General features: G+C 71.7%; 50 protein-coding genes and 1 tRNA gene (1 of these 51 running past the window's edge). 17 read left to right on the top strand and 34 right to left on the bottom strand.

Features of this window, described 5'->3' with window-relative positions:
• Positions 1–152: 152 nt before the first annotated feature.
• From ACFQTY_RS16025 to ACFQTY_RS16050, 6 genes are all read right to left on the bottom strand, one after another.
• Positions 153–1,361, bottom strand: coding sequence for a Shedu immune nuclease family protein (locus ACFQTY_RS16025; RefSeq protein WP_378102455.1), 1,209 nt, complete (start codon positions 1,359–1,361; stop codon positions 153–155).
• A gap of 105 nt (positions 1,362–1,466) precedes the next feature.
• On the bottom strand, positions 1,467–2,582 hold the full coding sequence (locus tag ACFQTY_RS16030) for an ImmA/IrrE family metallo-endopeptidase (RefSeq protein WP_378102459.1): 1,116 nt from the start codon (positions 2,580–2,582) through the stop codon (positions 1,467–1,469).
• 11 nt (positions 2,583–2,593) lie between these two features.
• A complete protein-coding gene (locus ACFQTY_RS16035) occupies positions 2,594–3,226 on the bottom strand; it encodes a hypothetical protein (RefSeq protein WP_378102462.1) in 633 nt (210 codons plus the stop codon).
• A 662-nt stretch (positions 3,227–3,888) separates the two neighbouring features.
• Complete coding sequence (locus ACFQTY_RS16040) at positions 3,889–5,733, bottom strand: hypothetical protein (protein ID WP_378102464.1); 1,845 nt, start codon at positions 5,731–5,733, stop codon at positions 3,889–3,891.
• Positions 5,730–6,800, bottom strand: coding sequence for a hypothetical protein (locus ACFQTY_RS16045; protein WP_378102467.1), 1,071 nt, complete (start codon positions 6,798–6,800; stop codon positions 5,730–5,732). Before ACFQTY_RS16045 ends, ACFQTY_RS16040 begins: the two co-directional genes overlap by 4 nt.
• Positions 6,801–7,012: 212 nt before the next feature.
• Entirely contained in the window at positions 7,013–7,324 is a 312-nt protein-coding gene (locus ACFQTY_RS16050; protein WP_378102469.1) for a hypothetical protein, read from the bottom strand.
• A 161-nt stretch (positions 7,325–7,485) separates the two neighbouring features.
• On the opposite strand from ACFQTY_RS16050, the gene ACFQTY_RS16055 reads away from it, so the two are divergent.
• The 3 genes from ACFQTY_RS16055 (at position 7,486) to ACFQTY_RS16065 (ending at position 11,323) form a co-directional block, all read left to right on the top strand.
• Positions 7,486–7,872 carry a hypothetical protein gene (locus ACFQTY_RS16055; RefSeq protein ID WP_378102471.1) on the top strand — a complete coding sequence of 129 codons (387 nt, stop codon included), beginning with the start codon at positions 7,486–7,488 and terminating at the stop codon, positions 7,870–7,872.
• A complete protein-coding gene (locus tag ACFQTY_RS16060; RefSeq protein ID WP_378102474.1) occupies positions 7,869–8,204 on the top strand; it encodes a hypothetical protein in 336 nt (111 codons plus the stop codon). The genes ACFQTY_RS16055 and ACFQTY_RS16060 overlap by 4 nt, the downstream gene beginning before the upstream one ends.
• A 548-nt stretch (positions 8,205–8,752) precedes the next feature.
• Positions 8,753–11,323 (top strand): hypothetical protein, encoded by a 2,571-nt coding sequence (locus tag ACFQTY_RS16065; protein WP_378102477.1) that lies wholly within the window; start codon positions 8,753–8,755, stop codon positions 11,321–11,323.
• 416 nt (positions 11,324–11,739) lie between these two features.
• Here the strand turns inward: ACFQTY_RS16065 and ACFQTY_RS16070 are convergent, their stop codons facing one another.
• The 6 genes from ACFQTY_RS16070 to ACFQTY_RS16095 form a co-directional block, all read right to left on the bottom strand.
• A complete protein-coding gene (locus ACFQTY_RS16070; protein WP_378102479.1) occupies positions 11,740–12,498 on the bottom strand; it encodes a nucleotide-binding protein in 759 nt (252 codons plus the stop codon).
• A 293-nt stretch (positions 12,499–12,791) separates the two neighbouring features.
• A complete protein-coding gene (locus ACFQTY_RS16075; RefSeq protein ID WP_378102482.1) occupies positions 12,792–13,703 on the bottom strand; it encodes an FRG domain-containing protein in 912 nt (303 codons plus the stop codon).
• Positions 13,704–13,842: 139 nt separating this feature from the next.
• Positions 13,843–14,256 carry a hypothetical protein gene (locus tag ACFQTY_RS16080; RefSeq protein WP_378102485.1) on the bottom strand — a complete coding sequence of 138 codons (414 nt, stop codon included), beginning with the start codon at positions 14,254–14,256 and terminating at the stop codon, positions 13,843–13,845.
• Positions 14,257–14,836: 580 nt separating this feature from the next.
• Positions 14,837–15,991, bottom strand: a complete 1,155-nt coding sequence (locus tag ACFQTY_RS16085) for a ScyD/ScyE family protein (RefSeq protein WP_378102487.1) — start codon at positions 15,989–15,991, stop codon at positions 14,837–14,839.
• Between the two features lie 201 nt (positions 15,992–16,192).
• The gene (locus tag ACFQTY_RS16090) at positions 16,193–17,086 is read right to left on the bottom strand and encodes an SDR family oxidoreductase (RefSeq protein ID WP_378102490.1); all 894 of its coding nucleotides are present in this window, start codon (positions 17,084–17,086) and stop codon (positions 16,193–16,195) included.
• 10 nt (positions 17,087–17,096) lie between these two features.
• Positions 17,097–17,687 carry a TetR family transcriptional regulator gene (locus ACFQTY_RS16095; RefSeq protein ID WP_378102493.1) on the bottom strand — a complete coding sequence of 197 codons (591 nt, stop codon included), beginning with the start codon at positions 17,685–17,687 and terminating at the stop codon, positions 17,097–17,099.
• A 161-nt stretch (positions 17,688–17,848) separates the two neighbouring features.
• Here ACFQTY_RS16095 and ACFQTY_RS16100 point away from each other — a divergent pair, with 161 nt between their 5' ends.
• Together ACFQTY_RS16100 and ACFQTY_RS16105 are read left to right on the top strand one after the other, a co-directional pair.
• A complete protein-coding gene (locus tag ACFQTY_RS16100; protein WP_378102496.1) occupies positions 17,849–19,105 on the top strand; it encodes an amidohydrolase in 1,257 nt (418 codons plus the stop codon).
• 90 nt (positions 19,106–19,195) lie between these two features.
• Entirely contained in the window at positions 19,196–19,807 is a 612-nt protein-coding gene (locus ACFQTY_RS16105) for a DsbA family protein (RefSeq protein ID WP_378102499.1), read from the top strand.
• A 40-nt stretch (positions 19,808–19,847) separates the two neighbouring features.
• Here ACFQTY_RS16105 and ACFQTY_RS16110 read toward each other — a convergent pair whose 3' ends face one another.
• A complete protein-coding gene (locus ACFQTY_RS16110) occupies positions 19,848–20,531 on the bottom strand; it encodes an SDR family NAD(P)-dependent oxidoreductase (protein WP_378102502.1) in 684 nt (227 codons plus the stop codon).
• A gap of 96 nt (positions 20,532–20,627) precedes the next feature.
• On the opposite strand from ACFQTY_RS16110, the gene ACFQTY_RS16115 reads away from it, so the two are divergent.
• Positions 20,628–21,458: a helix-turn-helix transcriptional regulator gene (locus ACFQTY_RS16115; protein WP_378102504.1), complete on the top strand. Its 831-nt coding sequence runs from the start codon at positions 20,628–20,630 to the stop codon at positions 21,456–21,458.
• A 26-nt stretch (positions 21,459–21,484) separates the two neighbouring features.
• Positions 21,485–22,483 (top strand): asparaginase, encoded by a 999-nt coding sequence (locus tag ACFQTY_RS16120; protein WP_378102507.1) that lies wholly within the window; start codon positions 21,485–21,487, stop codon positions 22,481–22,483.
• 12 nt (positions 22,484–22,495) lie between these two features.
• On the opposite strand, the gene ACFQTY_RS16125 is transcribed toward ACFQTY_RS16120, so the two are convergent.
• Positions 22,496–23,254, bottom strand: coding sequence for an SDR family oxidoreductase (locus ACFQTY_RS16125; protein WP_378102509.1), 759 nt, complete (start codon positions 23,252–23,254; stop codon positions 22,496–22,498).
• 188 nt (positions 23,255–23,442) lie between these two features.
• On the opposite strand from ACFQTY_RS16125, the gene ACFQTY_RS16130 reads away from it, so the two are divergent.
• Positions 23,443–25,734 carry a putative bifunctional diguanylate cyclase/phosphodiesterase gene (locus ACFQTY_RS16130; protein ID WP_378102512.1) on the top strand — a complete coding sequence of 764 codons (2,292 nt, stop codon included), beginning with the start codon at positions 23,443–23,445 and terminating at the stop codon, positions 25,732–25,734.
• A 99-nt stretch (positions 25,735–25,833) separates the two neighbouring features.
• Positions 25,834–25,980 (top strand): hypothetical protein, encoded by a 147-nt coding sequence (locus ACFQTY_RS16135; protein WP_378102514.1) that lies wholly within the window; start codon positions 25,834–25,836, stop codon positions 25,978–25,980.
• A gap of 21 nt (positions 25,981–26,001) precedes the next feature.
• On the opposite strand, the gene ACFQTY_RS16140 is transcribed toward ACFQTY_RS16135, so the two are convergent.
• The 5 genes from ACFQTY_RS16140 to ACFQTY_RS16160 all read right to left on the bottom strand — a co-directional run bounded on the left by ACFQTY_RS16140 (position 26,002) and on the right by ACFQTY_RS16160 (position 33,588).
• Positions 26,002–26,508: a metallophosphoesterase family protein gene (locus ACFQTY_RS16140; protein ID WP_378102516.1), complete on the bottom strand. Its 507-nt coding sequence runs from the start codon at positions 26,506–26,508 to the stop codon at positions 26,002–26,004.
• A 35-nt stretch (positions 26,509–26,543) separates the two neighbouring features.
• Positions 26,544–27,302: a respiratory nitrate reductase subunit gamma gene (gene narI / locus ACFQTY_RS16145; protein WP_378102518.1), complete on the bottom strand. Its 759-nt coding sequence runs from the start codon at positions 27,300–27,302 to the stop codon at positions 26,544–26,546.
• A complete protein-coding gene (gene narJ, locus ACFQTY_RS16150) occupies positions 27,299–27,961 on the bottom strand; it encodes a nitrate reductase molybdenum cofactor assembly chaperone (protein ID WP_378102521.1) in 663 nt (220 codons plus the stop codon). Before narJ ends, narI begins: the two co-directional genes overlap by 4 nt.
• Positions 27,958–29,712: a nitrate reductase subunit beta gene (narH, locus tag ACFQTY_RS16155; protein WP_378102523.1), complete on the bottom strand. Its 1,755-nt coding sequence runs from the start codon at positions 29,710–29,712 to the stop codon at positions 27,958–27,960. The genes narJ and narH overlap by 4 nt, the downstream gene beginning before the upstream one ends.
• 111 nt (positions 29,713–29,823) lie before the next feature.
• Positions 29,824–33,588, bottom strand: a complete 3,765-nt coding sequence (locus ACFQTY_RS16160; RefSeq protein WP_378102526.1) for a nitrate reductase subunit alpha — start codon at positions 33,586–33,588, stop codon at positions 29,824–29,826.
• A gap of 444 nt (positions 33,589–34,032) precedes the next feature.
• On the opposite strand from ACFQTY_RS16160, the gene ACFQTY_RS16165 reads away from it, so the two are divergent.
• Positions 34,033–35,094: a glucose 1-dehydrogenase gene (locus ACFQTY_RS16165; protein ID WP_378102528.1), complete on the top strand. Its 1,062-nt coding sequence runs from the start codon at positions 34,033–34,035 to the stop codon at positions 35,092–35,094.
• Between the two features lie 3 nt (positions 35,095–35,097).
• Here ACFQTY_RS16165 and ACFQTY_RS16170 read toward each other — a convergent pair whose 3' ends face one another.
• From ACFQTY_RS16170 to ACFQTY_RS16190, 5 genes are all read right to left on the bottom strand, one after another.
• Entirely contained in the window at positions 35,098–36,201 is a 1,104-nt protein-coding gene (locus ACFQTY_RS16170) for a PfkB family carbohydrate kinase (protein ID WP_378102530.1), read from the bottom strand.
• A 67-nt stretch (positions 36,202–36,268) separates the two neighbouring features.
• Positions 36,269–36,904: a bifunctional 4-hydroxy-2-oxoglutarate aldolase/2-dehydro-3-deoxy-phosphogluconate aldolase gene (gene eda / locus ACFQTY_RS16175; RefSeq protein ID WP_378102533.1), complete on the bottom strand. Its 636-nt coding sequence runs from the start codon at positions 36,902–36,904 to the stop codon at positions 36,269–36,271.
• Between the two features lie 92 nt (positions 36,905–36,996).
• On the bottom strand, positions 36,997–37,827 hold the full coding sequence (locus ACFQTY_RS16180; protein WP_378102535.1) for an IclR family transcriptional regulator: 831 nt from the start codon (positions 37,825–37,827) through the stop codon (positions 36,997–36,999).
• Between the two features lie 36 nt (positions 37,828–37,863).
• Complete coding sequence (locus ACFQTY_RS16185; RefSeq protein WP_378102538.1) at positions 37,864–39,303, bottom strand: glycosyltransferase family 87 protein; 1,440 nt, start codon at positions 39,301–39,303, stop codon at positions 37,864–37,866.
• Between the two features lie 191 nt (positions 39,304–39,494).
• Positions 39,495–40,868, bottom strand: coding sequence for an NRAMP family divalent metal transporter (locus tag ACFQTY_RS16190; RefSeq protein WP_378102540.1), 1,374 nt, complete (start codon positions 40,866–40,868; stop codon positions 39,495–39,497).
• Positions 40,869–41,199: 331 nt separating this feature from the next.
• Here ACFQTY_RS16190 and ACFQTY_RS16195 point away from each other — a divergent pair, with 331 nt between their 5' ends.
• Positions 41,200–42,666, top strand: a complete 1,467-nt coding sequence (locus ACFQTY_RS16195; protein WP_378102542.1) for a DEAD/DEAH box helicase — start codon at positions 41,200–41,202, stop codon at positions 42,664–42,666.
• A gap of 87 nt (positions 42,667–42,753) precedes the next feature.
• Entirely contained in the window at positions 42,754–43,953 is a 1,200-nt protein-coding gene (locus ACFQTY_RS16200) for a hypothetical protein (RefSeq protein ID WP_378102544.1), read from the top strand.
• Positions 43,954–43,982: 29 nt separating this feature from the next.
• Here ACFQTY_RS16200 and ACFQTY_RS16205 read toward each other — a convergent pair whose 3' ends face one another.
• The 7 genes from ACFQTY_RS16205 to ACFQTY_RS16235 form a co-directional block, all read right to left on the bottom strand.
• On the bottom strand, positions 43,983–44,678 hold the full coding sequence (locus ACFQTY_RS16205; protein WP_378102546.1) for a GAF domain-containing protein: 696 nt from the start codon (positions 44,676–44,678) through the stop codon (positions 43,983–43,985).
• Positions 44,679–44,727: 49 nt separating this feature from the next.
• A tRNA-Pro gene (locus ACFQTY_RS16210) sits at positions 44,728–44,801 on the bottom strand.
• A 98-nt stretch (positions 44,802–44,899) separates the two neighbouring features.
• On the bottom strand, positions 44,900–45,895 hold the full coding sequence (dhaK, locus tag ACFQTY_RS16215) for a dihydroxyacetone kinase subunit DhaK (RefSeq protein ID WP_378102548.1): 996 nt from the start codon (positions 45,893–45,895) through the stop codon (positions 44,900–44,902).
• 101 nt (positions 45,896–45,996) lie between these two features.
• Positions 45,997–46,623: a dihydroxyacetone kinase subunit DhaL gene (dhaL, locus tag ACFQTY_RS16220; RefSeq protein WP_378102550.1), complete on the bottom strand. Its 627-nt coding sequence runs from the start codon at positions 46,621–46,623 to the stop codon at positions 45,997–45,999.
• On the bottom strand, positions 46,620–47,435 hold the full coding sequence (locus tag ACFQTY_RS16225; protein ID WP_378102553.1) for an HAD-IA family hydrolase: 816 nt from the start codon (positions 47,433–47,435) through the stop codon (positions 46,620–46,622). Before ACFQTY_RS16225 ends, dhaL begins: the two co-directional genes overlap by 4 nt.
• Positions 47,432–48,343, bottom strand: a complete 912-nt coding sequence (locus ACFQTY_RS16230) for a class II fructose-bisphosphate aldolase (protein ID WP_378102556.1) — start codon at positions 48,341–48,343, stop codon at positions 47,432–47,434. The genes ACFQTY_RS16225 and ACFQTY_RS16230 overlap by 4 nt, the downstream gene beginning before the upstream one ends.
• Positions 48,344–48,411: 68 nt before the next feature.
• The gene (locus tag ACFQTY_RS16235; protein WP_378102559.1) at positions 48,412–49,779 is read right to left on the bottom strand and encodes a transaldolase family protein; all 1,368 of its coding nucleotides are present in this window, start codon (positions 49,777–49,779) and stop codon (positions 48,412–48,414) included.
• Between the two features lie 161 nt (positions 49,780–49,940).
• Here ACFQTY_RS16235 and ACFQTY_RS16240 point away from each other — a divergent pair, with 161 nt between their 5' ends.
• From ACFQTY_RS16240 to ACFQTY_RS16255, 4 genes are all read left to right on the top strand, one after another.
• Positions 49,941–50,675: a GntR family transcriptional regulator gene (locus ACFQTY_RS16240; protein ID WP_291762015.1), complete on the top strand. Its 735-nt coding sequence runs from the start codon at positions 49,941–49,943 to the stop codon at positions 50,673–50,675.
• A 416-nt stretch (positions 50,676–51,091) separates the two neighbouring features.
• On the top strand, positions 51,092–52,027 hold the full coding sequence (cysK, locus tag ACFQTY_RS16245) for a cysteine synthase A (protein ID WP_378102563.1): 936 nt from the start codon (positions 51,092–51,094) through the stop codon (positions 52,025–52,027).
• Between the two features lie 61 nt (positions 52,028–52,088).
• Complete coding sequence (gene epsC / locus ACFQTY_RS16250; RefSeq protein WP_378102565.1) at positions 52,089–52,745, top strand: serine O-acetyltransferase EpsC; 657 nt, start codon at positions 52,089–52,091, stop codon at positions 52,743–52,745.
• Positions 52,746–52,842: 97 nt separating this feature from the next.
• A complete protein-coding gene (locus ACFQTY_RS16255) occupies positions 52,843–53,916 on the top strand; it encodes an LLM class F420-dependent oxidoreductase (RefSeq protein ID WP_378102568.1) in 1,074 nt (357 codons plus the stop codon).
• Positions 53,917–53,942: 26 nt separating this feature from the next.
• Here the strand turns inward: ACFQTY_RS16255 and ACFQTY_RS16260 are convergent, their stop codons facing one another.
• Both ACFQTY_RS16260 and ACFQTY_RS16265 read right to left on the bottom strand, forming a co-directional pair.
• Positions 53,943–54,284: an MGMT family protein gene (locus ACFQTY_RS16260; RefSeq protein ID WP_378102571.1), complete on the bottom strand. Its 342-nt coding sequence runs from the start codon at positions 54,282–54,284 to the stop codon at positions 53,943–53,945.
• A 3-nt stretch (positions 54,285–54,287) separates the two neighbouring features.
• Positions 54,288–55,442 (bottom strand): PP2C family protein-serine/threonine phosphatase, encoded by a 1,155-nt coding sequence (locus ACFQTY_RS16265; protein WP_378102574.1) that lies wholly within the window; start codon positions 55,440–55,442, stop codon positions 54,288–54,290.
• 101 nt (positions 55,443–55,543) lie between these two features.
• Here ACFQTY_RS16265 and ACFQTY_RS16270 point away from each other — a divergent pair, with 101 nt between their 5' ends.
• Positions 55,544–56,812, top strand: coding sequence for a GNAT family N-acetyltransferase (locus tag ACFQTY_RS16270; protein ID WP_378102577.1), 1,269 nt, complete (start codon positions 55,544–55,546; stop codon positions 56,810–56,812).
• A 7-nt stretch (positions 56,813–56,819) separates the two neighbouring features.
• On the opposite strand, the gene ACFQTY_RS16275 is transcribed toward ACFQTY_RS16270, so the two are convergent.
• Positions 56,820–56,837, bottom strand: partial view of a ribose-5-phosphate isomerase gene (locus ACFQTY_RS16275; protein WP_378102579.1) — the 3' end only. The gene runs 435 nt beyond the window's last position; 18 of the gene's 453 nt are visible here — the last part of the coding sequence; the start codon falls outside the window, past its right edge — the gene reads right to left on this strand; its stop codon occupies positions 56,820–56,822.

The raw sequence follows: 56,837 nt of genomic DNA on the forward strand, positions 1-56,837 counted from the left end.
GCATCCCCTCGGCCCGATGCAGCCGACGGATCTCCGCCCAATCCTCCAGTGCGATCACCCCTCCAGAGTCCCGGAGGGGTCAGCCCCAATCCGTCGTCAGAGGGTCAGTCTCAACGCGTCGTCGACACCGATCGCAGCGACCCGGAGGCCGCCTACGCGTCCGACGCGACGAGCCACTCCGCTCGAGCGAGCAGTTCGTCGAACGTAACGACTTCCGGTTCCTGCATGTGGCGGCGAAAGAGCTCGAAGGACGTGAACTTGCCACGGTCCTGCCCGCCAGCGGTCCCGAGGAACTGACCGAGGTGACCCACGATCAGATAGCTCCGCGGCCTGAGCAGGTAGCTGTAGGAGCCCGGGATCTCACTGCCGTCGTTGGCGAGCTGAGGCAGCCGTTCGCCGATCGCCGACGCAGCCCGCTGAACAGTGCCCTGGACCTGGCTCACCGCCCCTGCAACCGCTGCGGAGACACCCCAACACCCGGGCCGGTACGGCTGGGCCGCCAGCAACTGCGTCCGGTGGGTCTTGATCTCGGCAAAGACCATCGACCGGATCGTCCCCGCCGTGCTCAGCAGCGCATCCACCCTCTTGCCCGGACCAGCGACCGTTGCCCCGACAACGACTTGCTCGAGTCGTTCCGGGTTGTTGCCCAGCAGGAGCTGCGCCCCGACGGACAGGCCGAGAATCCACGGATTCTCCTCGAAGAGCGCCTGCCACACCGACTCTGGTCCGTTGAGTTGCGCTGCCTCGGAATCGAAGTACGCGTCGTCTTCAAGCAGACGACGAAATCTGGCGACCTGCGCACGACGATGCGCCACAGCGATGACGTCGCGTGCTGTGGCATCGTCCTCGATGAGCGAACGGAACGCGGCCGGCTTGTGCTGGTACACACGCTGAGCCGCATCCGGGTCGCTGAAGAGTTCCTTGATCACATCATCGTCGACTCTGACGCCCGCAACGCCGGAGTCGACGGGCATCGCGTCGATGGCACGAAAGAACTCGGCTAGGCGCATCGCATCGTCGCGCTTGAGGTTGAGAACCGTACGCGCGCGACCACTAGCGCCCGGGGCAGGAATCTTCTGAATCCAAATGTCCTTAATCTGACCCGCATCGCGGGCGATCAGGAGCTTGAACTGGTAGCGCCCGCCGGGAGCCTCAGCCACGACCCACTCATGGCCATCGAGACTCACCATGCTTTGCTCGTCCACATCGAGGACGCGGTACGCAAACCGGGCCGGCTTGCCGAAGTCACGAGACTCGGGAACGTTGATCGAGAAGCCACGTGAGGCGTACGTCCGTCCTGGGACCCGGCCCTGCGCGTAGTACGTCTCGTCGTCGGCTGGCCCGTCGATCGGCATGGTCATTAGCCCACCACGTGCCCACCTACCTGCGATGTCGGCGCGCCGAGCCGGCCCCTGCACCGACCTCGGCGGCCGCCAACGACGCGTTTCATGCCGTTTGGGCAGCCGCTACACGACGCGAAGGTTCGCCGTACTCCGGGCGCGGTTGATGGCGTCGCCCCCCATGGCAAACGTGACCAGGCCGAGCATGAGATCGCGGATGTCCTGGGCGCGCACGTCGAGCGCTCTGGCGATCTCGACGAAGCCTTGTCCATGTGCGCGCAGGTCAGTCATGACCTGCGTCAGCAGGCTTGAACTCTCGATGAGGAGATCCGAGCCGGGCTCCCCGCGCCGAAATCCCGCCATGGAAAGCTGCTTGGCAAGGGTGCTGTAGGTCCATTCAGAGATGACCCCGAGGCGATGGGCGCGCAGGTTGAGTGCCATGGCGCTGACCCGCCAGCGCCGCTTCAACACCAACACGTCCTCGAGCATGAGGTTTCCGCGTATGGCTCCGAGCACGTCCGCGCGCGGCATCAAGAACGCGCTCGCGAAGTCGTTGGCTGCCTGCTCCTTCTCCTTGCCGGGGGCAACGTGTAGTGACCCTCCATGCATGACCAGGTGACCGAGTTCGTGCGCAAGATCGAACCGGAGTCGCTCGGCGGACTTATGGACATTCAGGAAGATGACTGGCGTCGCGCCGTGGCGGAACGAGAAGGCATCGATCGCCTGAAGAGGTCCACCCGCCGAGAACACCTTCGTACCCTTGGACTCCAGGAGTTGCAGCAGGTTCTTGATCGGAGCGACGCCCAGCCCCCATGCGCCCCGCAGCGCTTCCGCTGCCTGCTCGGGTGGCAGCCAGTCGTCAGAATCGAGCAGATCTTGCAGCTCTGGCACGGCCGGGGCCGGCGCACGGTAGGTCGCCTCGATCCAGTCGGACAGTTCGATGGCGAGTGTCGACAGACTCCGAGCTGTCGCCTCGTCCTTCTTCGCGAGCCGCGACGTCGCTCTGAAGTGGAATGCGTCCGAGGGTGGCAGGCTCATCACGGGTCGGTAGAAGAACTCGACGGGGAAGTGCAGCACCCTCGCGAACTCGCGAATCAGTTCCGGACTGGGAGTCTTCTTCGTATTCTCCGCTTGGGATACCCAGGGCGCGGTCGTTCCTGATGCGGCAGCCAGGTCGGTCGCAGTCATCTGCCGAATGGAGCGCGCCATTTCCAGGCGCGCAGGAATGAAAGTGGTGCTCATTGCGGTGTCCCTCAGCGCCGTGCGACGGTGAACCCGAAGCCCTCGTCCTCTGCGCCACCCTCGTCGAACGTGAAGCCACCGAGCGCGAGATCGAACGGCGGGAAGATGATCCGCTCCGACCAGCTGTCGATGCGCTTGTGCGCCATCGTGCTCGGTCGCGACAGCTCCAGATGCACCATGCCGTCACGCTCGTTGTAGAGCAGGATCCACAGGAACTTGACGTCGATCTCGCCGTCATCGGTCGGCTGGCCGAATAACGTCCCTTGGCCGTTCTCCTCAACGCGGCGGGCGAACGCGGAACCCTTCGGGTTCTTCGTGCTGGGGGTACCCCAAGCCACTCCGGTGAACTCGTCGCCGCTACTCGTGATGAGTCCAAGCTTCAGGTCGGCTTGCGAGAAGTAGGGCAGGTTCTGCGGGTCCGATCGCTTCCAGTCCAGCTGGAGCGACATGAGTTGCTCGTGCATGACCTCGACGGTGCGGAACCAGCGCGTCATGTTTGGAGCAGACCTTGGGGCGCCCATCGAGAAGGTGCGACTCTCTGCCGCTCCGACTGAGACCGCACGCTCGAAGGCGGTCGCATGCAGACGCATCGGAGCCAGGAGTTGCGCGAGGTCCTCGCGGGTCTTCGGGGTGTGGATCGTCATGCGCGGTTTCCTCCCAGGGCTGGCCGACGGGAGACAGGCTACCAGCACCCAGTGAAAGAACGGGTACATCGAGTTAGGCGGCGCGTCGTGGCGAGCGGAGTGTCCTAGCGGCGACGATGGGGTCATCTCGCGGCTCGCGACGCCGACCGCCGCACCAGCTCCTTCTGAAGGGCCAGGTCCGCGGCGGTCGGATGCCTCTCGGAGGTAGCGGTGGTGCCACCAGCCCCCGGTGATCCGCGCTTCCAACTCGTCGCTGGAGGTGATCTACACCTAGTTCAGCACCGCGCCATCACACCGTTCGGTTCCAGTTCGGTTCCACCTGGCTATCAAATGAGGGTACCCGCGCAGGTCAGGGTGCTATGGGCGTGAGTCTTCCAAACTGGCTACGCGGGTTCGATTCCCGTCGTCCGCTCCAGGGGTGGTTTCGGTTTGTCGGCTCGAACAGTTTCGGAAAGTCGTCCGGGACCTCGGGCGAAATCGGAGCGGCCCGTCTACCTGCGCCATCAGTAGCTCCCGGGCCCTGCGCAGCGCCGCGAAGCCGACCAGGCCGTGACGGGCGGGGGGATGCGGCCGTAAGCCGAATGGCCCCGTCACCGAGTTCGGTGCGGGGCTGAGGAGCCGGTTTTAGTCTCTTTAGCCTTCGGGGCCGTGCTGGCTGTCGGCTACTGCCGGGAGGCGGCCAGTCGAGGTGCCGTTCGGGTACGGCCGCGTGACGCTGGCGAGGTTGCGTCCGCCTTCGCGCGGCGTGCGGCGCGTGACCGGCGCTGACGAAGCGCCGCGGCTGATGGTGCAGCCGGGGACGGCTCGCCGCGCAGCTGTGCCTGGTACGCCGCGACGCGGTTCTCGTGCCCTCCCCGGGCAGCTTCCCTGGCCTCCCAGGACTCGGCGATCTTGCGGTTCACGCCGGCGAGCAGGAAGGCCAGCACGAACTTGCGCTTCGCGAGGCCCATCAGCTTGGTGTAGCCGCGGTCGAGGTGGACGTACTTGTCGTGCACCAGGTTGTTCGCGTTCTCCACGAGGGAGCGCTGGCCGTACACGGCGGTGTGGGCACTGGTGCCCCACAGCAGCCCGGATGCCTGTTCCAGGTGCACCGCATCGTCCGGCAGGGTCACGGTGCCCGCGCAGCACGCGACGCCGTCGGGCAGCTCGACCACGGGCGCGCTGACGTTGGCCCTACGGGTCGGGCGGTCGGCGATGCGCAACCGTCCCGCACAGAAGGGGCACTGCCATCGTCGCCGGAGGCCGTCGCTGGTTGACCCGAACGGGGTCCAGCGCCAGATCGCGCGACGATCGAACGCTGCGATCTTCGCCTCCCGCTCCTGGGGTGTGTCGTGGCTCTCCAAGCGCGGAAGCGAACGCAATTCGGGAGGCATGTGCTTGGAGAAGGGCGTGCCGTCGATGAAGTCGATGTCGCGGTAGATCGCCTTCAGCGTGCGCTGGCGGGTGCTGAGGTCGAACACCGCGGTGATGCCAGCCGCGCGCAGCGCACCTGCACCTCGCGAGTAGTCCAGGATCGAGTAGCCGCGGTCCCAGATGACAGAGGCCAACGCGTCCCCTTGGCCATCTGGAGCCCACCGCCCGCCAGCCGCCGGGACGACCTCCTTGGCCAGGGCCGGGACGACCGCGTCCACGCGGTCGGCCCCCGCGGGAGTCAGGCGCGCCATCGTGATGAAGTTCGGTACGTCCGTGCCGAGCACCACCTCGTTGGGCTTGCCCTGGTACCCGAAGTCTCTGACCTGGACGCCCAGGTGTAGCTCGTACCCGATGTAGAGGCTCGCGCTGTGCCGGTTGTTCGCGCTGCGGTGCCCCGCACGGGCGTCGCAGTCCTTGGTGTAGATGGGCCGCCCGTCGAGCCCGAGCGGGACGCGGTCCTTGAGCGAGCGACGCAGCGCGACAACCTTCTTGTGGTGCTCCTCCACATCACCGTCGGTGTCCGCTGGGGTCTCACCGTCGTACTCGCGGGTCGCCGCCACGAACTGACCGCACGTCTCCCAGTCGGTTCCATCGACGGCGCGAGTCCGACTCGTCGGCAGGTGCTCGGGGATCGCGCTGGTCATCAACGCATCGACGAACCAGTCCAGGTCGACCCTGACCACTCCGGAGCCGACAGGTATCTCGAAGCCCGCGTCGAGCGCCTTGATGACCGCGTCTGTCTTGTCCCAGACACGCGCGTAGGCCCGGTTGGCCGGGAGCTCAGGCAGCCTGATCTGCTCTCGCTGGGCCGGTGTCAGGGACAACAGGTTCTGAACCACCCGCACATGCGCGGCGGTCGCGGTCGGCTCATAGGCGGTCAACAACCAGGCGATCAGGACGTGCCGCGCGAGAACCGAGCCCGGGCGCCCGAGGTTCTCGCCCACCGCATCGGTGAGGCCGTTGAGGAAGCCGCTGCCCAGGTTGTCGACGATCTGGATGGCCCACTCCAGCTCCGAGGTCGTCGGCGGGCGTCCGCCCGTCAGATCGCGAGCCCCCCGCAGGCGCGGCGGGTGCATGAGCCGCTTGGCGTTCACCGGCGCTGACCGGACTGGCGCAGCATCGCTGTCGCACGATCGTCGTCCAGTGCCGGCACGAAGCGCGCCAGGTCGCTGATCGACGTCATGGAGACCAGGCCGGCCGCCCGCATGAGCTCCGGCACCCGCACCCCGGACGCCAGGTGGCTCACGATCCAGGTGGCGCGCAGGCGACCGGGCTCAAGTGCGGGAGCACCCTGCGGAATCTGGACCCGGGCCACGGCCTCGTTGACGGCGTTCTTGTGCGTGGCCTCCGAACCGATCAGGAGGTTCCCGGGAGCGGTCGAGGCCAGCAGGGCACGCAACCGGGACTCGTACCGTTCGAGGACTGGCACCCGCCGGCCCGCGACCTCGATCACGATGCCCTTGTCGCCGAGGTCTTCGCACTGTGTGGTGCGCACCAGAAGATCCGTCCCCGAGAGGCCGGCGCCGAGCCCGAGCACGAGGACGGCCTCGCCGTTGACGGCCGGCAGCCCGGAGTTGCGGGCGACGGCCTCTTCCAGTCGGCGCAGCTCATCCGGGGAGTAGGGCGGAGTCACCCGACGTGGGCGCGACGGCGGCTTCGGGTCCCATCCACCCGCCGGGTTCAGCGCGCGCCCGATGCGCACGATTCGACTCAGCTGGCTCGCGAGGGTCACCTCACCGTCGCTGACGATGCTGTCCCGCGCGGCCTTCGCCGCCCCATTCGCACTCGCTCGCAAGGCACCAGCGCGGCTCGCGTCCAGTTGCGCCACGGTGACGCGCGTGAACACCGTCTTCGTCGAGACCCGTCCGGTCCGGGCAAACTGGAAGTCGGCCAAGCGGGCGATCTCCCGCATCGCTGCCTGAGCCTCACCCCGGGTCGAAGGTGGAGTGATCTGGAAGAACTCCGAAGCGGCGCTGCGCACGAACTCCGTGACGTCGGGCCAATGCGCAATGCCTATCGGCACGTAGGACCCCACGTACGCGTCCACGTCGAGCGCCACCGGCGCGTGGCCGGTCACCGGCGTTCGCCCCGGGAGTTGAGTGCTGATGAGTCGGGCGGCGGTGCGACGGCGAGGCTTGTGATCAGGCTGGTTGACGGGCATGTGGGCGCACCGTCAGGCGCGGATCGGTGCACGCACTCTCGGCACGGACGCACTTCGGTCCGACGCAAGAACCACGCTGGCACGCGGATGGCGAGTCACCTCCGGCGCCGGGAGCACACCTCCCGGGCGCCAGCACCGTGCCGGTGCTGCCGTAGGTGGCAGTGCGACAGCGAGGGGGCGGGGTCCGTAGACCCCACCCCCTCTTTCCACCGTCAGGCGGCCATCGGCCGCTCATCCAGAGCCTTGCAGACGCTGCAGTCGTCGCGCGGCTGTGCCGGGTCGTGCAGCTTCACCGCGTCGGCCACGACCCATTCGGGGAGCCACAGCTCCACCGCCTGGGGCCACTGCTCGGTGATGGCGAGCTCGACCAGGAGAAGGTCCGCGGTCAGGTTCCCTACTCCGGGAAGACCGTGTGAGATCCGTTCGGCCCACGTCGAGCCGATCGCGCGGCGCCGTTCGAGGAGCTGCTGCAGCCGGAGCTGCTTGCCCGCACTCGTGCTGATTACCCCATTGGTTGTGGACATGCGCCCTCCCAGGCGCTGGGCACCCCGGCGGCGTTCGTGCCGCCGGTGGTGCGAAGCGCGTGACCGCGCTCACCCGGACCCCTTGTGGCAGGACACCGAGACGCAAGGGGACACCGGCCTCAGGCCAATGCCACACGGCGGCGCGCCGTCACGGTCGCCGCATGGACAACGACAGACGCCATCAACCACCCCTGCCCGGCTGGGTCTCCCACGTTCAGCCCGGTTGCTTCGACATGCGCGTCCTGCATCACGAGTTCTGGATCGATGCACAAGCGAACGTGCGCTTCCCCGACGAGCTGAGCACCCCGCATCTGCAGGCCATCCTCGGCATGCTCAGCGCCCGCAGCACCGAGCTGTACCGGGCCGAACTGCTCGACACGTTCATCCGAACGATCACAGCCTGGGAGGAAGGCTCCGTCGACGGCGAAGAACTGGCGCACGAACTGGGCATGACAACGATCGTCGACGTGACCCCAGCGGAGTGGCTGGAGACGACGGCCCTTGTGCGTGCGATCCGCCGCACGCTGCGAGTCAGGGCTGAGGCATGACCGAGGCCACGACGAAGCTTGAGCTGAACGTCAGTGACGGCGGCAGGTGGCAGGTCCGCAGTGAGAGCGCGACCGTCTGCCACCTCGACCTCGACAGGATGCTGCTCAAGCGAGCGCGCGGCGCCGGTAGTCCCGTCCTGCCTCATGACGGCGAATGGGTGCAGCTGGTTCGCATCACGTCGATCAGCCACGGCGACGCGGGCATCGTCCGTGTCGGCGATCGGCACGAATTCCTCACCGACCCGGACCCGGACTCAAACGATCACCGTTGGTGGATCCCACGCACCTGCACGGCGATCGAGCCCGAGCTCACGGATGACCGGGTGGGCTAAGGAAGATCGGCGCCAAGGACGAACAGTGGCTCGACACGCCCCTGCCCGCGCTCATCGCCAGCGAGGAATCCAGCGCCGCAGGCGAGCAACTCGCGCATGAGCTTGGCCAACCGCGCGCTCACCGGCCTCAAGCCGTTCGAGGGACTGGAACCGACGGCCCTCCTGACCATGTTCCGCCGTGCAGCGCGTCCACGGCGGAGCCACTCGCGATCCTGCCGCTTCGGTCGCCGTGGTCGTCGGCGTGTCCCGCTCGCGCCACGGCTCATCGAACACAGACTTGTGGCGGCGCGTGGAGCGGGCTGCCAACTGAGTCGACGTTGCCGGCTCGCCCGCTTGTAACCGCCGTTCTGCCATCCCCTCGGGCCGCCCAACCCACTTGGCTCATTGCTGCGTGAGGGTGCCGTCCAGGGTCGTCCCCCGGACGGATGAAGAAGCCCGATTCGCATCCGGCGCTGGCTCCGCTCTGATTCAGTGCAAGGGCGAGTTCCTGGCCGAGTGAGTGCACGGCCACGCCGCGGCCACATGAGTCGGATGCGGGATGGGCTGAGATGACGATCGAGAACGACATCCGCAACTGGGCGCTGCTGCGGCCGGCCTGGCAGCAGGATGTGCTGGTTGCCCTGTCCCGCGGCGAGACCTACGACGATGCTGGGCGGATCGCGGCACTGGCCGATCGCCTCCTGACGCCGGGGAGCGACACGCAGAGTGCGTCCGCGACCGGTATATCCCTCGGCACCGCCGAGCACGAGCAGGTCCGACTCAAGGGGATCTGCAATGTCACCGGCGTCAACGCTCTCGCCTGTGATCAGACTCTGACGTTCGCGTCCCACGGGCTCACCGTGGTCTACGGCAACAACGGCAGCGGGAAGTCGGGCTACGCCCGGATCATCAAGGCGATGGTCAGCGCGCGCCACTCCTCGCCTGTCCTCCCGGACGTCTACGCGGACAGGGCACCCGACCCAAGCGCCGAACTTGAATACAAGGTAGGTGACGAGGACCGTTCGGAGAAGTACCCCGTCGACCCACCCGTTCCGGACCTTCAGAAGGTGCGCTTCTACGACGAACACTGCGGCGACGAGTACCTCACCAGGGAGTCGAGCGTTACCTACCGACCGTCCGCGCTTGTACTCCTCGATGGTCTCGTCGCGGTGTGCGACAAGGTCCGCAACGAGTTGCAGCGTCGTGTCAGCGAGAGCGATCAGGGCCGGCTGACCGTGACACTCCCGGAGGGGACGCCTGCGAGCACCTTCTTCGCGGCGCTCTCAGCGCAGACGACGAGTGATGAGATCGACGAGGCGAGCAAGTTCAGCGCCGAGGACAGAAAGAGCCTCGGGGCGGCAACTCTGGAGGTCGCACGCCTCGAAACAAGCGATGCCACCAAGGAGAAGGCGCGCCTCAACGCTGACGCCAGTCAGTTGAGACAACTCGTAGCGACCCTGGCGCAGTTGGAGGTCGCCGTAGACGACGACCGCTTCCGCGCCACCGAGCAGATCCGGGACGAAGCCGCTACGAAGCGCGGCGCGGCCACGCTCGCAGCGTCGGCCGCGTTCGACGACGCGCCGCTGCCGGGCGTTGGATCCGAGACTTGGCGAACGCTGTGGGTCGCCGCCCGCGCCTATGCGGCCACCATCCCGACTCACGAACACGAGCTGCCGTTGGGTGGCGATGGCGTCGTATGCGTCCTCTGCCAGCAACCGCTTGATCAACGTGCCAGAGACCGGTTCGAGCAGTTCGCCGCGTACATGAAGGACACCACCGAGCACGACGCTCAGACGGCCGAGCGGGCGTATGCCGACGCCCTGGCCGCTCTCCGGGAACTCGAGTTCACGACCCCGGGAACGTCTGCCGCACTCGCGACGTTGCGGAACTACGACGAAGGGACGGCCGACGCTGTCCTGGCTCGACTTGGAACCCTCGAGGGCCGCCGCGATCGCGCCCTCGCCGCGTTCACCACGTACGACGGAACCTACGTCGGGCCTCTCGCGCCCAGCACACTGGGCACAACCCTTGCCGCGCTCGCAACGTCCGTTGCGACTCAGGCCGCCGAGACCGACGTCGATGGCTTCCGAAGCGCCCTACTCGCGGCACGAAAGACACGTGACCAGCTCGACGGGGCGCAACGCCTCAACGCGGCGGCCGAGGAGCTCAGGCGGGAGGTCTCGCGTCGCCAACACATCGACGAGCTGAACGCTGCACGTCAGCGCACCGACACGGCGACCATCACGCGCAAGTCAAGCGAACTCACGAGTAGGTACGCCACCGATCAGATTCGTGACAATTTCACGCGCGAGACCGAGCGGATGAGGCTCCAGCGCGTCACCCTGCGGAGCCTTGGCGGCCAGAAGGGGCAGGTGCGGCAAATCCCCGCTCTCCTGGGAGCGCGCACAAGCGCCAAAGCGCGCGATGTGCTGAGCGAGGGCGAACAGACCGCGCTCGGACTCGCCGGATTCTTCACCGAAGCCGAGTTCGACCAGTCCAGGTCGGCAATTGTGTTCGACGACCCGGTCACTTCGCTGGACCACGTCCGGCGTGACCAAGTAGCGCTCCGCCTGGCTCAGCTCGCGAAAGCACGCCAGGTGATTGTATTCACTCACGACATCGCGTTCGTGTCCGGTCTCTTCGTTGCGGCAAGTCGGGTCGACGTGACCCTTTCCGCACGGACGATCCACCACCGTGGCGAGACGCCCGGCTACTGCGATGATGGCTTCCCGTGGAAAGCGCAGGACACCCCGACGCGACTCGACACCATCGAGATGGCAATCCAGAATCTCAAGACGGACCGGACAACCCTCGACGACGACCAGTACGAGGCCCGTGTCAGCGACATCGGAGGGAAGCTCTCCGAGACCTGGGAGCGCGCAGTCACATCCGAAATCGTGAACCGCGTATACGATCGAGGCACTAACCAAGTCCGCCCGCAGATGGTTCGGATGCTTGCCAAAATCACACCGGAAGACAACAAGGAATACCAGAATGGCTACGGCCGCACCTCGAAGTGGGCACTCCGGCACGATAAGTCCGAGGAAGTAAACTACGTCGCGCCTGAGCCGGATGAGCTTCAAGCGGAGTGCGCGCTACTCAAGGCTTGGTACAAGCGGATCAAGAGCTACCAGCAGTAGGCGGCTGCCTCGACGGCCACGATGGCAATGCATGCGAGGCGGCAAAGCACGTGCATCGCGTCCACGACTTCGCCGTCGCGACCCCAGTCCGTTCCACGGCGGCGACCACGATCACGCGAGCGTGGGCGTTCACCGGTGCGTTCAACCACCTTGGAGGCTCTTGGCCGCACCGCTACGCTGCTCAGGTTGGTGTTGCGGAGTACAGGTTGTCCCTTGGCGCGGCGTGGGCCCAGGCGGTCCAGCTCCCCGAGCGCGATGCACGGGCGTTCCAGGTGCGTACCCAGGGCTTCGTCGCACGGACCGAGAGACGCGGCGTGCCGCCCGGGTGACTGGGCGGAGTTCCCGGTAGCGCCGGGTTGGAGCGTCGGCCCTCCCGCTTGAGGCCCGCACGGGTCTGCGGGAGGGCCACACCGCTTCTACCCTTCCGGAGCTGGTTCGCGCCGCACACTCGCGTTGACACGGAGGCCAGAGGCCCGCAGTTCAGTCACGAACAGCCGCAACCGTAGCCGCGTCTCGCGGGGGCGGCCCTCGTCGACCTGGAAGGTGTGGCGTCTTCCACGCGCGGACTCCAGGCGCAGCGTGGTTTCGCTGTTGGTCTTCACGCGCCACCCCTGGTCGCGTGCGTTGCCTGCCACGACGTCGAGCTCACGACGCAGAATGTGCCTTTCCACGGCGTGCCCGTTGCTGCCAGGCCCTTGCGTCTGCGGCCGGATCTTCAGCTCGAGCGTCCGGGCTTTGACCGCAGCGACCGCAGGCCCGACAGCTGCAGCCAGGTTCGCGTCCCGCACGCGTGCGGTGTACGGCAGGCGCGTGAGTCCAAGGAGGTCAGTCGGGAGCTTCATCTGCGGTTCAGTCGCCAGGAGGTAGACCCGTTCGATGCCGAGCACCCCGGCGAACAGACCGAACTCCAGAACTACGTTGTCGCGCGTCGTGGCCTGCGTCACGCCACGACTCTCGACAACGTCATCTGGCGTGGCGACGAGGACGGCGAAGTCGCTCCTGCGTGCCTGGTCGAGAAGGGCCTGAAGCGTGTAGGACGACGCTCGGAACACGTTCTGGTCCCAGACCGTCGGTTCGCAGCCCGCCTGCGCCAGGCCGGAAGCGATCGCCTGCGCGATGTCCTTGCCTTCGCTGGCCGATCCGATGAACACGCTGGGTGGGATCGCTTGCGGCACGGCCCGACGATACCGGCGACGGCCGAGGCGCTGGCGGCCGTCGCCGGCACGGCACCACTTCGAGACCTACCTCGGCCGCGATGACGGGCGATGGCGAGCCATGACCCTAAACACAGAGAAGGTTGAGCTCCCTGTCACGGCGGGTGGCACTCGGCTGGTTCGCAGCGAGAGCGCGGCCGTTCGCGACCGGGGCCTGGCTACCGCACGAGTTCCCTGACACATCAGCTCGCCCGGGGGGATCTGCGCGCCCTCCCTTTACCGCGTGACTCGGCGCCCCGGGCGACACGCCCGGGTTACGACTCCAAACGAATCTCGCCGTGGCGGTATGCGTCGCGAAATCCGTCGACATCCGGGAACAAGACGCGTCGGCGACGGTTGTAGGTTCCTTTTAGCGGATCGCGGAGCGCTCGCTTGACCCGCGGAGGAATCACGAGCGCGAGGAACGGCAGCACCGGCGGGCGACCCGGTCCCCTGTCAGGGCCTTCCGCCAATCGGCCCAAGGACTCCACGCCAGGCGCCTTGACGTCACCGAAGTCGAGGTCAGGCACCCGCACGATCGCGGGCTGAGGGGCAACCGCACTCCCCACGAAGAACCCTTCCTGCGCCTTCATGCGTTCGTCGGGCAGAGCAGGGAAGAGCCTAAATGGTCGTCGATGTTGAGTCGAATCGGCGAGTAGAGAATCGTACAGGTAGCCGAGCGGGCGCTCGATGCCACCCCATGTGACACCCGCGTCATGCCGGATCGTCTCGGACCACGGCATATCGGTAACGTCGATCGCGAAGAGTACGCCAGGCTTCTCACCGTCACCGCCGGACGGTTCTGTCGCAAACCAAAGCGCTGTCATGGGATTTGACGTGACGTCGATCAGGCGTGTCGGTAAGCCATGATGCTGCAGAGTGGCCAGAAGGTTGGCGTCAGTATTTGACGCTCCCAGCTCCCGACCGAGCCCGTACTTCCGGGCAGCCTTGATCATCTTCGCTTCCGCGACGGCCATTCTCGACTCGTCGACAGGGCCGGTTCTCTCCAGACTCCGGTACAAGGATGAGGAAAGGTTCCATTCGCCGCTGCCTTGGCCGCGCCAGGCATAGATCCGACCAGTTTTGAGGATGGAAATGCGGGAGATCGTTCGGAGCAACTGGTCTCGATTGGCTACTCGATATCCCCAGCCGCTGGACACCCATTCCTTAGCTGGCGTCGGCCCCATGGTGAAACCATACTGGCGGGCACGCCCGTCTCGTGCGACCAACGTCGGTCAAGTGGAGAAGCCGAGGCGAGCCCGTGTGGTGCGCTGTGCCAACCTGTCGCACCTGGTTGGCATCGGGCGACGCCCGACGGGCGCGCCGCTAACGGGCTCGACGGGCCAGTTCGGACCGCAACTCTCGGAGCGTCTTGCCGGAGCGCTGATGCATCCAGTTCGCCCAACCGTCGATCTGCGAACCCACCAGGTGCGACAGCGCAGGCGAAGGCGTCCGGTAGAGAGTGCCGTTTGAGAGGATCCAGCCAGACTCGACAACTGTTGCCTCAAACCGATCGCCCTTGCGGGGTCGCTCGTGAGTGATCACATCCCCCTCGCGGACAAGGCCCGCCTCCAGAAGCGGCAGCAGCTTTCCAGCAGCGACCGGCGTCGGTCGCGGCGCGGGTATCACCGTCCGTCCGCCCAGCAGCAGTCGCCGCAGTACGTCGTTCGGCTGCTCGAAGCCCTTCACGTGCCGTTCGAGCTCCGCGTACACCTCGGCATCAACCTCGATGCGTCGCATTCTGCCACTCGCTCTCTACCCGCTCGACCTCTTGCTGCTCTGTCAGATTTGAGAGTAGAGGGCCCAAGCGCCCCTCGCAAGGGGTCCATGAGCGGACTCCATGCGGCATGGCGGAGCCTCGACGGCTGTCTGCCGAGGATCGACTGCGTGTGCCAGGGACCAACTCCGGCACTGGGCCGGATTCGGGACCGGCCGGCCACTCGCCTCTGCGAGTAGCCGGCACACGTCTCGGTCCACGGTCCTGCCGAGATGGCTCCGATGATCAGGTCACTTCGAGGGGAGAGCGTGGAAGGCGTGACCCCATGGGACGGTCTCGGACTGTCACCGGACCCGCAGGTTCACGGGCTCTTGGGAAGCCACACTCCAGGGCGGAGTGTGGAGGGCGTGACAGGCTGAGCGTGGAGGACCGTGCTTCAAGTCACCGCCATGCCAGGCCACGAGACTTACCGGAACCACCCTCCAGCCCTCCAGCCAGCCGCTCTTCGAGCGCGCAGCGCCAAGGAGTCGCTGCCGGATCGGTAGGCGGCGGGTGCGGCCGACGCGGTCGAGCCGGTCGGTCTCGCACCCGCCGCGCTCGACCTCAGGAGGTGGCGAGTCGCATCACCGCGCCGCTGCCCGGTGCGGGGTTCGCGGAGCCGACCGTCACGTACATCGCACCATCGGGACCCTGGGCGATGCCGCCGGGGAGCGGGAGGGACCCGGTACCGAATCGGGTCTGCTGCGTCGGCTGATCGAACGGGATACGGACCACGTCGCCCGGTGCCCCGGCCGCGTTCGGGGCGAACATCTCTGCTGCCCAGAAGTTGCCCCAGCGGTCGAAGGTGCACGCAGTCACCGTGGTGAGGCCCGAGGCCCACACGGTCGGAGCCGTCGGATAGCTGGAGTCGGGGTCGACCCGCCACACGTGCGAGCGCGCCGGGCCGCCGGGGACGAAGAGGTTGAACACCAGGTCGAGGGTGCCGACGTACAGCATCCCGTCGGGGCCCATCGCCACACAGGTCGGGGTGGCGTCGGCCACCGGGTCGTTGGGGATGTAGGCGATCTGACGGACGGTGCCGTCGCGCCTGACCTCCCCGACCGTGTTCGCGCCGGCGTCGACGACGAAGGTCCGGATCGTGTCGCTGCCGGGCGTGCGGGTGACCAGGACGCCGTAGGGGTTGGAGTCCGGGAAGTCGGCCGGTGCCAGGTCGTGGTGGGCGCTGGTCCAGGCGTACTGCTGGTCGCCGACATCCGCGAGCACGGTGGTGGCGCCGGTCGCGCCGTCGAGCCGGTAGAGACGTCCGGCGGTGCTCATTCCGGGCAGGCCGAGGGCCGCCAGGCCGTCCGTCGACTCGTTGGTGATCGCCTGCACCTGGCAGCCGTTGCGCTGGCCGTTGCTGTTCTTCATGCAGCCGGCCCCCAGCGCGCTGATCCCTCCGACACCCAGCACCTCCGGACCGTGCTCCGCCTGGCTCAGGGTCGCGAAGCCCGTCGTCCAGGCCGTGGTGAACGTCCCGAAGTCGTACTTGGTGACGGCACCCGTGTGAGTGAGCGGGGTGGGCGACCAGGCACCGGCCTGGGCGACGTACAGCGACCCGAGACCGTCGAACGTCAGTCCGCGCGGCGAGGACAGACCGGTGATCACGGGGCTGATGGTGACCGGGTCCGCCGTCGCCGAGGGCGCGGCCAGACCGATCACCGCGAGGACCGCGGCGCCCGCGGCCGTGGCGGACCTGAACAGCAGACGACGCCTCATTGCGCCTCCCAGGGACGGCGGCTCGCCACGCGGGCGAACCGCGGGATGGAGCCGGACACCGGCACCGCGGGAACCCTCGGGTGGCGCGCTGTCGTGAGCCGGTGCCCGGGACCTTAGTCCCACACGTACGGTCCGACAAGGAATCGCATCAAACCGGGACGATGTACGCACTCGGGCGTGCCGTCCGAGTGCGTCAGCAGATCAGACGGCCGCGGCGACGGCCCGTGAGCCGGGCGCCGGTTGCCGGGTGAGCCTGCGGCGCAGCGCGTCCTGGGCGGGCACCGGCAGCAGCCGGGCGATCGCCGCCATCCGCCGCGCGTTCTTGCCGGACAGGTAGGAGGACCGGGGACGGGAGGCGCGCAGCACCCGCTCGACGGTCGTCGCCACGACCTCGGGTGGGCTGCCCTTCTCGTGGAGGTCGGCGAAGAAGTCCACCAGGTGGCCGAACGCGTCGCGGTACAGCGCCCGGCCCTGCACGGTCGCCTCGTCGAGCACCCGCTGGGCGTCGCTCTCGAGCTTGTCCACCGCCTCGCTGCGGATGCTGCCCGGCTCCACCACCGTCACGTGGATGCCCCACGGTGCCAGCTCCTGCCGCAGCGCGGCGCTCATCGTGGCCAGCGCGCTCTTGCTGGCGGCCAGCGGGCCGACGAACGGCGGCGTGAACCGCGCGCCGATCGAGCCGATCATCACGATCCGGCCGCGGGCGCGCCGCAGCAGCGGGAGGGCGGCCTGGGTGATGGCGAGCTGGCCGGTGACGTTGACCTCGAGCTGGCGGCGGAACTGCTCGACCGGGATCAGCTCCAGCGGCCCGAACACCCCGATCCCGGCGTTGTTCACCAGGCCGGCGAGCCCTGCGTCGCCGACGTGGCCGGAGACGAGCTCGACGGCCGACGCGATCTGCTGCGGGTCGGTGACGTCCAGGAGCACCGGAGTCACGTCGCCGCCGGCCGCCTCGGCCAGAGCCGCTCCGTCCGCACGCTTCCTGACGCCGGCGAACACGTGGTAGCCGGTCTTTGCCAGGCGCAGCGCCGTGGCGCGCCCGATGCCGGACGAGGCTCCGGTGACCAGCACGTGGGAGTGCGCACAGGTGGTCATGTCTCCCCCTTCAGGAGATGCGGGTGCCGGTGAGGTAGGACTGGACGACCGGGGCGACCCACGGGATCAGGTCCTCGGTGCCCGCTGCCGTCAGTGCGTCGAGGCGGACCGCGTAGCGGGCCACGGCCAGGCCGACGAGCTGGCTGGCGGCGAGCGCCGCACCGAGCTCGGCGTTCTCGGAGCGGAACGACGTCGCGAGCTCGCCGAGCACGCGGTCGGCCAGCAGTCGGCGCAGCAGCGCCGCGGCGTGCTCGCTGTCGACGGCGGACCGGATGAGCCCGAAGAAGGGCCCCGGCTGCGACACGTCCCCCAACAAGGACAGGAAGTACCTGACCAGCCGCGCCCCGGCGGCATCCGGTGCGCCGGCCGCGACCGCCGCGAGGGCCCGCTCGGGAACGATCAGAGCGGTCGCCACCTCGGTGAACAGCTGCTCCTTGCTGCCGAAGAAGCGGCGGACCAGGGCTGAGTCGACGCCGGCGGCGGCAGCGACGCCTCGCATGCTCGTCGCGTCGAACCCCTGGGCCGCGAAGCACTCGGCCGCCGCGGCGACGATCGACTCCCGCGTGCTCGTCGGTCCGGGACGCCTACCGGTCCGTGCCATCGACCTCTCCTAAGTCCTCGTGTGGAGACTTGTTAAGTCTGCACCCGGGGACTTGCTGACGGCAAGCACCTGGAGCGGTCTCGTCCGGTCGACGACTCGGTGGCCGGCGGGCACCGCCGGATGCACCATGAGCGGGGTGCTGTCGGGCGCGGAGGTGCGAGATGGCGGCGGTGGACGAGGTGCTGGTCGCCCTGAAGGACCAGCTCGGCGGCCTGCGGGAGCTGTACCGCGACCTGCACCGGCATCCCGAGCTGAGCATGCGTGAGCACCGCACGGCCGAGCTGCTCGAGCAGCGGCTGAGCGGCCTCGGCTACGCGGTGCAGCGGATCGGCGGGACGGGAGTGGTCGGGGTGCTGGCCAACGGGCCGGGACCCGTGGTGCTGGCCCGGGCGGACATCGACGCGTTGCCCGTGCGCGAGGCCACGGGGCTGGACTACGCGTCGACCGAGACGGTCCAGGACGAGTCGGGACCCGTGCCGGTGATGCACGCCTGCGGGCACGACATGCACGCCGCGGCGCTGCTAGGGGCCGCCACGCTCATGGCCGGTCGACGCGCGGCGTGGTCAGGGACGTACGTGGTGCTGCTCCAGCCCGGTGAGGAGATCGGCGCGGGTGCGCAGGCGATGCTGGACGACGGTCTGACGACGAAGATCCCGCGGCCCGACGTCGCCGTGGGCCAGCACGTGCTGCCGTTCGAGGCCGGCACGATCGGCACCACCCCTGGTCCGGTGCTGTCCGCCGGGGACTCGGTCAAGGTCACCGTCTACGGCAAGGGCGCGCACGGCTCGATGCCGCACAACTCGGTCGACCCGGTGGTTCTCGCGGCCAGCATCGTGCTGCGGCTGCAGACCATCGTCTCCCGCGAGACGCCGCCGGGGGCCTTCGCGGTGGTGACGGTCGGCGCCCTGAACGCCGGCACGAAGTCGAACATCATCCCGGACCGGGCGACGCTGCTGCTGAACCTGCGGACGTACGACGCCGCCCTGCGCGCGCGGGTGGTCGCCTCGATCGAGCGGATGGTCCGCGCGGAGTGCGAGGCGTCCGGCAGTCCCCGCGAGCCGGACATCGAGTACTACGACCAGTTCCCGCTGACGTCCAACGACCCGGACGTGAACGAGCAGGTCACCCGCGCTTTCGTCGCCCACTTCGGCGCCGACCGGGTGCACCACCAGGAGCCCGTCACCGCCTCGGAGGACTTCTCCCGGATCCCCGACGCGTTCGGCGTCCCGTACGCGTACTGGACGGTCGGCGGGCACGACGCAGCCGAGTACCGCGCCGCCGTCGCGGCCGGCCGTGTCGCGCAGGACATCCCGGCCAACCACTCCCCCCTCTTCGCACCCGTCGTCGACCCCACCCTGGCCACCATGGTGCAGACGCAGGTAGTCGCCGCCCTCGCCTACCTCGCGCCGACGTCCTGACGGCACCGGAGCGCGAGGCGGCACGGGCCGGGCGGCCTGATGATGGAGACCGTCTGCCTTCTGCTGCCGTCCGCCCCGTGAAGGAGCCCCGTGACCGCCTCGCCGCGCCCTGTCGTCGACCTCTGGTTCGACCCCGCCTGCCCGTGGGCCTGGATGACCTCCCGGTGGGTGACCGAGGTGAGCCGGCACCGCGACATCGACCTGCGCTGGCACGTGATGAGCCTGTCGGTGCTGAACGAGGGCCGGGACCTGCCGGAGGACTACCGGCGGCTGATGGACGACTCGTGGGCGGCCGTGCGCGTGGCGATCGCCGCCGCGCGGGACCACGGGGACGAGGTGCTGGCACCGCTGTACACGGCCATGGGCACCCGGCGGCACCCGCAGGGCCGGACCGACACCGACGCGATCATCGCCGAGTCGCTCGCGGAGGTCGGCCTGCCGGCCACGCTCGCGGAGGTCGGCGGCACCACCGAGGTGGACGACCTGCTGCGCGCCTCCCACCAGCGTGCGATCGACCTGGTCGGGGACGACGTCGGCACGCCCGTGATGGCCATCGACCGCGTCGGGTACTTCGGACCGGTGGTGACGCCCGCGCCGACCGGGCAGGCGGCGCTCGACCTGTTCGACGGCCTGGTGCTGATGACCCGCGTCCCGGGCTTCTACGAGCTCAAGCGGACGCGGACGGCCGGGCCCCAGTTCTGAGACACGGCGCGGCCGGTCGTCGTGCCCGTCCCGCGCGGGGTCACCACGGCACCGTGCCGGAGTCGTCGAAGAACGTGCCCGTCGGTCCGTCCGGGCCGAGCAGGGCAGCACGCACGATCGCCCGGGCGCCCTCCTCCACCGTCTGCACCCCGCGGTGGCCGTTGAAGTCGGTGGCGGTGAACCCCGGGTCGACGCAGTTGACGCGCAGCTGCGGGAACGCCTTGGCGTACTGCACCGTCACCATGTTGAGGGCCGCCTTCGCCGAGCTGTAGGCGAGGAGCTGGTACCGGCTCGCGATCGACCCGGGGTCGGTGGCCAGCGTCAACGAGCCCAACCCGCTGCTCACGTTGACCACCGTCCCGGCGGTGGACCGCAGCAGCGCCGGCAGGAAGGCCCGAGTCACGCGCACGACGCCGAAGACGTTGGTGTCGAACACCGTGCGCATCAGGTCCGCCGTCACGTCGGCCGGTGCCGCGAGCCCGCCGGACACCCCGGCGTTGTTCACCAGCACGTCGAGGTCGCCCACCGTGGCCGCCGCCGCGGCGACGGAGGCGTCGTCGGTCACGTCCAGCTGCACGAGCCGGGCGCCCAGCTCGTCGGCGGCTTGCCGGCCGCGCTCGGCGTCCCGGGCGCCGATCCACACGTCGTGCCCGTGGGCGAGGAGCTGGCGGGCGGTCTCGCGGCCGAGGCCCTTGTTGCCACCCGTGATCAAGGTCGTGGTCATGCGAGCAGCCTGTGCCGGTACCACCGGGCGCCGGCAGGTACCCGCAGTACCAGGGTGCGACGCGGAGCCGCCCGTCGGCGGCGCGAGACTGGGACCATGCCGTCCGACCTGGGAACCGTCCTGCGCACGTGGCGGGAGCGCGTGGCACCCGCGGACGTCGGTCTGCCGCCCGGGTTCCGCCGGCGGACCCCCGGGCTGCGCCGCGACGAGCTCGCGCTGCTCGCCGGCATCTCGGTCGACTACGTCACCCGGCTGGAGCAGGGGCGCGCCACCGCGCCGTCCGCGCGGGTGGTCGAGGCACTGGCGGGGGCCCTGGGGCTCGGCACGGCCGAGCGCGACCACCTCTTCCTCTCCGCCGGGCTGCGCCCACCGGGCGCCGGCATCGTGTCCCGGCACGTCACGCCCGGGGTCCGTCGCCTGGTCGACCGGCTCTCGGGCACGCCGGTGAGCGTGTGGGACGCGACGTGGACGATGCTACTGGCGAACGACGAGTGGATGGCGCTGCTCGGCCCGCTCCGCGACGAGACGGAGCGCAACCTGCTCTGGCGGCACTTCGTGCTGGGGGTCAGCGCGGTGCGCCACGGGTCGGCCGGCGACCTCGACCGCTTCGAGACGGCGCTGGTCGCCGACCTGCGGGCGGCTGCGGCCGACCATCCCGCCGACCGGTCGGTGGACGCCCTGGTCAGCGGGCTGCGGGAGCGCAGCGAGCGGTTCGCGCAGCTGTGGGACGCCGGGGTGGTGGGACGGCACGCCTCGGAGCGCAAGACGGTGGTGCACCCGTCGGTCGGCGAGGTCGTGGTGGACTGCGACGTGCTGACCGTCCCCGGAGCCGGTGACCTGCGCGTCGTGCTGTACACCGCGGACCCGGGCAGCGAGGCGGCGGGTGCGCTGGCGCTCCTCTCGACGATCGGCCCGCAGCCCCTCTGACGACAGCCCCGACAGGACGGACGACGATGGACCACGACCCGGCCGGCACGACGGACGCCGGACCCGTCGCCCTGGTGGAGTGCACGCGGGGCGAGCTCGTCGAGAGCGGGCACCGCGGCTCGTTCTGCGTCGCGGACGCCCGGGGCGCCGTCCTGCTCGGCGCCGGTGCCGTCGACGTGCCCGTCTTCCCGAGGTCGACGCTGAAGCCGCTGCAGCTCGCCGCCATGCTCCGCAACGGCCTCGAGCTCCCCGAGGACCTGCTCGCGCTCGGCGCATCGAGCCACTCGGGGGGCGCGGTCCACCGGGACGGGGTGCGTCGGATCCTCGCGCTGCACGGGCACGACGAGACGGCGCTGCGCAACGTCGCGGCACTGCCGTTCGGCGAGCCCGAGCGGGAGGAGTGGCTGCGCACCGGCCGCGGACCGGTGCCGGTGTGCCAGGACTGCTCCGGCAAGCACGCGGCGATGGTGGCGACGTGCGTGGTCAACGGCTGGTCGGTCGACGACTACCTGTCGCTCGACCACCCGCTGCAGCAGGCGATCGAGCGGACCATGACCGAGCTGACCGGCGAGCGGCCCGCCACCGTCTCCGTGGACGGCTGCGGCGCCCCGCTGTTCGCGGTCAGCCTGCGTGGCGTCGCCACGGCGTACGCGCGGCTCGCCACGGCAGCCGAGGGCACGGCTGAGGGCCGGGTGGCGGCGGCGATGCGTCGGTTCCCCGAGCTGGTGGGCGGCGAGAGTCGGGACGTCACCCAGCTGATGCGTGCCGTGCCCGGCCTGGTCGCCAAGGACGGCGCGGAGGGGGTGCAGGCGCTGGCACTGCCGAACGGGACCGGCGTGGCGATCAAGATCGCCGACGGGGCCGACCGGGCTCGGCTGCCGGTCACGCTCGCGGTGCTGGAGAGCCTCGGTGTCGACCAGGGCGCGCTCCGCACCGTGCCGGTGCCGCCGGTGCTCGGCGGTGGGGTGCCGGTCGGGCGCCTGCAGGTGCCGAGCTCGGTGCGGCGGCTGCTGGCCGCCGGCTGAGGGCGCCGACGCTCAGAGCCGGCCCGAGGCCGCGGCCGCGCGCGCCCACGTCTCCCAGTCGACGCCCCTGACCAGGGCGTCCGGTCCGGGCAGCACGGAGCCGGCCATCATGCTGGGCGATGCCGGCACCGGCTCGATCCGCACCCGCTCGCCGCGCAGCTCGACCAGCTGACGGACCAGGTCCACGAGCTCCTCCCGCCGGGGACCGGCCACCTCGACGTCGCCGTCCGTCCCGTCGGTCGCGAGCTCGACGAGGAGCCGCGCGACCTCCCGCGACGCCACCGGCTGGGTCGGCATCTGCATCACCTGTGCCGTGTCGCCGTGCCGGCCCCGGTCGAGCACCTGCCCGGGGAACTCGTGGAACTGCGTGGCGCGCAGCACCCGGGGTCCCGGCGCGTGCTCACGGGTCGCGCGCTCGTGGGCGAGCGTGGCGACGTACCAGGGGTAGTCCTGGCTCCGGTCGACGCCCACGATCGACAGCACGACCGTGCGACGCACACCGGCGGCGTGCGCCGCGGCGCCCAGGTCGGCCGCCACCCGGGTGAAGAAGTCGACGGCCGCGGCCTGGTCCATCAGGGGCGAGCGCGTCGTGTCGATCACCGCGTCCACGCCCTCGAGGCGGTCACCGACCGATCCGGGGACGGTGAGGTCCACGCCGGTCGCGCGGCTCAGCGGCACCACCTCGTGGCCGGCGGCCCGCGCCAGCTCCACCACCTGCGAGCCGATCAGGCCGGTGGCACCGGCGACGGCGATCCTCTGCGCACCCGTCATCACGCCGATGCTAGGCGGTCCGGCGGCAGCGAACCGCGCCGGGTGAATTGGGGCCGCTGACGTCACGGCACCCGGCGGACTCCTTGGCGCGGGTGCGTGCCTGCCGATGGACGGGGTGCCACCCGCGCGCGATGCGGCGCTCGCCGGGCGACGGAGTGGGCAGAGAGCGCGAGGCCTGGATGACGGCGATGCATCGAACCCCGTCGCCGTTCGTGGTGGCCGCCGGTGTGTCGGTGGTCGGGGTCGTCGCCTTCGCCCTGGCCGGTGCCCACGTGCGGCTGTGGCTGCTGGTGGTCGCTCCGCTGGCCGCAGCGGTGACCGTCATCCTGTCCGTCGGGTTGCGCGGTCCGGCACGGCCACGGGCGTGGCTGCTGCTGGCGTTCGCGCTCGTCTCGGCCGCGATCGGCTCCGCGGTGCAGGTGCACGCGCAGGCCATCACGACGGCCGTGTCGCTCGGCTTCGACATCGGCTCGCTCGCTGTCGGCGTGGCGATCCTCGGCTTCACGCCCCCCGTGCCGGCTGAGCGCGACCGGTTCGCCTGGTTGGAGAGCGCGATCGGTCTCGTCTCGCTCGCCACCGTCGGCTACCAGTTCCTGGTCCAGCCGTACGTCGACGCCGGCGCACCGACGGCGGCGGTGACGTCCGCGGCGGCGCTGCCGACCCTCGACCTCGGGCTGTTCGCCCTCCTGCTGCGCCTGCGCGACCACCGTCCACGCCGCAGCACCTCGCTCACGGTGCTGGTGGGTGCCCTGTTCTGCGCGGTCGCGTCCGACACCGTCGTCGGGCTGGCGACCATCGGCGGTCAGTACCACCCCGGCTCGCGGTGGGACGGCTTCGCCTACGCCTCCTACCTGGCGCTGGGTCTCGCGGCGGTGCACCCCTCGATGACCAAGGTCGGCCTGCCGTCCGCGGGGGTCGCGCCCTCGCGTGTCCCCGGCCTCCTGCTGCTGCTGCCCGCCGGGGCCGTCGTGCCGGCGCTGTGCCTCGGCGCGGTGCTGGGCACGCTGCACCTGAACCTCTGGCTCGCCGCGGCCGCAGGCCTCGTGCTCTTCCTGCTGGCGATGTCCCGCGCGATCGACCTGCTCGCCCGCAGCGAGCGGGCCAGCCTGCACGACGCCCTGACCGGCCTGGCCAACCTCCGGCGGTTCCGCAACGAGCTGGCACGCTCGGCGCACCTGCCGCACGGCGTGACGGCGCTGCTCGCGCTGCTCGACCTGGACGACTTCAAGGCGATCAACGACACCTACGGGCACACGGTGGGCGACGCCCTGCTGGTCCAGGTGGCGGACCGGCTGACCACGGCGCTCCCGGCCGGACTCCTCGTCGCCCGGTTCGGCGGCGACGAGTTCGGCGTCCTGGCCGTCGGGACCGACGCCGACGCGACGGCGCACGCCGACCGGATCGGCGGCCAGATCCTCTCGGTGTTCGCCGAGCCCTTCGTCCTGGAGGGCCTCCCGCTGCGGGTCTCTGCGAGCGTCGGTGTGGTGATCTCCCCCGACGTCCAGACCCTCGAACGGCTGCAGGTCGACGCGGACATCGCGATGTACGCCGCCAAGGACGCGGGCCGCGCGACCTACCGCGTCTACAGCCGCGAGCTGCGCGACCAGATGCTCGGGCAGCGCGAGCTCGCCGGTCAGCTGGACCACGCGCTGCGCCACCCGGAGTCCGGGGGGCTGTGGGTCGCCTACCAGCCGGTCGTGGCGGTCGACGGCGCCGGCCTACGGTCCGTCGAGGCGCTGGTGCGGTGGCGGCACCCGAGCCGCGGTCCGCTGCTGCCGGGCCAGTTCCTCCCCGCCGCTGAGCACGCCGGTCTGTCCGCGGACCTCGACGAGCTGGTCCTCGCCACGGCGCTGCGTCAGCTGGCCACCTGGTGCGACGCCGACCCCGCGTTCCGGTCCATCCGGGTCGCGGTCAACATGACGGCCGCCTCGCTCAGCCGCTCCGACCTGGTCACGCACGTGCTCGACCACGTCGCGAACGCCGGCGTGCTGCCCAGCCAGCTGACCATCGAGATCACCGAGCAGACCGCGGTGCCCGGCGGTGCCGAGCTGACCGCTGCGCTGAAGGAGCTGACGGCAGCGGGCGTGGAGCTGGCGATCGACGACTTCGGCACCGGCTACTCGGCCCTGAACTACCTCGAGCGGTTCCCGGTCTCGGTGCTCAAGCTGGACAGCAGCCTGATCAACTCCGTCGACACGCAGCCGTCGCCCCTGCTGGCGGCGGTCACGGCGCTCGCGCGCTCCCTGGGGCTCGTGCTCGTCGCCGAGGGTGTCGAGCGGGCCGGGCAGCTCGTGGCGCTCCAGCAGCTCGACATCCCCTACGTGCAGGGTTTCCTGTTCGCCCGGGCGCAGCCGGCCCGCGACGTGGAGGACTACCTGCGCAGCCACGGTGCGCACACCGGCGGGCGTGCGACCGCGTCGTCCGGACCGCCGGCCGGGCGCAGCCTCCGCGTACCCTCGCCGGGCCGCCCGACGCCGTAGCAGCGGGCCACCGCGAACCGCCCCGCCGGGCGGTGCGCGCGCCCGTGAGCGAGGATCGCCGAGGGCTGCCGCGCGGCGGTCCGGGACAGGAGGCGGACGATGAGCAGCTCGACCAGCCAGCCGCAGGACGACGACCGGCCGCCGCCGCCCGTCGTCGAGGGGACCGGGCCCGACGAGAACGAGCTCGACCCCGGCAAGACGTCCGCGGAGGACTCGGAGGACGGCGGGCGGTCCGACGCGGGCTGACCCGTCGTCCCCCCGCTCGGCTCAGCGCCAGGACGGGTCGACCCGCTGGAGCTCCACGTCGTGCAGCGCACCGTCACGCGCCCGGGCCGTCATGAACGTCGCGAACGGCTGCCGCCGCCGGTCCGTCGGTGAGCCGGGGTTGAGCAGCCGCATCCCGGCGGGTGTGCGCGAGTCCCAGGGGATGTGGCTGTGGCCGAAGACGAGCACGTCCAGGCCGGGGTGGTCCCGGTCGCAGCGCGCCTCGCGGCCGGTCGCCGGGCCGGTCTGGTGCACCACACCGAGACGGACGCCGTCCAGCTCGACCGTCGCGACCGCGGGCAGCAGCCTGGTCAGCGCCGCCGAGTCGTTGTTGCCCGCGCAGCCGACCAGCTGCGCGGCCCGCGAGGCGAGCGCGGCGTAGAGCTCCTCGGAGATCCAGTCGCCGGCGTGCACCACCACGTCCGCCGCGTCGACCGCTGCCCACACGACGGGCGGCAGGTCGCGCGCCCGGGCCGGGACGTGGGTGTCCGCGAGCAGCACCAGTCGCATCGCCCGATCCTGCCGCCGTCCGCGACGAGCCGCACTCAGCGGCGGGCGCCGCTCGCCGGTCGTTCCACCCGCTCCCACCCGCGCCGCGGCGGCTCCGCCCCGAGCCGTGGGCTGCGCGAGCGGTAGACGACGTACGGCCGCCACAGGTACCAGACCGGCGCGCTGAACACGTGCACCAGCCGGGTGAACGGCCACAGCGCGAACAGGCCGAACGCGAGCAGCCCGTGCAGCTGGAAGCCGATCGGCGCGTGCGCCATCAGCTCGGGGTGCAGGTGCCCGTAGAAGATGCCGCGGAACCACACCGACACGCCCAGGCGGTAGTCGTAGTCACCGCCGAGCTTGAGCGCCGACCCGGCGGCCGTGTTCCACAGCCCCAGCAGGACTACCGCGGCGAGCCAGGCGTACATCAGCTTGTCCATCTTGGTGGTCGCGCTGAACACCGGCCCGACGGTGCGTCGGCGGTAGATCAGCAGCACCATCCCGACCAGCGTGCAGACGCCGGCGATGCCGCCGATCCCGACGGCCATCACGTGGTACGCCGTCTCGCTGATGCCCACCGCCGACGTCCACGACTCCGGGACGCCCAAGCCCATCACGTGGCCCAGGAAGACGAACAGGATGCCGAAGTGGAACAGCGGGCTGGCCCAGCGCAGCAGCCGGGACTCGTACAGCTGGGACGAGCGGGTGGTCCAGCCGAACTTGTCGTACCGGTACCGCCAGACGTGGCCCAGCACGAACACCGCCAGGCACACGTACGGGACGACCACCCACAGCAGCAGGTCCTTGGTGGTCATCGGCGGGCTCCCATCGGCGTCGGCGGCGGCATGAACGGCTCGAGACCGACCTCCTCCCCCGGCGGCCCCTCGGCGGCGAGGCGCGCGACCGCGTCCCGCTCGTCCCCCGCGAGCGGAGGCAGCGTGGCGCACACGGCCCCCACCACGCCGGCGTAGGGCGACCGCGAGTCCTCGAGCGCCAGCCGCAGCAGCTCGAGACCCGCCCGGTGCGCCAGCAGCAGACCGATGCCCGCCTCCGCGTCGGTGGTCGCGGCGAACTCCAGCAGGATGCACAGGTGGTCCGGCAGCTCCTCACCGTCCACCTCGGCCCCGGCCGCCCGGTACGCCTGCTTGAGCTCGACCAGCGCGACGCCCCGCTTCCGGGTGTCTCCGTAGGCGTAGTAGGTGAGGTACAGGCTGCAGCGCCGGCGCAGGTCGAAGGTCTCGACGTAGTCCGCCTGCAGCTGCGACAGCGGCGTGACCAGGAGATGGTCGGCCAGCCGGCGCAGCGGGGCCGCCACCGCGTCGGGCAGCTCCTGCGCGGCGGCCTCGACCTGGGGCAGCAGTGCGAGCAGCTCCGGCGTGGGGTACTCCAGCAGGAGGGCCGCCAGCCGGTGCACCACCGCCGTCTGCCGGGTGGCGAGCCGGTGGGCGGCGGCGGCGCGGGCGACGCGGTTCATCGGGGCTCCGTCCCCGACCCCGTCGGACCGGGCTCGCTGCCACCCGCGGGCAGCGGCTGCGTCTCGCCGGACGGTCCCTCGGGCTCGTGCGGCCGCGCCTCGTCCGGACGTGGGGGGAACATCCCCTCGGGTGCCCCCTTGCCGTCCCAGTTGAGCAGGTTGACGCGCGCCTTGCGGGTGGCCGGGTCGGCGACCGTGTCGGTCAGCTGCCGCTGCTGCAGCATGTGGAAGTTCTCCACCGCGATCGGCGTGGTGCCGCCCGAGCCCTCCCCGAACGGTCCCCACTCGTTCATCCCCGGGCCGCCCTCGTAGTCGAGGCTGCACTCGGTGGCCAGCTCCTCCAGGCCGTGCGCCTGCTCCTCGTGGGCGGTGGGGATCACGTACCGCTCGTCGTACTTGGCGATCGCCAGCAGCCGGTACATGTCGCGCATCGTGCCTTCGTCCATGCCGACGGACGCCGGGATCGACGCGTCTGCCTCGCGGCCCATCGACAGGTCGCGCATGTACGACCGCATCGCGGCGAGCTTGCGCAGCACCGCGGTGACCGGTGCGGTGTCGCCCGCGGTGAACAGGCCGGCCAGGTACTCCACCGGGATGCGCAGCGCCTCGATCGCCGCGAACAGGTTGCCCCGCTCCTCGGCGTCCTCCCCCGTGTCCCGCACCACGTCCACCACCGGCGACAGCGGCGGGATGTACCAGACCATCGGCATGGTCCGGTACTCCGGGTGCAGCGGCAGCGCCACCTCGTAGGTGCTGATCAGCTTCCAGATCGGCGACCGCTGCGCGGCGTCGATCCAGTCGCGCGGGATGCCCGACCGCTCCGCCTCCCGGATCACCTCGGCGTCGAACGGGTCGAGGAACACGCTGCGCTGCGCCGCCAGCAGCTTGGTCTCGTCCGGCTCGCTGGCCGCCGCGAGCACGCGGTCGGCGTCGTACAGCACCAGGCCGATGTAGCGCAGCCGGCCGACGCAGGTCTCCGAGCACACCGTCGGGATGCCCACCTCGATGCGCGGGAAGCAGAACGTGCACTTCTCGGCCTTGCCGGTGCGGTGGTTGAAGTAGACCTTCTTGTACGGGCAGCCGGTGACGCACTTGCGCCAGCCGCGGCAGCGGTCCTGGTCCACCAGCACGATGCCGTCCTCGGACCGCTTGTAGATCGCGCCCGACGGGCAGGACGCGGCGCACGACGGGTTCAGGCAGTGCTCGCAGATGCGCGGCAGGTAGAACATGAACGTCTTCTCGAACTCGAGCTTGACGTCCGCCGAGACCTTGGCGAGCACCGGGTCGTCCTTGGTCAGCTCCGGGGCGCCGCCCAGGTCGTCGTCCCAGTTCGCGCTCCAGCGCACCTTGGTCGGCTCGCCCGTGATCAGCGAGATCGGCCGGGCCACCGGTGTGTGCTCCTGCAGCGGGGCGCTGGTCAGGTTCTCGTAGTCGTAGGTCCAGGGCTCGTAGTACTGGTCCATCGACGGCATCTTGGGGCTGGCGAAGATGGTGAGCAGGTTCTTCGCCCGGCTGCCCGCCTTCAGCTGGAGCCGGCCGCGACGGTTCAGCGTCCAGCCGCCCTGCCAGCGTTCCTGGTCCTCGTACGTGCGCGGGTAGCCCTGGCCCGGGCGCGTCTCGACGTTGTTGAACCAGACGTACTCCATGCCCGTGCGGTTGGTCCACGCCTGCTTGCAGGTGACCGAGCACGTGTGGCAGCCGATGCACTTGTCGAGGTTCATCACCATCGACATCTGAGCCATGACTCTCATCGCGCTTCCCCTTCGCTCGTTCCTCGCTCCGGAGTGCGCCGCTCAGCACCTGTCATCGCGCTTCCCCTTCGCTCGTTCCTCGCTCCGGAGTGCGCCGCTCAGCGACCTTCATCAGTACTGCACCTCCTGCGAGCGCCGGCGGATGACCGTGACCTCGTCGCGCTGGTTGCCGGTGGGGCCGAGGTAGTTGAACGCGTAGGACAGCTGCGCGTACCCGCCGATCAGGTGGCTCGGCTTGATGAGAAGCCTGGTCAGCGAGTTGTGGATGCCGCCACGGCGCCCGGTGGTCTCCGTCAGCGGGACGTCGATCAGGCGGTCCTGGGCGTGGTACATGTACACGGTCCCCTTGGGCATCCGGTGCGAGACCACCGCCCGCGCGACGACGACGCCGTTGCGGTTGACCGCCTCGACCCAGTCGTTGTCCCGCACGCCGACCGTGGCGGCGTCCAGGTCGCTCATCCAGATGGTCGGGCCGCCGCGGGACAGCGTCAGCATGAACAGGTTGTCCTGGTACTCGGAGTGGATCGACCACTTGTTGTGCGGGGTCAGGTACCGCAGCGTGACGCCGAGCTCGCCGGTGGAACCGAGCTCCGGCTCGCCGAACAGCTGCGCCATGTCCAGCGGCGGCCGGAACACCGGCAGCTGCTCGCCGAGCTCGGCCATCCAGTCGTGGTCCAGGTAGAAGTGCTGCCGACCGGTCAGTGTGTGCCACGGCTTGAGCCGCTCGACGTTGACGGTGAACGGTGAGTACCGCCGCCCGTGCGCCTCGGTGCCGGACCACTCGGGCGAGGTGATCACCGTCGCCGGCCTGCTCTGGGTGTCGGCGAACGTGACCCGCTTGCCCTCGTGCTCGGCCGCCAGGTCGGCGATCGTCGTCCCGGTGCGCTTCTCGAGGGTGTGGAAACCCTGGACCGCGAGGCGCCCGTTGGTGGTCCCGGACAGCGCGAGGATCGCCTCGCAGGCGTGCACGTCCCGGGTCAGCAGCGGTCGCCCCTCGAGCACGTCGCTGCCCGTGTTCCGGGCCACGCCGTTCTTCTGGCCGAGGTAGGCGACCTCCTCGCGCACGTCGAAGGTGACGCCCTTGGTGGTCGCGCCCAGGGTGTCGACGAGGGGCCCGAGGGTCGCCATCTTCGCGGCGACCGCCCCGTAGTCCCGTTCGACGACGACGAGCTTCGGCATGGTGACCCCGGGCACCGGGTCGCACTCGCCCTGCGCCCAGTCCAGCGCGACACCGCCCGGGTTGAGCATCTCGTCGGGCGTGTCGTGCGTGAAGGGCACGGCCACGACGTCCCGGCGCACCCCGAGGTGCGTGCGGGCCAGCGTGCTGAACGTGCGCGCCAGCGTCTGGAAGATGTCGAAGTCGGTCCGGGACTGCCACGGCGGCGCGATCGCGGGGCTGAACGAGTTGACGAACGGGTGCATGTCCGTCGTGTTGAGGTCGTGCTTCTCGTACCAGGTCGCCGCGGGCAGCACCACGTCGGAGAACACCGTGGTGCTGGTCATCCGGAAGTCGAGCGACAGCAGCAGGTCGAGCTTGCCGGTGGGGGCCTCGTCGCGCCAGACGACGTCGCGCGGCCGCCGGTCCGGCGTCGCCTCCTCCGCCCGGAGGTTGGACTCGGTGCCGAGCAGGTGCTTGAGGAAGTACTCGTTGCCCTTGCCCGAGCTGCCGAGCAGGTTGGCCCGCCACACCGTCAGCACCCGCGGGAAGTTCTCGGGGGCGTCGGGGTCCTCGCCCGCGAAGCGCAACCGGCCGGCGGTGAGCTCCTGCGGCACGTACTCGTCGACCGGCAGGCCGGCCGCCTCCGCGTCGTCGGCCAGGGTCAGCGGGCTCCGGTCGAACGTCGGGTAGGACGGCATCCAGCCCATCCGGGCCGTCTTGGCGATCACGTCCGCCGTGGTCAGCCCGGCCAGCAGGCCGGTGCCCGTGGCCGCCGAGAGCGCGTCGGCCGAGAAGGGGTCGTACCGGAACTGGTCGGTGTGCAGGTACCAGTAGGCGGTCTGGATCATGGTGCGCGGGGGTCGCGCCCAGTCCAGCGCCATCGCGTAGGTGGTGTAGCCGGTGAGCGGCCGCACCTTCTCCTGGCCGACGTAGTGCGCCCAGCCACCGCCGTTCACGCCCTGGCAGCCGGTCAGCATGGTCAGGGTGAGGAACGTGCGGTAGATCGTGTCGGAGTGGAACCAGTGGTTGGTGCCCGCGCCCATGATGATCATCGAGCGGCCGCGCGACTCCTCGGCGTTCGCCGCGAACTCGCGCCCGATCCGCGCGGCGGCCGCCGCGGGGACGCCCGTGAACTCCTCCTGCCAGGCAGGTGTGCCGGGCTGCGTCGCGTCGTCGTACCCGGTCGGCCACTCGCCGGGCAGCCCAGGGCGTCCGACGCCGTACCGCGCGAGCAGCAGGTCGAACACCGTGGTGACCAGGTGACCCGCCACCCGTCGGACCGGCACGCCGCGCCGGATGGTCCCGGCGGACCCGTCCAGGGCGTCGAACCGCGGCAGGTCCACCTCGACGCCCTGCACACCGTCCGCCCCGGCCCCCCGACCAGGTGCCGCTCCCAGCGGCGCCTCCCCGGACAGGCTCAGCAGCGGGTCGACGTCCCCGAGGTCGAGGTTCCACCGCCCTTCACCGGACTTCCCGTACCGGAAGCCGAGCGACCCGCCCGGCACCACGGGCAGGCCGGTCGCCCGGTCGAGCAGCACCGTCTTGAACGCCGCGTTCTCGCTGGTCGCCTCGGCACCGGGCAGGTCCGCGGCGGTGAGGAATTTGCCCGGCACGTAGGCGCCGTCCCGCTCGTCGAGCCGCACCAGGAACGGCAGGTCCGTGTACCGCTTGACGTAGGAGTCGAAGTACGGCGTCTGCCGGTCGACGAAGAACTCCTTGAGGATGACGTGGCCCATCGCCATGGCCAGCGCCCCGTCGGTGCCGGGCTGGGCCGCGAGCCAGTCGTCGGCGAACTTCACGTTGTCCGCGTAGTCCGGTGAGACGACCACCACCTTCTGCCCGCGGTAGCGCGCCTCCGTCATCCAGTGCGCGTCCGGCGTGCGCGTCACGGGGACGTTCGAGCCCCACATGATCAGGTAGCCGGCGTCCCACCAGTCCCCCGACTCCGGCACGTCCGTCTGGTCGCCGAACACCTGGGGCGACGCGACCGGCAGGTCCGCGTACCAGTCGTAGAAGGAGAGCATCGGCGCGCCGATCAGCTCGTGGAACCGGGCACCGACACCGTGCGACACCTGCGACATCGCGGGGATGGGCGAGAACCCGGCGACGCGGTCCGGCCCGTACGTCTTGATCGTGTAGACCTGCGCGGCGGCGACGATCTCCACCGCCTCGTCCCAGCTCGCCCGCACCAGGCCGCCCCGGCCGCGCGCGCTCTTGTACCGGCGGGCCTTGTCCGGGTCCTCGACGATCGCCGCCCACGCCGCCACCGGGTCACCGGTGCGGCGCCGCTCCTCGCGGTACAGGTCGAGCAGGACCCCGCGCACGTACGGGTAGCGGATCCGGGTCGGCGAGTACGTGTACCAGCTGAACGCCGCGCCCCGCGGGCAGCCACGCGGCTCGTACTCCGGCCGGTCCGGACCGACGCTCGGGTAGTCGGTCTGCTGCGACTCCCACGTGATGATCCCGTCCTTGACGTAGACCTTCCACGAGCACGACCCCGTGCAGTTCACGCCGTGGGTGGAGCGGACCACCTTGTCGTGGCTCCAGCGGTCCCGGTAGAACTCGTCGGCGTCCCGCCCGCCCACCTTGCTGAGGGTCCGCAGGTCCGCCGAGACCTCCCCGCGCCGCAGGTGGCGCCCGAGCCGGAGCAGCGCCTCCGACACCGGGCCGTCGAGGCCCGGTTCGGAAGGGGTGCGCGGTGTGGTGCTCGGGTTCATCTGGGCTCCTTCGATCGACACACGCTCGTGCGGAGGTAGCGGGAACGGGCTCAGCTGGGCCGGGGTGCCCCCGGCGCGGGTCGGCGGGAGGTGGCGCGGCGCGGGTGCGCGGCGGCCGGACGTGCGCCTGCCGGGGGTGCGGCGGACGCGGGTGCGGAGGCTGCGGGTGCGAAGGCTGCCGGCGCGAAGGGTGCGGGTGCCGCGGCGGCGCGGCGAGCGAGGTCGTTCTCCCTCGGCTGGACCACCCTCGGTTCCTCCCGGACTCGGCTGCCGTCAGTGTTGCTCAGGGAAGGCGCGGTTAAAAGCGGAGACACCCGTGGAAATTCAACTTTCCTCTCGCCGTGCCGCTCCAGCGGTCCGTGGTTAGCGTGCGGGAGGGCTCCATCGGGCCCTCGGCCGCCCGCCGGCCCTCACGCGGACCCGGCCCCCGGAGAAGGAGCGACCATGCGTGCGCTGACCACCATCCCGCTGCACGGCGGCACCCTGCAGGTCGGCGACGTCCCGGACGCCACGGCGGCGGACGGTCACCTGCTGGTCGACGCCCTCGCCGTCGGCGTGTGCGGGACCGACCGGGAGATCGCCGACGGGGACTACGGGTGGGCTCCTCCGGGCAGGGAGCGGCTGGTGATCGGCCACGAGTCCCTGGGGCGCGTCCGCACCGCGCCCGACGGCAGCGGCTTCTCGGCCGGAGACCTGGTGGTCGGAGTCGTGCGTCGGCCGGACCCGGTGCCGTGCGGCGCCTGCGCGCACGGGCAGTTCGACATGTGCCGCAACGGGCAGTACACCGAGCGCGGCATCAAGCAGCTGGACGGCTACGCGAGCGAGCAGTGGTCGGTGGAACCGGACTTCGCCGTGAAGCTCGACCCGCGGCTGCACCAGGTCGGCGTGCTCATGGAGCCGACGACGGTGGTCGCCAAGGCGTGGGACCAGGTGGAGCACGTCGGGCGGCGCGCCTGGTTCGAGCCGCGCACGGTGCTGGTCACCGGCGCCGGACCCATCGGGCTGCTCGCGGCGATGCTCGGCGTCCAGCGCGGGCTCGAGGTGCACGTGCTCGACCGGGTGACCGACGGACCCAAGCCCGCGCTGGTCTCGGACCTCGGCGCGACGTACCACCACGGCGACATCGACGAGGTCGCGACGGCGATCAAGCCGGACGTCGTCATCGAGGCGACCGGCGTCGGCCCGCTGATCTTCGGCGCGATCGCCGCCACCTCGTCGTACGGCATCGTCTGCCTGACCGGTGTGTCACCGACCAGGCGCCGGCTGACCATCGACGCCGGCGGGCTCAACCGCGAGATCGTCCTGGAGAACGAGGCGGTCGTCGGCTCGGTCAACGCGAACCTGCACCACTACCGGCTCGCGGCCGAGGCCCTCGCCAAGGCAGACGTGGACTGGCTCGCGCGGCTGATCACGCGCCGGATCCCGGTCGAGCGGTTCGCCGACGCGTTCGTGGACCAGGACGACGACGTGAAGGTGGTGCTGACGTTCGACCGGTCGGGCAGCTGACCGTCAGCGGTCCACCCGCGCGCTCCCGCCGCCGGCCAGCTTGAGCACCTCGGCCTTGGAGGCCATCGTCGTGTCGCCCGGTGTGGTCATCGCCAGCGCGCCGTGCGCGGCGCCGTACTCGACGGCCGTCGCCAGCGGCTGACCGTCGAGCAGCCCGAACACCAGGCCGGACGCGAACGAGTCGCCGCCGCCCACGCGGTCGAGGATCTCCAGCCCGGGCCGGTGCGTGGCGCGCACCAGCCCCTCCTCGCGGGACCACGCGATCGCGCCCCAGTCGTTCACCGTGGCGGACCGCACGGTGCGCAGCGTCGTGGCGATAACAGCGAAGTTCGGGTACTCGGCACCGACCCGGTCGATCATCGCACCGAACGCGTCGACGTCCAGCGCGGACAGGTTCTCGTCCACCCCCTCCACCTCGAACCCGAGGGCCGCGGTGAAGTCCTCCTCGTTCCCGATCATCACGTCGACGTGCCGGGCGATCTCGCGGTTGACCTGCTGCGCGCGCTCCTTGCCACCGATCGCCTTCCACAGGCTGGGCCGGTAGTTCAGGTCGTAGGAGACGACGGTGCCGTGCCGGTGCGCCGCCTCGACGGCCGCCAGCGTGGTCGCCGCGCTGGTCTCGGACAGCGCCGCGTAGATGCCGCCGGTGTGGAACCACCGCACGCCCAGCTCGCCGAACAGGTGGTCCCAGTCGACGTCCTCGGCGCGCAGCTGGCTGGCCGCGGTCAGGCCCCGGTCGGAGACGCCGACGGCGCCCCGCACCCCGAACCCCCGCTCGGTGAAGTTCAGCCCGTTGCGGACCGTGCGCCCGACGCCGTCGTAGGGCATCCAGCGGATGAACGAGGTGTCCACGCCGCCCTGCAGGACCAGGTCCTCGACCAGTCGCCCGACCTCGTTGTCCGCGAGCGCCGTCACGACCGCGGCGCGCAGCCCGAAGGCTCGCCGCAGGCCGCGGGCGACGTTGTACTCGCCGCCGCCCTCCCACACCCGGAACTCACGGGCCGTGCGAATGCGCCCCTCACCCGGGTCGAGCCGCAGCATCACCTCGCCCAGGCTGACGGCGTCGTACCGGGTCTGATCGGCGGGGCGGATGGTCAGGGCGGGCACGGGCACTCCTGCGGCTGGGTCGGGACGGTGCGCTGGTTCGGGCTGCGGGGCAGGCGGTCCGGTGCGGTCAGGGGCGCAGGCTCGACGCGAGCCGGACCGCTTCGGCGACGAGGTCGCGCACCCCCGCGAGGTCGCCCGCGGCGACCCGGTCGCGCGGCACCATCCACGAGCCGCCGACGGCCTTGACCGACGGCAGCGCCAGGTACTCGCCGAGGTTCTTCGGCCCGACGCCACCGGTCGGCACGAAGCCGACGCCGCCGAACGGCGCCGCCAGCGCGGCGATCGCCGCGGCACCGCCGGACGTGCCGGCCGGGAAGAACTTCACGGTGGTGAGCCCGAGCGCGAGCGCAGCCTGCACCTCCGTCGCCGTGACGGCTCCCGGCAGGGCCAGCACACCGTGCTCCTGCGCGCGCTCGACGACGGCGCGGTCCGTGCCGGGCGAGACGACGTAGTGCGCGCCGGCGGCGACCGCGGCGTCCACCTGTGCCGGTGTCAGCACCGTCCCGGCGCCGACCAGCACGTCCCCGCGGTCGCTCATCGCGCGGATCGCATCGGCGGCGGCCGCGGTGCGGAACGTCACCTCGGCGACGGGCAGACCGCCGTCGACCAGGGCCTGCGCGAGCGGGCCGGCCTGGGCGGCGTCGTCGATGACGACGACCGGCACCAGACGGTGGGCGGAGAGCTGGTCGAGGATGGTCGGCACCGGGAGTCCGTTTCGCTAGTCGCAATGCTCATCGCGTGCAGCGAAACGAGTATGTCATGACGATGCTCGGGGGCGCACCGCCGTCCCTCGGCTCAGCCGAGGGGCAGTGCCAGGCCGGCCGGCAGGAGCGGCGGGAGCACCTCGCGGATCGTCGCGTACAGCTGCTCCACCCGCCGCTGGTCCATCCGCTCGCTGGGCACGGTGAGGCTGACGGCGCCGACGACCGCGCCCCGCGGACCGGCGCCGACGGACGAGCTCGCGGCACCACGGACCAGCGGCACGGCCACGCACGAGATGCCGGCCTCGTTCTCCTCCGACTCGACGGCGTAACCGCGCGCGCGGGCACGCTCGAGCTCGTCCCACACGTGGTCCGCCTCGACCGCCCGCTCGGCGGACCTGCCGTCGCCGCCGGTCGGCCGCACGTACCCGTCCAGCGCCTCCCGGGACGTCCCGGAGTACGCCAGCATCGCCCTGCCCAGGGCCGTGGTGACCGCCCACCGCCGGCGACCGACCGCGGACCACACCCGCACCGGCCGGTCCGGCTCGACCTTGTCCAGGTACAGCACCTGCGCGCCGGACAGCACGCCGAGGTGCACCAGCTCGTCGGTGGCCGTGCACAACGCCACCAGCGCGCCGTGCAGCAAGGACGGCAGGTTCCCCTCGTCGAGGAACCGGTCGGCGAGGGCGACCGCCCCCCGCCCGAGCCGGTACCGCCCCGTCTCGCCGTCCTGGTCGACGAACTGCCGGTGCCGGAGCGCGCCGAGGGTGCGGTGCGCAGTGGTCTTGTGCATGCCGGTCGACGTGGCGAGCTCCGCGAGCGTGGCACCGTCGGCACCGTGCGAGGCGAGCGCCTCCAGCAGCCGCAACGCGCGATCGACGCTCTCGAGGGGAGATGCCGCTCCGGCGTCCACGGCGGTGACCACGCGGTCAGCGTACGGGCGCGCCGGCACCCGGCGTCCTCACCGCACGGGCATCGGGTGCCCACCGCTGGACAGGAACAGCGCCAGGACCACGGTGACCAGCGTCAGCCAGCGCGTCATCCGGTTGCGCGGCACCTGGCTCAGCGCCGCCCACGCCACCGCGGTGTACCAGGCGAACACCCACGGGGCCACGAGGATCCAGGCGAACACCAGCACGAAGGGCCCGACGACCTCGCGCGGCTGGTCCGTCGCGATCCGCTGGTTGAGCAGCCACGCGACCACCAGGAGCGCCAGCGGCCACAGCAGGCTGATGCCGTGCATCATCGCCGCCTCGCTCACGCCGAGCGCCCGCCCGGTGATCTCGACCAGCCGCCACGGGGACGGCCAGGTCACCAGCTGCAGCCCGTGCAGCAACGGGCCGAGCGCACTGGCGCCGTAGAACGTGTACGGCACCACCAGCACGGCGGCAGCGGCTGCGGACATCCGCAGCAGGCGGCCCCACTGCCGCCGCGCCACCAGGGGCCACGCGAGGCCCAGACCGATCAGCACCGCGGAGATCTTCACGCCGCTCCCGAGGCCCACCAGGACGCCGGCGAGCACGTCGCCCCAGCCGGACCGCAGCTTGCGCGCGACCTGGATCGCGCCGACGGCCGCGGCGGCGACCAGGGTGTCCAGGTGGCCGCCGCCGACCAGCGCGAGGATCAGCACCGGGTTCGCGGTCCAGAACAGCGTGGCGCGCACGGGGTCGTCGGACGTCCGCAGCAGGAGCACCCCGACGCCGAGGAAGACCAGCCCGTTCAGCACCATCCACACCAGGACGGTCGTCGCGACGTGGCTGCCGCCGACCCAGGCGGCGAACGACTGCAGAAGGGTGGCGACCGGGCCGTACACCGACGGCTGGTCCTTCCACATCATGCCGACCGGGTCCAGGTACGCCGCCTCACCCCACGCGAGCGGGCTGGTGACGTACGGGTTGCCGCCCTGTGCGGCGATGCGTCCGTACACCGCGTAGCTCGCCACGTCGGACGATCCGACCGGCGTCAGGCTCACCATGACGGCCACCACGACCGCCGAGGCGACGAGCAGGTGCCGCGGGTCGGGCCGCCAGCCCTTGCTGTTCGCCCAGATCATCCCGGCGAGCCCGAGCCCGGCGAGGATCTCCGCGGCGTAGAGCATCAGGCTGGCCAGGACGGTGTGCCCCGACAGCGACGGCAGCAGGGAGAGCGGCAGGTGCACGCCGATCGCCTCGGCGTTGGGGGCGGTCGCGCCGAGCAGCATCCCGAGCAGAAGGCCCGCGCCGGCGAGCGACACCGCCACGCGCGGGTCGGACACCCAGCTGCCGGCCAGCGCCCGGACCAGCGTGTTCATCCGGCGTGCGACCGGACCCGGCGGGCGGTCCAGCGGACCGGGTGCGCCGGACCGCCCGCCGTCGGCCGCGAGACCGACGCGGCGCGGGCGGCGGGTGGACGTGCTGGTCACCACGCGGAACCTCCACGAGCGAGCGCCCGGACCCGGCTCGACGCCCGCCGCAGACCCGGCACCTGCGAGGTGCCAGCCGGGTGAGCTGGCCACGAGCGACGGTGCGCGCTGGTGCGCCACGTCGATGCCGCAGACCCTACGCGGTGGACCCGTGAGCCTGGGCCGAATCGGCGCTCGCCGCCGGCACCGGTTCAGCCCCCGCTGACCGTGTACCAGATGCCGTAGGCACCGGCCGCGCACATCAGCACCGTCGTCGTCCAGCCGAGCACCGCCGCCAGCCGACCGTTGGCGTACTCGCGCATGATCCGGCGGTCCCGGGAGATCAGCATCATCACCACCAGGAACGGACCGGCCGCGATCCCGTTGAGGATGGCGCTGAGCACCAGCAGGCCGATCGGGTCGGAGCTGAGCACGCTCATGACGATGCCGGCGACCATGCCGACGCCGAGCACGACGTAGAACAGGGGCGCCTTGCGCGGGCTCCGCTCGAGGCCCCAGTCCTTGTTGGCCAGGCCGGCGATGCCGGCGGCACCCGAGGCGGCGAGCACCGGGACCGCCAGCACGGCGGAGCCGATGAACCCGACGGCGAACAGCACGGTGGAGCCGGCGCCCGCGATGGGCGCCAGCGCCTTGGCCGCGTCGGCCGCGGTGCTGACCTGCGTGCCGGCCTTGCCGAGGGTGGCCGCGGTGGCAGTGATGATCGCGAACATGATCAGCTGCGAGAACGCCATCCCGGCGATGACGTCGACGCGACCGTTGCGCAGCTTGCGGCGGGCGGCGCTCGGCGTGCGGTCGGCCAGGCGCGGCGCCTTGTCGCCGCCGAGGTCCTCGGCCCGCAGCTGCTCGACGCGCTGGGCGGTCTGCCAGAAGAACATGTAGGGCGAGATGGTGGTGCCGAGCACCGCCACCGTCAGCCCGAGGTAGTCCGGGGTCAGCTGGATGGACAGGCCGGCGAAGCCCCGCAGCACCTGCCCCCAGTCCACGTCGGCCACGAAGAGCACGCCGATGTAGACCAGCAGCACCAGGCACAACCACTTGAACACCCGGCCGATCAGCTCGAACGAGCCGGCCACCACGGCGCCCAGGATCGCGACGCCGGCGACCCCGCTCCAGACCGGCGCGGGCCCCGCGTGCAGCAGCTGCATCCCCTGGCCGATCGCCATCAGGTCCGCCGCTACGTTGACGACGTTCGCGACGGTCAGCGCCACCAGCAGCACGCCGATCACGAGCCGGAGGGAGCGCGGGAACTTGCGCCGGATCAGCTTGCCGAAGCTGTCCCCCGTGGCCTGCGCCATCCGGTCGCAGATCTCCTGCGTGGCCGTCATCAGGGGGAACGTGAGGATCGACGTCCACAGCATGCTGTAGCGGAACGTCGCACCGGCCTGGGCGTAGGTGGCGATCCCGGACGGGTCGTCGTCCGCCGCACCCGTGACCAGCCCCGGACCGAGCACCCCAAAGAACCGGGCGAGGGGGGACCGACGCTTGCCGTGGCCGCCCGGCTCCTCGGGCGTGCCCACGTCGAGCTGCGGCGGCACGTCCTGCGAGTGTGGACGGGTCTGGCTCACTGTTGCCTCCGCGGTCGGCCGGTCACCCCCTTGGGGCTCGATGCTAAGGCGGCCTCACCGAGGGCGCTCGTCGAAGAGATGCGCAGGTCAGAGCACGTATGCGTGCCCAGTCCAGGCTCCCGGCGCCCCGCCGCGGCGGGGCGGACGTGCGCCAGCAGGTACGCTGGGGCCACCCGGCGCACTCCTGCGCCTCGCGTCGACGAACGCTCCCTGCGGCACCCGGTGCCCAGTCGCGGATCGACGGCGAACCGCCTCCGGCTCCTGCCGGGGTGCGCGTGTCCCGCACGGTCCCCTTCAGCGCGTCGCAGCGCCCCTCTCGCGAAAGCAGTCCATGTCCTCCTCCTTCGACGCTCTCGGCGTCCCCGCCCGCCTCGTCTCCGTCCTGCACGCCCAGGGCATCGACGAGCCGTTCCCCATCCAGCGCGACACCCTCCCCGACACGCTCGCCGGCCGGGACGTGCTCGGCCGCGGCCGCACCGGCAGCGGCAAGACGCTCGCCTTCGCCCTCCCCGTGGCCGCGCGGCTGGCGTCCGCAGGGACGAGGGCGAGAGCGGGCCACCCGACCGCGCTCGTGCTCGCGCCCACCCGTGAGCTGGCCACCCAGATCGCCGCGACGTTCGAGCCGCTGCTCGCCGCGACCGGCCACACCGTGACCACCGTCTTCGGCGGTGTCTCCCAGAACCGGCAGGTCCAGGCCCTGCAGGCCGGCGTCGACGTGGTGGTCGCGTGCCCCGGGCGCCTCGAGGACCTGATGAAGCAGGGCCACGTCCGGCTCAGCGCGGTCCGCGTCACCGTGCTCGACGAGGCCGACCACATGGCCGACCTCGGCTTCCTGCCGGCGGTCACCCGCATCCTCGCGGCCACACCGGCCGGCGGTCAGCGGCTGCTGTTCTCCGCGACGCTGGACAACGGCGTGGACAAGCTCGTCCGTCGCTTCCTGTCCTCCCCCGCCACCCACTCGGTCGACGACGCGACCAACGCGGTCGAGCTGCTGGAGCACGCGGTGTTCGGCGTGGCCGACGCCGATGCGAAGAAGCGGCTGGTCGAGGCGCTGGCCTCCGGCGAGGAGCGCACGATCCTGTTCGTGCGGACCAAGCACGTCGCCAAGCGCCTGGCCAAGCAGCTGACCGCGGACGGCATCCCGGCCGTGGACCTGCAGGGCAACCTCTCCCAGGCGGCCCGCGACCGGAACCTCGCGGCCTTCCGCAGCGGCGAGGTGCGCGTGCTGGTGGCCACCGACGTGGCCGCCCGCGGGGTGCACGTCGACGACGTGCCGCTGGTGGTGCACGTCGACCCGCCGACGGAGCACAAGGCCTACCTGCACCGGTCCGGACGTACGGCGCGCGCCGGTGCGGCCGGCACGGTGGTGACCGTGACGCTGCCCGAGCAGCGGCACGACGTCGCCACGCTGCTGCGTCGGGCCGCCGTGCACGCCCCGCTGCAGGCCGTGACCGCCGAGTCGCCGCAGGTGCGCGCGCTGGTCGGACAGCCGGCCGCCCGGGTGCACCGTCCGGCCCCGGCCGTCCAGCCGGCCGCACCGCGTTCCGGCGCAGCGCCGGCGGATCGGGGCTCCCGACGACGCCGCGGCTCCGCCGCACCGGGTGCGGCCCCCCGCGGCGGCCGGACGACCGCTTCGGGTGCCGGCGCGCAGGACCGACCGGTCGGTGGCGCGACCGCCACGGGCCGTCCGGCGCCGCGCGCGGCCGGCACCGGCGGAGCGGCAGCGTTCTCGGCCGGCGGAGCGGCAGCGTTCTCGGCCGGCGGAGCGCGGCGCGGGCGTCGCAGCGGCAGCCGCTGAGCACCAGCAGACGCCTGCATCGTTCAGGTACCTGAGCGCCGTGCCGATGAGAAGGGTGTCGCCAGCCCCGACCCCCAGGAGCACACCGTGCGCCGTACCCGCGTGACAGCCGTCCTCACCGCCGCCCTGGGCCTGCTGACCGCCGCCGGCCTCACGTTGTCGGCCGGCGCAGCGGCCGCGGCGCCCTCACCGACCGGTGCCGCGCACTCGCAGAAGCGGGTCTGCGCGGTGGCGCCGGCAGGAGCCGCGGCGTGCGAGGCCCACGTGGTGACCGATGCGCGGACCGGCCGACCTGCCGCGACCACCAGCTACTCGGCCGGCTACAGCCCCGCGCAGCTGACCGGCGTCTACGGACCCTTCGGCTCCGGTGCGCCGACCGTCGCCGTCGTCGACGCCTACGCCAACCCGAACGCCGCCGGCGACCTGGCCGCCTACCGCACCCAGTTCGGGCTCGGCACCGCCCGGCTCGCGCAGGTGAACCAGACCGGCGGCTCGATCTCCACGGTGGCCGGCGACACCGGCTGGGGTCAGGAGGAGGACCTGGACCTCCAGATGGTGTCCGCCATCTGCCCCGCCTGCGGGATCCTCTACGTCGGTGCGAGCTCGGCATCCTTCTCGGACCTGGCAGCGGCCGTCACGACGGCGAAGAACCTCGGCGCGGCCGTGATCTCCAACTCCTACGGCGGGGCGGAGTTCAGGGGTGAGACGAGCTGGTCGAACTGGAACATCCCCGGGGTGGCCGTGACGGTGGCCGCCGGCGACAACGGGTACGGCGTCCAGTTCCCCGCGGCATCGGCCGGTGCCATCGCCGTCGGCGGCACCACGCTGACGCTGACGTCCACCGGCGCCCGGGCGTCCGAGACCGTGTGGTCCGGCACCGGTTCCGGCTGCTCGGCGTACGTCGGCAAGCCGTCGTGGCAGCACGACACCGCGTGCACCCGCCGCACGGTGACCGACGTCGCCGCGGTCGCGGACCCGTCCACCGGTGTCGCGGTCTACGACTCGTACGGCTCCACCGGCGGCGCGAACTGGCTCGTCTTCGGCGGCACCTCGGTCGCCGCGCCGATCGTGGGGGCCGTGTTCGCCCGCGACGGCGTCCCCAGCACCGGCTACGCGGCGGCCAACCTGTACGCCAACGCCACGAGCCTGTACGACGTCACCAGCGGCTCCAACGGGACCTGCACCTCGAAGCGGTCGACCGCCACCGCGTACCTGTGCACCGCCCGCACCGGCTACGACGGCCCGACGGGCAACGGCACGCCGAAGGGCCTGGCCCTGCCGTTCTGACGCCGGACGGCATGCCCGGCGGGGTCAGCTCAGAGCTCTCCGCCGGGCCGGCGCTCCACCAGCGCCTCGAGGATCTGCACCGCGACGTCGCTCAGGTCGGACCGACCGTCCCGAGCCGCCGCGATCAGCATGGCGAAGGCCGCCGACGCGTCGCAGTGCTTCGTCGCCATGATCGCGCCGACCGCCTGGTCGATGGACGCCTGCGCGGCGAGGGCGTCCTCCAGGGCGTGCCGCTGACCGTTCGCCTCGCGCAGGTCCAGGCAGAGGTCGACGACCCGGCCGAGCTGCTGCGCGTAGACGTCGGCGCGGACCAGGCTGTCCCGGTCCCACGGCCCGGGCCCCGGTCGGTACACGTTCACCGCGACGGCCGCCTCGCTGCGCAGGTGCACCGGGAAGCCCCCGGAGGACCGGAACCCCGCGGCGCGAGCGGTGCGTGTCCACGCCGGCCACCGGTCCTCGGTGTCGAGGTCGTCGACCAGCATGACGAGCCCGGTCTCGAGGGCGTCGAGGCACGGCCCCTCGTCGACGGCGAGCTCGACCTCGTCGCACGCGGCCGCGAGCGGGTCGCTGCTCGCCGAGCGGCGCACGCCGCCGTCGAGCCGCAGCATCACGCTGCAGGACGCCCGGTCCCCCAGCACGACGGCGGCGCCGGAGGTGAACTCCGTCAGCTGCTCGTCGAGCAGGTCGAGCAGCTGCTGGTCAGCCGGTCCGCGCTGGTTCTCCACGCGCCTACCTCCGTCCTGGGGGGAAGTCAGACGCCGAGACGTCGCATCGTCGGGGTGGTCGGATTCGAACCGGCGACCTTCCGCTCCCAAAGCGGACGCGCTACCAACCTGCGCCACACCCCGTGGGCTCACGCCCGCGGGCCCAAGCCTACGGTCCCCCGCCGGCCGGCATGACGCGGGGCCGTGGCCGACCCGGTCGCCCACGGCCCCGCGCAGAGGCGTCAGAAGACCCGGATGGCGATCTCCGCCGGTGCCGTCAGCAGCTGCTTGATCTCGTCGTCCACCTTGACCAGCGTCAGGGACGCGCCGGCCATCTCCAGCGACGTGCAGTACTCGCCGACGTAGCTGCGCCACACCGTGATCCCCCTGGCGGCCAGCTTCTCGTGGGCGATGCCGTACAGCAGGTAGAGCTCGCTGATCGGGGTGCCGCCCAACCCGTTGATCATCAGGGCGACCTCGTCGCCGGACTCGTACGGGAGGTCGGGTACCACCGCGTCGAGCAGGGTGTCGACGATCGCGTTCGCGTCCCGGATCTTCTCGCGGCGCCGGCCGGGCTCGCCGTGGATGCCGATGCCGATCTCGATCTCGTCGTCGCCGAGCTGGAACAGCGGCTCGCCCTTCGCCGGCGGCGTGCACGCCGAGAGCGCGATGCCCATCGTCCGGGTGACGGAGTTGACCTTCTCGCCGACCCGCGCGACCTCGTCGAGGTCGGCCCCCGCCTCGGATGCCGCGCCCACGGCCTTCATGACGAAGAAGTTCCCCGCCACGCCGCGACGGCCGATCGTGTACAGCGAGTCCTGGACGGCGACGTCGTCATTGATGAACAGCGTGCGGACCTTCAGGCCCTCCGCCTCCGCCAGCTCGGAGGCCATCTCGAACGCCATCTTGTCGCCGGTGTAGTTGTTCACCAGCAGCAGGACGCCCTTGTCCGAGCGCAGCAGCTTGGTGGTCTCCAGCACGTACTCCATCGGCGGCGCCGAGAAGACGTCGCCCGGGCACGCCGCGTCGAGCATCCCCTTGCCGACGGTCATGACGTGCGCCGGCTCGTGACCGGAGCCCGACCCCTGCACGATCGACACCTTGTCGTCCCGCGGGGCGTCGGCCCGCATGATCAGGTTGTACTCGGGCACGTACCGGAGGGTCTGCGGGTTCGCCAGGGCGATGCCCTTGAGCATCTCGGGGACGAAGTTCTTGGGGTCGTTCACGAACTTCTTCATTGCCGTCTCCACATCGTCGTGTTGTCCAGCCCGTGCCGCGGGGCGCACGGTCCCCACCCCGCCGTTCCCGGACCGCTGGTGGCGGCCGGACGATCAGCGCCTCACCAGGTCTGCGCGACCCTCTCGGCGAGCACCGCCACCGCGATCGCGCCCGGGTCGACCGACCCGATCGACCGCTCACCCGTGTAGGACGCCCGCCCTCGCTTCGCCTCGAGGTCCTTGGTCGCCTCGGCCGCGGTGCGGGCCGTCACGGCGGCGGCCTTGACCACCTCGGCGGGCGGGTCACCTGCCGCCAGCCGCTCCTCGATCGTGTCGGTCATCGGCACCAGGGCGTCCAGCAGCGTCTTCTCCCCGAGCGACGCACCACCGCGGGCCTTGATCCCCTCGATCGCCGCGCGCAGCATCGCGACGACGTCCTCGCCCGTCAGGTCGACCTTGCCCTTGGCCGCGCTGCCTGCGCGCAGGAACGCCGTGCCCCAGATCGGTCCCGACGTGCCGCCCACCCGCCCGGTGATGACGACGGCGAGCTTCTGCAGGAAGGTGCCGATGTCCGTGCGGTCGAGGGTGTCCCACTGCGCCTTGACGTTCTCGAAGCCCCGGGCCAGCGAGAAGCCGAAGTCGCCGTCGCCCACCACCGAGTCGAGGTCGCCGAAGTACTTCTCGTTCTGCAGGCAGGTGTCCGCCACGACACCGATCACGGACTCCACGCGGGCCAGGTCGTTCGTCACGATGCAGCTCCCTTGCTCGTCGTCCCCGAGGCATCCCCTGCGGCCGTCCGCAGGCGCTCGATGTCGTCCAGCCGGACCTCGCCGCGGACGCCCAGCCCGTACGGGTCCGCGAGCACGGTGGCCGGCTCGTCGGGCAGGTCGCCCAGGGACGTCACCACCAGCGCGGCGCCGGTGAAGTCTTCGTCCGCGGTGTAGCTGCTCACCGTGACGAGCGTCGCCAGCCCGGCCGCCCGCGACGCCCGAAGGCCGTTGCCGCTGTCCTCGACGACGACCACGTCCGCCGGTGCGACGTCGAGCTCGTGCAGCGCCAGCAGGTAGATGTCCGGGGCCGGCTTCTTGTGCGGCACCACGTCGCCGGCGAACACCGCGAAGCTCGTGGCGAGCTCCGCGCCGACGGCGTGATCGAGCACGGCCCGCACGGACGCCTCCGCGGACGTCGACGCGACGGCCAGCAGCCACCCTGCCGCCCGCGCCTCGGCGGCGATCCGGGCGATGCCGGGCCGGGGCGGCAGGACTCCGGACCCGATGAGCGCCGTGTACCGCTCCGTCTTGTCCTTGTGCCAGCGCGCGATCAGCGCCTTCTGCTCGTCGGGGTCTGCGGGCAGCCCGTAGGCCGCGACGTTCTCGGGCGTGAACAGCGTCGCCAGCCGTTCCTTGCCCCCGCCGATCGCCAGCAGCCGCCCGTACTCCTCGACGCTCCACCGCACCGGCAGCCCGAACTGCGCGAACGTGGCGTTGAACGCCGGCAGGTGACCGTCGCGCTCGGTGTCCGCCAGCACGCCGTCGCAGTCGAACACCAGCGCGGGCGTCACCGCTCCACCCCGGTCGCACGGCCAGCGAGCCCGACGCCGGAGGCGATGGCGTCGGCGGCGTGGCCGGCAGCGCCGAACCAGTCGATGTGCGTCGCGATGGCCGCGGTCACAGCCCTCTGGATCTCGCGGAACATGGTGGGTGGGTCCCACTTGTCCTTGGCGCGCGCCGTGTCCAGGTGGGCCGCGGCGGCCTTCATGTACGCCATCTTCACGGCCGTGGAGATGTTGATCTTGGACACCCCCGCGTCGATGAACGCCCGGAAGTCCTCGGGTGCCAGGCCGGTCCCCCCGTGCAGCACGATGGGTCGGTCGGTGAGCGCCGCGAGCGCGCGCACCCGGTCCGGGCGCAGCACGGGGCGGGCGGTGTACTGGCCGTGGGCGGTGCCGAGCTGCGGTGCGAGCAGGTCGACGCCCGTGCGGTCGGCCACGGCCGCGAGCTCCTCCACGGAGTAGGCGTGCAGCGCGACGTCGGAGCCGACGCCGTCCTCGACGCCCACGATGTTCTCGATCTCGGACTCCACGTCCACCCCACGGGCGTGCGCCTCGGCGACGACCTCACCGGTCTCGCGCTCGGCCTGCGCCAGGTCGCGGTCCGAGGCGTCGAACAGCACCGACGACCAGCCGGCGGCGACGACGTCGGAGATCACCGACCTGTCGGGGCAGTGGTCGAGGTGCAGCGCGACGGGCACCGGCACGTCCTGCGCGGCGAGGCGGAACGTGGTGGTCATCAGCTCGGTGCCGAGCTGCTTCACGGTCTTCACCGAGACCTGGACGATCAGCGGAGCCGACGCCTGCACGGCCGCGGCGACCACGGCCCGCAGGCTGATGTCGTCGAGCACGTTCACCGCCGGGACCGCGTAGCCGTGCTCCCGGCCGTGCCGCGCGAGTGCCACCGTCGACGCGATCATCCTCGACCTCCCCCGTTGCCCGCATGCTGCGCTCCCGCCGGGATGGCCGGCAGTCTAGACAGGTCTACTCATGGCTGACCAGAGTCGGCGCGACGCGCATCGGCCCGTGCCGCGCGGGTGTGCTCGGCGGCCCGCAGGAAGCGGCGCTGGTACGAGACGACCTGGTTGGTCGAGGTGAACCGGGCGAGGTACCCCGGTTCCGCGGTGACGACCACGCGGTGCACCATGTCGGCCAGCTCGGGCTCGGCGAGCATGCGGTCGATGTCGGGGTAGTTCCGGTCCCCCTCCATCGAGCAGATGATCAGCCGCGTGTCCGGGAGGTTGGCGTCGCGCAGCACCCGCAGGGCGTGGCGCGCGTGGTCGAGGCCGTCGGCACCCTCCGGCTCGCGGATCCGGCGGTAGGCCACCACCCGCTCCGCGATCCGCCGGCACTCGCCGAGGTCGAGGTCCGCGTCCGCCGTGGACAGGTAGTCGTTGTCCAGCAGGTACCCCCGCAGCGCCAGCAGGGGCTCGTCGTCCCGCGTCTGCGCGTGCTGGTCGAGCAGCTCGGCCATCCGTTGCGACTGGAACATCCGGTGACGGACGAAGGCATTGACGAAGTACGGCCGGGCTTGCAGGGCCAGGCGCACCTGGTGGGGCTCGAACATCAGCGTGAAGTTGACCCGGAAGCCCCGGTCCCGCAGCGTCAGCGCGAGGTTGTGACCCCGGAACGCATCCGCCGTCGTCGGGGCGTCGTAGCGCCGGTCCAGGTGACCGGCGCCCTCCAGCAGCTGCCGGTAGTTGTCCGCGTCGACCGGTCCGGTGTGCGGCACCTTGATCACCACGCGGTACTCCGAGACGAGGTCCCGCAGGTGCTCCGCCTCCTCGACGGCCTTGCCCACGTCCTCGAACGGGTTCTCCAGCTCGACGCTCATGTCCGCACCGGGCCCGAGGATCCGCGCGATCTCCACCAGCACCTCGTCGCGGTCCCGGAACGCGCCGCCGACGTTCTTCGTCGGGTCGGACAGGAACAGGTCCCAGATGATCGACGGGTTGCAGGTCAGGTTCGCCACCAGCGGGGCGACCGGCGCGATCTCGTACGGGTTCGCGCTGTCCACCGAGAACAGCTGGCCGGTCGGCCGCAGCGCACCGTCGACGTCGTAGGAGATGTCCCGGCGCAGGTCGAACCGCAGCGTGCCGTCCCCGTCGAGCTGGCACTCCACGCGGAACCCCGGCGGCGTGTGACCCGCCGGGGTGCCGAACACGCGGACGACGCGTTCCAGCTCGTCGCTCACCCCGATCGCCCGGGCGGCGCGCAGCTGCTCGACGCTGCCGGGCGCCAGGCACCGGTCCAGCACGCGCTCGACGCCGTCCTCCTGACCCCGGACCACCGGCAGGCCGAGGCTGCGGACCTTGTGCAGAGGCTGGAGCGGAGGGACGAGCGTCGCGGTCTGCATGAGCGGACTCCTTCGCCTCGGCGGTGCGGCGAACGAACGGTGTGGCGAATGCACCCAGAAGCGGTAGACCGGACTATACAGGTATAGGTGAGACATGGCGAGGAGCCGACCGATCGGCATCCCACCCGTCGCTACGATGCCGGGGCAGGAGAGGAGGTCCCATGACCGAGGTGCTCGAGCGCGACTCGGCGGTGCCGCTCTACGTCCAGCTCGAGCAGATCCTGTCCGGCAAGATCACCGGCGGAGAGTGGCTGCCCAACCAGCGCATCCCGTCGGAGAACGAGCTGAACCGGATGTACGGGCTCAGCCGCATGACGGTCCGCGGCGTGCTGACCAAGCTCGTCAACGACGGTCTGCTGCTCCGCGTCCCGGGGAAGGGCACCTACGTCGCCCCGACCAAGATCAGCGCCGTCTCCCCCGCCTACCGCGGCATCCGCGAACAGCTGGAAGCCCTGGGCTACTCGACCACCACGCGACTCGTCTCGTTCGACCGGGAGGCCGCCACCTCGGTGGTGCGGGACCGGTTGCGGCTCGCCCGCGGCGACGAGGTCTACGTGATCGTCCGCGTGCGGTCCGTGCAGGGCGAGCCGATCAGCCTGCACCGGTCCCACATCCCGGCCGCGCTCGCGCCGGACCTCGACCAGCACGACGTCGTCTCCGAACAGCTGTGCGTCGTGCTCGAGAAGAGCTACGGGCTGCCCATGCGGCACGTGCACGAACAGCTGGAGGCCGTCGCGGTGAGCGCGAACGAGGCCAAGCAGCTGGACATGCACCGCGGCGACCCCGCGCTGCTGCTGCACGACGTCAACGCCGACGCGGACGAGCGCCCGTTCGAGTACTCCTCGATCGTCTTCCGCGGCGACCGGCTCCGGCTGACGTTCGACTACGACCTCTGACCCACGACACCCTCGTCGCCGACGGCGGCCGACCGCCTCACCGGTCGGGAATCTTTGCGCCGGTCTCGCGGTTGCGGCTACCGTCATGGCGTCGCGGACCAGGAGTACCACCCCTCGGTGGTCAGCCGTCCGCCGAGCGAGGGAGGCCGATCAGCGTGCAGCACGCGCCGACCACCCTCGCCGTGCGCCCGTCAGGGCGCTCTTGCGCGGCCTCGTCGGCCCGCACCTGTCGCTGTCGGTAGAGCGCTGGCTGCCTCCTGCCCGACGGCGGGAACCCGGACCACCCGGTCGGCCAGCGCTCGCCTCGTCGGACGACCCCGCCCCCCGCTGCCGTGGCCGACGCCGCGTGCACCGGGCTGGCTCGAGGTGAACGTCCTGCCCGGCCCGTGCTTCCACCAGACCGACGAAGAGGAACCATGTCCCGCATCTACGACGACGCCACGCAGCTCATCGGCAACACCCCGCTGGTCCGCATCACCAAGATCACGGACGGCGCGCCCGCACAGATCGTCGGCAAGCTCGAGTTCTACAACCCCGCGAGCTCGGTGAAGGACCGCATCGGCGTGGCCATCGTCGACGCCGCCGAGGAGTCCGGGGAGCTGCAGCCCGGCGGCACGATCGTCGAGGCGACCAGCGGCAACACCGGCATCGCGCTCGCGTTCGTCGGCGCCGCACGTGGTTACCACGTGGTGCTGACCATGCCCGAGACGATGTCGAAGGAGCGGCGCGCCCTGCTGCGCGCCTACGGTGCCGAGCTGATCCTGACGCCCGGCTCCGAGGGCATGAAGGGCGCGGTGAACAAGGCGAACGAGATCGCCGCCGAGCGCCCCGGCGCGGTGCTGGCGCGCCAGTTCGCCAACGTGGCCAACCCGGCCATCCACCGCCGCACCACCGCCGAGGAGATCTGGGCGGACACGGACGGCGAGGTCGACATCCTGGTCGCGGGCATCGGGACGGGCGGCACCATCACCGGCGTCGGCCAGGTGCTCAAGGAGCGCAAGCCCGGCGTGCAGATCATCGGCGTCGAGCCCAAGGAGTCCCCGATCCTCAACGGTGGCGAGCCCGGTCCGCACAAGATCCAGGGCCTGGGCGCCAACTTCGTGCCCGAGGTGCTCGACACCTCGGTGTACGACGAGGTGATCGACATCGACGGCGACACGGCGATCGCCTACGCCCGCCGTGCGGCGAAGGAGGAGGGCCTGCTGGTCGGCATCTCCTCCGGCGCCGCGATCGCCGCGGCGATCCAGGTGGCCAACCGTCCGGAGAACAAGGGGAAGCTGATCGTCACGATCATCCCCAGCTTCGGCGAGCGGTACCTGTCCACCGTGCTGTACGCCGACCTGCTCGACTGAGCCGGGTCGCCGGCTCGCTGCTCGTCCCCATCCGTCCGACCGATCCACCGGGAGCCTGTCCATGACCGCACTGCTCGGCAGCCACGGCGCACCGGCGCGCGGACGGGTCGTCGGTGGTGCGCGGCCGTCCACCGCCGCGCACCACCGACCGCTGCTCGAGGTCCTCCGGGAGGACCTCGAGGCCGCCCACCACCACGACCCCGCGGCGCGCAGCCGACTCGAGGTGGCGCTCGGCTACCCGGGCGTGCACGCAGTCTGGGTCTACCGCCTCGCGCACCGGATGTGGCAGGAGCCCGGGCTCCGGCTCGCGGCTCGTCTCCTCTCTCAGGCGGCCCGCGCAGCCACCGGCGTGGAGATCCACCCCGGCGCCCGGATCGGACGCCGGCTGTTCATCGACCACGGCATGGGCGTGGTGGTCGGCGAGACGGCCGAGGTGGGCGACGACGTCGTGCTGTTCCACGGCTCCACGCTGGGCGGCAAGACGATGCGGCACGGCAAGCGGCACCCCACGCTGGGTGACGGCGTGGTGGTCGGGGCGGGCGCCAAGGTGCTCGGACCGGTGTGGATCGGCGACGGCGCCCAGATCGGCGCCAACGCCGTGGTGGTGCACGACGTGCCGGCCGGTGCGATCGCGGTGGGCGTGCCGGCGCAGGTCCGGCTGCCCAAGGTGGCGCACAGCTTCGACCCCGAGGTCGACGACCCGGCGATCTACATCTGACGGACCACCGCGCCGAAGGCCGGGCGGGCCGGTGCGGGCCGTAGCCTGACCGGCACGGAAGCCGCGACGGCGCGGCGACGTCGAATCGGAGGTTCCCGTGCGGCTGGGCTACCACACCGGCTACTGGTCCGCGGGACCTCCGCAGGGCGCGCAGCAGGCGGTGCTGACCGCCGAGCGGCTGGGCTTCGACTCGGTGTGGACGGCAGAGGCCTACGGGTCGGACGCGTTCACGCCGCTCGCCTGGTGGGGTGCCGCGACCACCCGGGTGCGGCTCGGCACGGCAGTCGCGCAGATCTCCGCCCGCACCCCGACCGCCACGGCGATGGCTGCCCTCACGCTCGACCACCTGTCCGGCGGCCGGTTCGTGCTGGGGCTCGGCGTGTCCGGGCCCCAGGTGGTGGAGGGCTGGTACGGGCAGCCCTATCCCAAGCCGCTGGCCCGGACCCGCGAGTTCGTCGCCGTGGTGCGCCAGGTGCTCGCCCGTGAGGCGCCGGTCACGTTCGACGGCGAGTTCTACCGCCTGCCCCTGCCGGCGGACCAGGGCATGGGCCTCGGCAAGCCGCTGCGCTCGACGGTGCACCCGCTGCGCGCCGACCTGCCCATCCACCTCGCGGCGGAGGGCCCCCGCAACATCGCGCTCACCGCGGAGATCGCCGACGGCTGGCTGCCGCTCTTCTACGCCCCGCGCCTGGACGACGAGTTCCGCCAGCTGCTCGACGACGGCTTCGCGCGCCGCACCGTCGGCCCCGGCCCCCGCGAGCGCTTCGAGGTGACGGCGACCGTGCCGGCGGTGCTGGGGCCGGACGTCGAGCAGGCGGCCGACGCCGTGCGGCCCTTCATCGCGCTGTACGCGGGTGGCATGGGCGCCCGCGGCGCCAACTACCACCGGGACGCGCTGGCACGGCTCGGGTACGCCGAGGCGCTCGACGAGATCGCGGCGCACTTCCTCGCCGGAGACCGCGCCCGTGCCGCCGCTGCGGTGCCGACCGAGCTGGTGCGGGACGTCGCGCTGGTGGGCACCGCGGACGACCTGCGCGACCAGCTCGGGGCCTGGCAGCAGACCGCGGTGACGACGATGCTGCTGCAGACCGATCCACGAGACCTCCCGCGGGTCGCCGAGGCTCTCGGGGCGACGGTGAGCGCCGCCGTCGACGACTCCCGGGACGCATAGCGCGCCTCGGGGCGATCCGGCTGCCCTCAGCGCGGCTCTGCCGCGTCGTCGAACGCCTCGTCCTCGGGCCACCACAGCGCGCGGCGCAGCGCGACCCGCGTACCGTCCGCGACCAGCGGGGTGCCCTCGGCGCGCAGCCGGTCGAGCGCCTCGGTGGCGTGCCGGGCGGGCGGCGACCCGGCGGCGTTGACGACTCGCCACCACGGCACTCCCCCGCCGGCGTGCGCGAGCAACTGACCAACCTGCCGGGGGCCGCCGCGGCCCAACCGGTCCCGCAGCACCTCGGCCACGCTGCCGTAGGTGACCGCACGGCCCGCCGGCACGGCGGCGACCAGGTCGAGCACCTGCTCCAGGTAGTCGTCGTCCATCGCTCAGGCCCGCTGCACCAGCACCAGCGCCCGGTCGTCGTCCTCCTGGCGGCGCGCCGCCGCGAGCACCGCGTCGGCCCCGCCACGCCCCGTGGACACCAGCTGCTCCAGGACGCCGAGCAGCCGGTCGATGCCCTGGTCCAGGTCACCGCCGCGGGTCTCGACCAGGCCGTCGGTGTACAGCAGCAGCGCGTCACCGGGCTGCAGGGTGCCGGTGCGGGCCTGGCACCGGAAGTCCGGCGTCACACCGAGGACCGGTGCACCGACGGTGTCCACCACGCTGACCCGCCCGGACCCGGCGTGCAGCTGCACCGGGGGCAGGTGGCCGGCGGTGGCCACCTGGTAGGCCCCGGTGCGCAGGTCCAGCGCCAGGTGGGCAGCGGTGGCGAACCCGTCGTCCCAGCCCTGCCCGAGGAGGTAGGAGTTCGCCGCCGGCAGGAAGTCGGCCGGTGCCATCGCGCCGAGCAGCCCGGCCAGTGCGCCCGACAGCTGCAGCGACCGCACCCCGACGGCCTGACCCTTGCCCGAGACGTCGACCAGCACCACCTCGAGGACGTCGTCGGCGGGCGCCCGCGCGACGACGAAGTCCCCCGAGAACGCGTCCTGGTGGGCCGACCGCACCACGGCGTCGACCCGCCAGCCGGCCGGCAGCGGCGGGATGTGGCCGTTCGCCTCGAGCCGGTCCCGCAGGTCGACCAGCATCAGGCCGCTCGGCGCCCCCTGCAGACCGAGCCGCTCGCGGCTGCGGCCGAAGATCAGCACCGCACCCACTGCCGCGGCGAGCACCACGATCGTCCCCGGCGTCATCGTCTGCGAGCCCATCGCCCACAGCGTCAGCGCCAGCACGCTGACCAGAGCGGCGATCACCACGAGGGCGAGCCAGCGCAGCACGAACACGGCGACCAGCAGCAGGAGCAGGAATGCCGAGGGCGCCACCCACTCCGGTCGGTCCCACATGCCGAGGGCCAGCAGCACCGCGAGCGCCGCCAGGACCACCCCGGGGACGGCCTGCGGCCGTCGGGCCCACCGACCGAGGCTGTGCTCCAGCCCGCCGGAGCCACCGGATGCGGCCCGGCCGCGCGCGGGTCGGCCGGAGACGGGAGCGCCCGGCCCGCCCGGCACGTCGTCGCCGGCGCGTCGGTCGGGGCTGCTCGTCATGCGCGAAGGCTAACCGGGCGTACCGACGGTGGCCCGACGATCCGCCGGTCGACCGGCAAAGACCGTGCCGCGGCACGGGGGCGCCCGGCAGCATGGGCACCATGACGAGGCTGCCCGACGGCTACAGGACGATCGAGATCGGCGAGGACCGCCAGGAGGAGTTCCGGGCGGTGGACCGGTTGGCCTTCGCCTGGCCCCCGGACCCCGAGGTCGACGCCCAGGTGCCGTTCACCGTTCCCTTCGACCGCGCGATGGCGGTGGAGGGGCCGGGCAGCCGGCTCGCGGCCGTGCACGGCTCGTACCCGTTCACCCTGCCGGTGCCGGGCGGCGTGGTGCCCTGCGCGGGCCTGACGTGGGTCGGGGTGCGTCCCGACGAGCGCAGGCGGGGACTGCTCACGTCGATGATCGCCACCCACGTCGAGAGGTCCCTGGCCCGGCGCGAGCCCGTGTCGGCGCTGTTCGCGGCCGAGCAGGGCATCTACGGCCGGTTCGGCTACGGCTGCGCGGCGGATGCGGTCCGGCTGACCCTCCCCCGCAGGGCCGCGTTGCGTCCCGTCCCAGGATCGGAGGCCCTGACGGTCGAGCTCGCGACGGCGGACGCCGACCTGCACGAGGACCTCGTCGACCGGCTGCACGTCGCGGCAGGTGCCGAGAGGCCCGGCTGGGTGGTGCGCAGCACACCCGCCCTGCGCCGGCGCATCCTGGTCGACCCGCCGCAGTGGCGCGCCGGGGGCGAGCCGATGCAGCTGGCGACCGTGCGGGCCCCCGGTGGGGAACCGCGCGGCTTCGCGCTGCTGCGCCGGACGTCCCGGTGGACCGAGGCGGGGCCCGAGTTCCCGGTGGACGTGCTCGCCGCCGTCGCGCTGGACGCACCGGCGACGCACCGGCTGTGGTCGTTCCTCCTCGACCTGGACCTCACCTCGAGCGTCAGCACGCCGAAGCTGGCCCTCGACGACCCTCTGCTCTCGCTGCTCGTCGACCAGCGCCCCGGTCGCCCCCGGCTGGAGGACAACCTGTGGGTGCGGCTCCTCGACCTGCCGACGGCGCTGGCCGGACGCCGCTACCTGGCGCCGCTCGACACCGTCCTGGAGGTGACCGACGCCCTGGTCCCAGCGAACGCGGGCCGGTGGCGGCTGCGGTCGCACAGCGTCGACGAGCAGGGCACGTGGGCGCTCGCCGTCGAGCGCACCGACCAGGACGCGCAGCTGCGGGTCGACGTCCGTGAGCTCGGCGCCGCCTACCTCGGCGGCAGGTCGCTGGCCGGCCTGGTCGCCGCCGGGCTGGTCGAGGAGCGCACGCCCGGTGCCGGCGTGCCCGCCGCCGCGGCGTTCGGGTGGCCGGTCGCGCCGTTGTGCAGCTGGACCTTCTGAGCTGCGGTCAGCCGCGGTCGCGCTC

It is taken from the genome of Cellulomonas sp. T2.31MG-18 (genome assembly GCF_964266755.1).
Lineage (GTDB): Bacteria > Actinomycetota > Actinomycetes > Actinomycetales > Cellulomonadaceae > Cellulomonas.

Bases quoted from the DNA above. Each gene is read 5' to 3' on its own strand.
- ACFQTY_RS16025 (WP_378102455.1), bottom strand. From the start codon at position 1,361: ATGACCATGCCGATCGACGGGCCAGCCGACGACGAGACGTACTACGCG.
- ACFQTY_RS16030 (WP_378102459.1), bottom strand. From the start codon at position 2,582: ATGAGCACCACTTTCATTCCTGCGCGCCTGGAAATGGCGCGCTCCATT.
- ACFQTY_RS16035 (WP_378102462.1), bottom strand. From the start codon at position 3,226: ATGACGATCCACACCCCGAAGACCCGCGAGGACCTCGCGCAACTCCTG.
- ACFQTY_RS16045 (WP_378102467.1), bottom strand. From the start codon at position 6,800: ATGCCCGTCAACCAGCCTGATCACAAGCCTCGCCGTCGCACCGCCGCC.
- ACFQTY_RS16050 (WP_378102469.1), bottom strand. From the start codon at position 7,324: ATGTCCACAACCAATGGGGTAATCAGCACGAGTGCGGGCAAGCAGCTC.
- ACFQTY_RS16055 (WP_378102471.1), top strand. From the start codon at position 7,486: ATGGACAACGACAGACGCCATCAACCACCCCTGCCCGGCTGGGTCTCC.
- ACFQTY_RS16060 (WP_378102474.1), top strand. From the start codon at position 7,869: ATGACCGAGGCCACGACGAAGCTTGAGCTGAACGTCAGTGACGGCGGC.
- ACFQTY_RS16065 (WP_378102477.1), top strand. From the start codon at position 8,753: ATGACGATCGAGAACGACATCCGCAACTGGGCGCTGCTGCGGCCGGCC.
- ACFQTY_RS16075 (WP_378102482.1), bottom strand. From the start codon at position 13,703: ATGGGGCCGACGCCAGCTAAGGAATGGGTGTCCAGCGGCTGGGGATAT.
- ACFQTY_RS16080 (WP_378102485.1), bottom strand. From the start codon at position 14,256: ATGCGACGCATCGAGGTTGATGCCGAGGTGTACGCGGAGCTCGAACGG.
- ACFQTY_RS16085 (WP_378102487.1), bottom strand. From the start codon at position 15,991: ATGAGGCGTCGTCTGCTGTTCAGGTCCGCCACGGCCGCGGGCGCCGCG.
- ACFQTY_RS16090 (WP_378102490.1), bottom strand. From the start codon at position 17,086: ATGACCACCTGTGCGCACTCCCACGTGCTGGTCACCGGAGCCTCGTCC.
- ACFQTY_RS16095 (WP_378102493.1), bottom strand. From the start codon at position 17,687: ATGGCACGGACCGGTAGGCGTCCCGGACCGACGAGCACGCGGGAGTCG.
- ACFQTY_RS16100 (WP_378102496.1), top strand. From the start codon at position 17,849: ATGGCGGCGGTGGACGAGGTGCTGGTCGCCCTGAAGGACCAGCTCGGC.
- ACFQTY_RS16110 (WP_378102502.1), bottom strand. From the start codon at position 20,531: ATGACCACGACCTTGATCACGGGTGGCAACAAGGGCCTCGGCCGCGAG.
- ACFQTY_RS16115 (WP_378102504.1), top strand. From the start codon at position 20,628: ATGCCGTCCGACCTGGGAACCGTCCTGCGCACGTGGCGGGAGCGCGTG.
- ACFQTY_RS16120 (WP_378102507.1), top strand. From the start codon at position 21,485: ATGGACCACGACCCGGCCGGCACGACGGACGCCGGACCCGTCGCCCTG.
- ACFQTY_RS16125 (WP_378102509.1), bottom strand. From the start codon at position 23,254: ATGACGGGTGCGCAGAGGATCGCCGTCGCCGGTGCCACCGGCCTGATC.
- ACFQTY_RS16130 (WP_378102512.1), top strand. From the start codon at position 23,443: ATGCATCGAACCCCGTCGCCGTTCGTGGTGGCCGCCGGTGTGTCGGTG.
- ACFQTY_RS16135 (WP_378102514.1), top strand. From the start codon at position 25,834: ATGAGCAGCTCGACCAGCCAGCCGCAGGACGACGACCGGCCGCCGCCG.
- ACFQTY_RS16140 (WP_378102516.1), bottom strand. From the start codon at position 26,508: ATGCGACTGGTGCTGCTCGCGGACACCCACGTCCCGGCCCGGGCGCGC.
- narI (WP_378102518.1), bottom strand. From the start codon at position 27,302: ATGACCACCAAGGACCTGCTGCTGTGGGTGGTCGTCCCGTACGTGTGC.
- narJ (WP_378102521.1), bottom strand. From the start codon at position 27,961: ATGAACCGCGTCGCCCGCGCCGCCGCCGCCCACCGGCTCGCCACCCGG.
- narH (WP_378102523.1), bottom strand. From the start codon at position 29,712: ATGAGAGTCATGGCTCAGATGTCGATGGTGATGAACCTCGACAAGTGC.
- ACFQTY_RS16160 (WP_378102526.1), bottom strand. From the start codon at position 33,588: ATGAACCCGAGCACCACACCGCGCACCCCTTCCGAACCGGGCCTCGAC.
- ACFQTY_RS16165 (WP_378102528.1), top strand. From the start codon at position 34,033: ATGCGTGCGCTGACCACCATCCCGCTGCACGGCGGCACCCTGCAGGTC.
- ACFQTY_RS16195 (WP_378102542.1), top strand. From the start codon at position 41,200: ATGTCCTCCTCCTTCGACGCTCTCGGCGTCCCCGCCCGCCTCGTCTCC.
- dhaK (WP_378102548.1), bottom strand. From the start codon at position 45,895: ATGAAGAAGTTCGTGAACGACCCCAAGAACTTCGTCCCCGAGATGCTC.
- ACFQTY_RS16230 (WP_378102556.1), bottom strand. From the start codon at position 48,343: ATGATCGCGTCGACGGTGGCACTCGCGCGGCACGGCCGGGAGCACGGC.
- ACFQTY_RS16235 (WP_378102559.1), bottom strand. From the start codon at position 49,779: ATGCAGACCGCGACGCTCGTCCCTCCGCTCCAGCCTCTGCACAAGGTC.
- ACFQTY_RS16240 (WP_291762015.1), top strand. From the start codon at position 49,941: ATGACCGAGGTGCTCGAGCGCGACTCGGCGGTGCCGCTCTACGTCCAG.
- cysK (WP_378102563.1), top strand. From the start codon at position 51,092: ATGTCCCGCATCTACGACGACGCCACGCAGCTCATCGGCAACACCCCG.
- epsC (WP_378102565.1), top strand. From the start codon at position 52,089: ATGACCGCACTGCTCGGCAGCCACGGCGCACCGGCGCGCGGACGGGTC.
- ACFQTY_RS16260 (WP_378102571.1), bottom strand. From the start codon at position 54,284: ATGGACGACGACTACCTGGAGCAGGTGCTCGACCTGGTCGCCGCCGTG.
- ACFQTY_RS16265 (WP_378102574.1), bottom strand. From the start codon at position 55,442: ATGACGAGCAGCCCCGACCGACGCGCCGGCGACGACGTGCCGGGCGGG.
- ACFQTY_RS16270 (WP_378102577.1), top strand. From the start codon at position 55,544: ATGACGAGGCTGCCCGACGGCTACAGGACGATCGAGATCGGCGAGGAC.